This is a genomic window from Hydrogenophaga pseudoflava NBRC 102511, from assembly GCF_001592285.1.
In the GTDB taxonomy this organism is placed as follows: Bacteria; Pseudomonadota; Gammaproteobacteria; order Burkholderiales; family Burkholderiaceae_C; genus Hydrogenophaga; species Hydrogenophaga pseudoflava.
Genome location: NZ_BCWQ01000006.1, coordinates 113,898 through 167,438, shown reverse-complemented (window position 1 = coordinate 167,438; position 53,541 = coordinate 113,898). Strand labels below are relative to the sequence as shown.

Here is a 53,541-nt window from a genome sequence, read left to right as displayed (position 1 = left end):
GATATGTTTTCACATATCCCTCCTGTTGGAACAGTATTCGGGCCGAGGTTACTTCGTCAGGTGCTTGGCAACGGTGGGGCTGATGTAGCCACCGGAGCCGAAGGTGACGGGGCGAGCGGGTTGCTGCAGGTGCTTGGCAACGGTGGGGCTGATGGCGCCGCCAGAGCCGAAGGTGACAGGGCGAGCGGGTTGCTGCAGGTGCTTGGCAACGGTGGGGCTGATGACGCCGGCGGAACCGAAGGTGACAGGGCGAGCCTGGTTGAACTGCATAGTTGTCTACTCCTGAGAAGTTGGTTGATATCTGACGCCTGCGCAGTATGAAACTGGCAGGCAGGCCATGCTATGAGAATCGAAGCGTGCAACAAGCCTGGGAAGCCACCTATTGCTCGGTTTGGGAATTTGTGTTGGTTCCAACGAGTGGCCGAGCGACTTGTGGTGCCGCCATGCTGGTTCCCACCAACCGGACGCAACTGGCGCTGCGTGTCCCTGCGCCGCGCACTCCCCACAGGGTTGCGTGTTCATCGCTCACCGCAAACCGGTCTGGCACCTTTTTCACATTGAGACGTTCAGGCCGCAGCGCATCAGGGTCGGGCGAACGGGGGCTGTAGAGCGCTGACTTGTTGTCGTACCCGTGAGCGGCTTGGTTGTGAAAGTAGCGGATGCCCCCCACTGAGACCGTGGGCGGGCTCGTTGCGATGTCGTTGAACGTGCCACTGCGGCGCACGGGTGTCGGGTTGTCTGAATGATCGACCCAACCGCCGAGCCCGCCGCTGGTGTCGTAGCGCGCGTCTTCAAGATAGGACTGTCTTGCGCCCGTGGGCGCAGAGCCCAATGCCACGTCATCGCGTTCGATGTAGGCGTCCATCGTCACCGAGCGGCGACCGCCGTTGAAGATATCTAGCTTCCACACGCCGGGGCGTGTGAGAACGGTGTTGGAAAACCAGGTAGCGGTCGGTGCAAGCGCGATCAAAGCGCAAACCCCCGGGTGACCCAGCGCACATATGGGCGGGAACAGGACGGCGCATTGCGGTGCTGTCGAAGAGGGCCATGCGCGGCTATCACCCAGCACGATGGGCTCCAAGGGCTTGTTTGACCCTGGGGGAGTGAGCTCAATCGAGACATCGTTCAGGGCCAAGGCGGCCTTTTGACTGTCTTCAAACCACAACTCCAGAAAGCTCTGGCTGTGGTCGTCTGGCTGGATTCTCCAGTGCAGCGACACACTTTTGCCCGGATCGAGCTTGGAATTGGCGTGGGTGCGTGCTTGGTAGGCGTTGCCCGCCGGGATCACGAGATTTACCTTCCTGCCACTGGCCGAGATCAGTTGCGTCAAAGCGGTTTCGAGCAGTGCAGACCCGTTGTGCGGTCCTGCCAATGCGCCCCAGCTTAGGTTGACGGTCACGGATGCCGTTTTTGCACACCTCGCAAGTGCCCAGGCCATAGCGTCGAGCACGCTCACGTTCAGGGCTCCACCGGAGCTGTCTGCCACGCTGGCCCAGTCGAGCTGTACGACCAACAGAGGTGCGCGGCTCGCCGGGTCGTCGACCGGGTCCCAGTCGGGGGGGCTGTCTTCGGTGCCGATGGTCTGGACGTAAGGGACGGGTCCGGCGAGCAGGCTGGTGACGTGGGTTCCGTGGTGAGCTTGGTGGTTGAGTTCCCACATCTGCCAATACTGGTATAGCGCGTCTTCGTCCACGCGACCCGCGTTGGTGTGCTTGGCGATGTCCGCTTCGATCTTTGACTCGGTCAGCTGATGACCGTAGCCAATATCGGAGGGGGGATGTCCTGCACGAGCGTTGTCCAGCGGAATGGGTTTCAGCGAGGCGGCCGCTCGGCCGTGGGGTCCGACGAATTCGTCCTGGCGCCAGAACGCGGCGACCCTGGTCTTCTTCTTCGTCCGCCCGGTCAGAAAATCGGCATGTGCCAAGGCCAGCCCGTTGTCGATGACCACGGTGACATCGCCGTGGAGCTGGGTTTCCGGAGGCGACGACGTGTTGTCCGAGGGCGAGGCGGCCGAAGCCAGTGCCTTCGCATGGTGGCCAACAGGTAGCCCCAGTTCATAGCGTTTGATCAAGCCATGCAGAGCACCGTCGGCGCCCAGCGCATCAAAAAAACCACGTTTGGCACGCGCGGTGCATACCCGCAGCGCCGGCCCCAAGGTCTGGTACACCTTTGGAATCAGGAGCCATTTGGGATCAGCGCGATGAATCAGTTCTTTGACGCCAAAGGGTTCTTGCAGCTCGATCAACAAGGGTAGCCACTCAGGATTTGCAGACTGTCCCTGTGGTGAACGGAAGCCGGCAAACCCACTGGTTTCGGCCCAGGCAAGGTACGGATCGCTTTGCCTGAAAGAGTCCGGATCGGACCATTCAATGCCTGTGAAGCGACCACGAGGAAGCTTCTGCCATTGGCCTTTCTTGCCGATAGCTCGCGGGCTCATTGCCACTCCTTGACGGCTTCTCCCCAGAGCCATGCCATCAATGGCCCTTGGGGCAGCGCGAAGGGCGCGCCCTCCTGACCACCTGCTTTGCCCCCGTCGTTGATTGAGTCCTGCAAATCAAAGTCGAGCACAGAGCCGCCTGTTCCGGTGTATCGGTCGCCCCAGAACTCCCGGGTCTTGAGTTTGCTCTGGTCACAGCGACTCACCAAATACTCACCCAACAACGTCCCCAATACGCGACCACAAGCCGAGTCCACAGGGTAGTGCACGCCAGCGACCGTGCGGTTCACTGCGATGCGGTAAGCCAAACGCTGCAGTTGCACCCGCGTGGCGTCGTTTCCGGGCCGGTGGGTCGGGCCAGGGCGCGCGGCGCACAACAGTTTGTCAAGCAGGGTGGCGGCAATGAAGGCTTCTGTCGCATGACCACTCGGATAGGCCGCGTGGCCGGGCGTGGCGATCATGGGCTGGATCTGGGGAGACAACTCGGCCGGGCGAACGATGGTAAAGATCTGCTTGAAGCGCATTTCGACGTGGTTCGCCAGCGAAAAGGCCAAGGCCAGGAGTTGAAGGGTCTTCTTCTGGCGATGATCCTGAATGCCGGTGATGGCTGCCCAGAAAGGAACAGGCAGACCGATCTGGGAAAGAATCTCTGTGCCTCGGTCGCCGCGCAGGTCGGCGTAGGCTGCCACCAGTTCCGACTGACCCTTGAGCAACTCCAGGTCCGGCGCTGTCAGGTTCAGAAGGTGGCGATGCTTGCACCCCTTTTTGCCAACTTCCACATGGTGGAGGCTGGCCTTGCCCCGATGGGCGCTGTATTGAAGACCCTCGACCAACTCCGAAAAGCAGGCGGTCAAGCGTGGACCGTCTGCCCAGAGTCTGAGATTGCTTGGATCGTTAAATACCGGGATGGACGGGTCAACCGTTGCACCTTCAAATGGTCCTGCAATCGCGTTCCGGTTGAGGATGATGGACGCAGCTGTGACTTCCCCCATGCCGCCCATACCGCCCATACCGCCCATACCGCCCATACCGCCCATACCGCCCATACCGCCATACATGCTCATTGCGTGCTCCTCAAACGGGTTGTTAACGTTTCATTCGGGTAGTCCCAAATCCCTCATGGCTCGCGCCGCACGGATCCTTAGCGGGCTGCTGCTCCCGTAAGAAAGGAACTTAGAAATAGAGAGATCGGGCTGTATTGCAAGCAACTGGTCCAAGGTCGCGCGGGCGTCCTGATGACGGCCGATCTCATATTGCGCTGTCATCAAAACCCGCAAGGTCGCCAAGTAGTAGCGGTTGCGGCGCAGGGACTGGTGACTGATGTCGATAGCCTTTTGCAACTCGTTCGCCATCAGATAGCTGTGCGCAACCAACATTTCGATGAAGAAGCGTTGTGGGTCTAGGGGAGACAACTCCAACGCCTTTTCGGACTCTCTGACAGCATCGGTGGGGTCGCCCCACATCGTGGACCAAAAGCCGGCATACAGCCAGGCAGTGTGGTCGTTTGGATTGATGTCTGTGGCTTGCAAGAGCAACTGCCTGGACTGATCCAGATCGGTGCCCAAGTGGCATTGCACATGACCCTTGATCGCCAGCGCGAGCGAACTATGTGGTTCCAGATCCAAGGCCCGATCAGCAATATCGATTGCCTGTCTGAACTCTGCCGGTGCGTCGCTGCTTCTGCCTTGAACGATGTTGAGAATGTGCCATTTGGCAGACCACGCCCATGGTGTGGCCACACGTTGGTGGCGCTCAGTGACCGCTTCCAGCAGTTCACGACTGCGTTCCAGATCCCGAGCGGTGGATCGATGCATGAGTGCGATTCCACCCAGCAGCAGTGCATTGCTATCGAGTTGGGGGCAGGGCAGGATGGTGGCGCGAAGTACGGTGTTTTCTATGAGTGCCTGGCTGGCGTTGTCAGTGAGTTCGCGAATGAGCTGACTGTCGACCTGAAGCAGATCGGTAACGGTCCCAGTTAAACGATCAGCCCAGACCACATCGCCTCGTCTTGCATCGCTGAGCTCGGCCATGACCACCACGCGATCTCCAAGCATGCTGTAACTGCCGCTTAGCACGTAGCCAGCTGCCAGGTGCTGCTGGATATCTCCTAGCTGCGCACCTCGTCCTCTGAATCCGGTGGTCGACAGTCGGGAAATCACGCGCATTTGTCGGCTGCGTGAGAGTTGGGCGATCACTCCATCTGCGATCAGTTCACCAATGATCAGGTGCTCTTGCTGACCAGCTCGGCAATCCAGCGGGATGACCGCGATGGTAGGCCGGAGATCTTCTTGAGCGGGAGGCAGGGATGGCTTTGGGGATGCAACGCCAGTGCTCTCGATGGGTTTCACACGCCACGTCCGCACAGGTTCGGGCCAATGTTTGAGGTAGCTCTCACCCATGTCTTCCAATTCGCCGTCGACGCTATCCACGATCCGGTCGCGAACTCCAGCGGTGATGACGGTTTCTCCTGGGCGGGCCAGCGATGCAACCCGGGCAGCGAGGTTGACACCTTGGCCATACACGTCGTTGGAGTCAACATAGAAGTGCGCGGCATTCAATCCACCCCGAAGCCAAAGTTTGTTGTCCTCGTCGCGTCTGCGATTCAGCATTCCGAAGTATTCGTGAAAGCTGAAGGCTGCTCTGATGGCGGGAGCGGCGTCCTCAAACTCGACCAGGATGCCGTCCCCGAGGCTCTTGACCAGACGACCGCCGTGTCGGGGCAGCACCTCATCGCGGGCGTGTTGGAGAAAGCTGTGCCAGTGGAACACCACGGACGCTTCGTTCGATGCCATCAGCCTCACGGATTCCACCAGATCCATCACCAGCACCACCTTGTTCTGCATGAGCGGCAGAGGCGGAACTTCAGGGGATGGAGCCGATTCGCCGTGAGAGCCCATGGTGCTGGGGTGCGGCTGGCTTGTCATACCTCGAAAAGGGGAAGTGCTGTTTCAGTTTCTCACATCTGAAAGGGCCGGGTACGGACCGGCCAGGGTCAAAAAAAAGAGCCGGCAGCGCCGGCTCTCCGTGCAAGGAGCACCTGGGCCCCTTTGCGTCCTGATCACTTCAGGTGTTCGTTGATCATCTTGGTCATTTCGAACATCGAGGCCTGGGCCTTCTTGAAGATCTCCTTCAGCTTGGCGTCAGCGTTGATCATGCGCTTGTTGACAGCGTCCTGCAGCTTGTTCTTTTTGATGTATTCCCAGACCTTCTTGGTCACTTCCGTGCGGGGCAGCGGGCTGTTGCCAACGATGGCGGCCAGTGCGGCGCTGGGGGTCATGGCCTTCATGAAGGCTGCGTTGGGGGTGCGCTTCTTGGCTGGTGCGGCCTTCTTTGCAGGAGCGGCGGCCTTCTTCGCGGGTGCAGCCTTCTTTGCAGGAGCGGCGGCCTTCTTCGCAGGAGCGGCGGCCTTCTTCGCGGGTGCAGCCTTCTTTGCAGGAGCGGCGGCCTTCTTGGCCGGAGCGGCCTTCTTCGCAGGAGCTTTCTTTGCAGTTGCCATGTTGAGGATTCCTTCTAGAAGTGGTTTGACGCCAGAGGAGAACGCGCTCTCTCACTGGTGACTCGCATGCTAATGGAGATGCATGGTCCTTCCAAGGTGGAGGTGCGGTATTTTTGTGCTGCGCAAGAGGGAAAATGGGGTTTTTTGGCCCCGAAAACAACACTGCGCCCGGTATTGCATGCCGCACCCCAACCAGCGACAAAGAGCGTGCTCCAATTTCGGCTCCGAAAAACCTGTTTTCGAGAGTGGCTCACCATGACTTCTTCCATCGATTTTTCGACCTGCGATCTGTGCGACGAACACAAGGGCGACGTCAGCGGCGCCTTCCGTGTGCTGCCGCCGGTGTTCCGTGACTTTGGTGCCCATCGCCGCTTCGCCGGACCGGTCGTGACCGTGCAGTGCCTGGATGACAACAGCCAGGTGAAGGCCCTCGTCGAAGGACCGGGAGATGGGCGTGTGCTGGTGGTCGACGGCGGGGCTTCGCTGCGGCGCGCCTTGCTGGGCGGCAACCTGGGTGCCGCCGCCGCGCGCAACGGGTGGACCGGCGTGGTGGTGGACGGGTGCGTCCGCGACGTGGCCGAACTGGCGGTGTGCGAGACCGGCATTCGCGCGCTGGCCTCGATGCCGCTGCCGACCGAGCGGCGCAACCAGGGGCTGCGCGACGTGGCGGTGAAGATTCAGGGCGTCACCGTGCGTCCGGGTGAATGGCTGTACGCCGACGAGGATGGCACCGTGATTGCCGACCGGCCATTGCACCGTGGCGTCTGACGGGCTTCAGGCCGTCAGACCCTTGTAGAGCATGTACGCCGAGAGCACGTAGAGAATCAGCGCGAAGGCCCGCTTGAGCGACTTCACCGGCAGCGCGTGTGCGGCCTTCACACCGAGCGGCGCCATCAGCACGCTGGTCATGGCGATCACCGTTAGTGCCGGCAGGTACACGTAGCCCAGCGAACCCGCCGGAAGGTCGGCCACACCCTGGCCCGAGATGACGTACCCGGCGGCGTTCGCCAGTGCGATGGGAAAACCGAGCGCTGCGCTGGTGGCAACGGCATTGTGGATGGCAACGTTGCACCAGGTCATGAACGGGACGCTGACGAAGCCGCCCCCGGCACCCACCAGTCCCGACAGAAAACCGATCACCCCCCCGGCACCCAGCTGGCCGGCCGTTCCCGGCAAGGTGCGCGAGGCCTGCGGCTTCTTATCCAGCAGCATCTGGGTGGCGGAGAAGCCCACAAACAGCGCGAACAGCAAGGCCAGAGCCCCGCCCTTGAGGACTGCGAAGACACCCAGGCTTGCCACCGCGGCACCGATAACGATGCCGGGCGCAAGGCGCCGCACGATGTCCCACCGCACGGCGCCGCGCTTGTGGTGCGCGCGAACGCTGGAGATCGAGGTGAAGATGATGGTGGCCATGGAGGTGGCGATGGCCATCTTCACTGCCAAGCCTGGCGCGACGCCACGGTGGGCGAGGATGGCGCTGATGAATGGCACCATGATCATCCCGCCGCCGATTCCCAGCAGGCCGGCCAGAAACCCGGTGAACACCCCCAGAAGGGCCAGTTCGATGATCAGCAGGGGTTCAAGGCTCATGGGAAATCCGGAGGGCGGAAAAGAGTGCGGCCCCAGGAAACATCCGTGGGGCCGCAGCGAAGGGTATTAGGTGTCTGCAAGTGCCACCGGACCGTCATCCTGAACCGGGGGTTCAGGTGGGCGAGGGCAACGGGGCTTCGGGTTCATCTGACGCGAGACGCTCACACCAGCCACGTTATGTACCAAGCCCGGGCTCATGGAGCATTGGTTCAAGGAAATATAAAGCCCGGCACGCACTGCAGACAGGACAAATTGTAGAGGCTGGAGACCCGATGGATGGGCTCGCCCGTCGGAAAAGTTGAGGGCCGGTTCCTGATTCAGATCAACTGGCCGTCACTGCCCAGCGCCTGGTCGAGGCGCCGCACCAGTTCCTCCGCGCGCGCCAGCGCAGCAGCGTCGGGCAACTCGCCCTGGGGAGTGGAGCCCGGCAAGGGTGTCGGCTCTGGAGGGAGAAAGGACGAGGAAGAAAACCCCTCGGCTTCCTTCTGGGACAGTTCGAACGCCAGGTTGAGGGATGCGAGCACGGCGATGCGGTCGCGGGCCTTGACCTTGCCGGCGTCCCGGATGCGGCACATGGCGGTGTCCACACGCTCCACGGCGTCCAGCAGAGATTGCTCGCCCCCCGCCGGACAGGCCAGCAGATAGCTCTGGCCCATGATCTGAACCTCGATCTGCTTGGAGGCCGGCTTGTTCATTCGGAGTCCTTGTGGGAGGGGGGCTCGATTCCAACCGGCAACCGGTCCAGCAGCGCGTCGATGCGGGAACGCGCAGCGTTCAGACGCGACTTGATGGAGTCACGTTCTGCCTTGAGCGAGGCCACCTGCTCCATCAGCAGGGCGTTGGTGCGCTGCAGTTCTTCATGGCGAAGGAGCAGGCGTTCCACGCGCTCGGCGATCAGGTCAATTTGCTTGGGATCGGCCATGGTGACAACTGGTAAGACACTCATTGTAGGGTTGCCGCAAGGAGCACGGGCTTACAATGGATTCCGTTGGTGCTCGCGGTGTGGTTCACATGCCGCAGTTCAACGGGAAGCAGGAGGGGAAGTCCACGCCGACCGACCTAACCTGCGCTGCCCCCGCAACGGTAAGCAGACGGGATCCGGGCTTTCGCCCGGTCCCTGCCTTCACCCCACAGCCACTGGACAACCGGTTTCGACCGGCGCTCCGGGAAGGCGGTGGAGGTCGTTCTGCCAGCCCGGATACCGGCCAACACGGTGGTGACGTGTCCTGAACCAGGACCGTTGCCGTGACGCCCATGCGCTGTCGGGGAAGACGGCGAGGGCAACCATCGTTTGTTTTCATTCATGTCTTTCCGTTCTGCTCCGGTGCGCCTGGCCGCGCTGCCCATGGCATGCGCCATCGCTTTTCCTGTTCTCGCACAGTCCTCCCTGCCTACCGTCGTGGTGTCTGCGACCCGGTCCGAGCTGCCCATCACAGATGTGGTGGCGGACGTGACCCTGGTCGACCGCGGCGCCATTGACCGCCTGGGTGCCGCGTCGGTCTCCGACGTGCTGGAGCGTCTGCCGGGCATGACCGTCAACCGCAACGGCGGTCCCGCGTCCACCACGGGTGTGTATGTGCGAGGCGCCGAGGGCCGCTTCACGGCGGTGTTCGTCGACGGCGTGCGCATCGACTCCCAATCCACGGGCGGGGCCACCTGGAATGCGATCCCGTTGTCCCAGGTAGACCGCATCGAGGTGCTGCGCGGTCCGGCGGCTGCGGTGTATGGCTCGGACGCGATGGCCGGTGTCGTGCAGATCTTCACGCGGCACGGGGAGAAGGGTTTCTTCCCTTCGCTGCGCATCGGCGTGGGGTCGAACAGCACCTACGAACTGAACGCTGCGCTGCGCGGTGGTGATGGTGTGGTCGACTACGCCTTCGGTCTGGGCACCGAACGCAGCGATGGCTTCAACGCCAAGCCCTCCGGCAACCCCGACCGCGACGGGTATCGCAACGAGTCGTTCTCAGGTCGCCTGGGATGGAAGCTCTCCGACGGACAGAAGCTGGAAGCCACGCTGCTGGACAGCCGCCAGAAGGCCGGCTACGACGGTTACATGCCGGGGCAGGACGACCAGGCTAGGCAGCGCCTGCAGACCGTGGGGCTGAACTGGAACAGCCGCTGGAGCGAGGCGTGGAGCACCCGTGTGGGGCTCAGCCGCGGAACCGACCGCTACGAGACTGCCCCCTCGACCTACCTGACGGACACCACGGTGGACAGCTGGCTGCTGCGCAACGAGATGCGCGTGGGGCCGGGCCAGCTCACGGTGGACCTGGAGCGGCGGGAGGACCAGCTGGAGAACGTCAGCACCACGCCGGTCGACACCCAGCGGCATCAGAACGCCCTTGCGCTGGGTTACGGCCTGCGTGCCGGTGAACACACGCTGCAGCTCAACGCCCGCCGCGACGACGACAGCGAATTCGGTGCCCACACCACCGGCTCGCTGGCCTATGGCTACGCGTTGTCCAGAACCTTGCAGCTCACCGGCTCGGTGGGCACGGCCTTCCGCGCCCCCACGCTGTTCCAGCGCTTCAGCATCTACGGCACGCCCGACCTCAAGGCCGAAACCGCGCGCAACATGGAAGCGGGGCTGCGCTGGCAGGAGGCTGCGAGCCGCGCCTCCGTGGTGGTCTACCGCAATCGCGTCAAAGACCTGATCGACTACCTGGCCGGTCCGGGCAGTTGTGTCAACGGCGTGGGCGATTTCGCCGGCTGCTACGGCAACACCGGCCGCGCCACCTACACCGGCGTGACGCTGGCCGGCGGCACGACGCTCGGCGAAGTGGCCCTGGGCGCTTCGCTGGACCTGATGCGTCCGAAGAACGCCGAAACAGGCAAGCTGCTGGCGCGCCGTGCCGAAACGCAGGCCACGCTGACCGCAGACACGCCCGTGGGCAGCTGGCGCCTGGGCGCAGAGGTGCAGCACCTGGGCAAGCGCTACGACGACGAAGCCAACACCAAGCCCTTGGCGGCCCACACGTTGCTGAACCTCACGGCCAGCACCGACATCGCCCGCGACTGGCGGCTGCTGGCGCGTGTGGACAACGCCACCGACAAGGACTACGAGTCGGTGCTGGGCTATGCCACGGCGGGCCGCAGCTTCTACCTGGGCCTGAGCTGGTCGCCCCGTTGAGTGCTGGTGCGATGACGACCGCCCGCTGTCCCGCCCTGCTGATAGCCGCGCCGGCCTCCGGTCAGGGCAAGACCACGGTCACGGCCGCGCTGGCGCGGTTGCACGCGCGGGCCGGGCGGCGGGTGCGGGTGTTCAAGTGTGGTCCTGATTTCCTGGACCCGCACTGGCACCAGCTGGCCAGCGGCCACCCGGTGCACAACCTGGACCTCTGGCTCAACGGCGAGGCCGACCTGCGTGCCCGGCTGCACGAGGCCGCGGCGAACAGCGACCTGATCCTGATCGAAGGGGTGATGGGGCTGTTCGATGGCGATCCGAGTGCGGCCGATCTGGCGGTGAAGCTGGGCATTCCGGTGCTGGCGGTGATCGACGCCGGCTCCATGGCCGGCACCTTCGGGGCACTGGTGCACGGCCTGCGGCACTACCGCCCGGGCCTGCCCTGGGCCGGGGTGCTGGCCAACCGCATGGCCAGTGAGGGCCACGAGAAGATGCTGCAGGCCTCGGTGCGCGGCGATGACCTGGGCGCGGCGCCGGGCGGCATCGACGCCGGCTGGCTGGGTGGGTTGCGGCGCGACGCGGGCTTTTCGCTGCCCGAGCGTCATCTCGGTTTGACCGTGGCGTCCGAACTGCCCGACGCGATGGCGCGGCTGGACGCGCTGGCCGACGCCATGGCAGCCACCCCGCTGGGCCAGCTCGATGTGGCCGGCTGGCAGCGCTGGGCCGTGCCCTTTGACGCGCAAGCCGAGTGTCCGGTGGCGCCGCTGCTGCGCGGGCGCACCGTGGCCGTGGCGCGCGACGCGGCCTTCTGTTTCACCTACCCGGCCAACCTCGACACGCTGCGCGCGCTGGGGGCCAACGTGGTGTTCTTCTCGCCGGTGGCCGACGAGGCGGTGCCCGACTGCGACGCGGTCTGGCTGCCCGGCGGCTACCCCGAACTGCACGCCGACGCGCTGGGGAAGGGCACGCGTTGCCGCACCGCGCTGGCCGCGCATGTCGCCGCCGGCAAGCCGGTCTGGGCCGAGTGCGGCGGCATGATGCCGCTGTTCGAGGGGCTGACGCTGGCCGATGGCTCGCGGGTGCCGATGTGGGGCCTGCTGCCGGGCGAGGTGGCGATGCAGCCGCGCCTGGCCGCCCTCGGCCCGCAGCGCTGGGACACGGCGCAGGGCGAGCTGCGAGGTCACACATTCCACTATTCGCTGACCACATCGCCGCTGGCGCCCGTGGCCCATACCGTGCCGGGCAGCAAGTTCGGTCGACCCGAGGCCGTGTACGGCCAGGGCCCGGTGCGTGCGAGCTACTTCCACGCGTGGTTCGCCTCCAACCCAGAGGCCACTGCGCAACTCTTTCTGGCGGAGACCGCATGAAGACCGTGCTGCCCGGACCGCAACGCATCGTCTGCCTGACCGAAGAGACGACCGAGTGGCTGTACCTGCTGGGGCAGGAGGCGCGCGTCGTCGGCATCAGCGGCTACACCGTGCGGCCGCGCCGGGCGCGCGACGAGAAGCCCAAGGTCAGTGCCTTCCTCAACGCCAAGATCGACAAGATCCTCGAACTGCGGCCCGACTGCGTGTTCGGTTTCTCCGACCTGCAGGCCGACATCGCCGCTGCGCTGATCCGCGCTGGCGTGCAGGTGACGGTGTTCAACCAGCGCAGCGTGGACGAAATTTTTTCGATGCTGTTCCAGGTCGCCGCCATGGTGGGCTGCGCCGACGAAGGTCTGGCGCGGATAGCGGCCATGCGTCAGCGGCTGGACATGATCCTTGCCGAAGTCGCTGCGTTGGTCGCCTCTGGCAAGCGCCGGCCACGCGTGTTCTTCGAAGAGTGGGACGAGCCGCACATCAGCGGCATCCGCTGGGTGTCGGAGCTGCTGGGCATTGCTGGTGGCGACGACGTGTTTCCCGAACTGGCGGTGCAGTCGCTGGGCAAGCACCGCATCATCGCGGACGGCATGGAGATCGTGGCGCGCGCGCCGGACATCGTGATCGGCTCCTGGTGCGGCAAGAAGTTCCGCGCCGAGAAGGTGGCCGCACGCCCCGGCTGGCAGAACGTGCCCGCGGTGAAGAACGGCCAGCTGTTCGAGATCAAGTCGGCCGACATCCTGCAGCCCGGCCCGGCGGCGCTGACCGACGGGGTGGAGCAGATGCACCGCATCGTCAAGGCCTGGATGGTGGCCCATGGTTGACGTGGCGCGCAGCACGTTCATCCTCGGTGGCCAGCGCAGCGGCAAGTCGCGCCGCGCCGAGACGCTCGCGCGGCAGTGGCTGGACGTGTCGCCCGCGCACCGCGCGGTGATGATCGCCACCGGCCAGGCTTGGGACGATGAGATGCGCGAGCGCATCGAACGCCACAAGGCCGACCGAGCGCTGCGCGTGCCGGGCATGGCGACGGTGGAGGAGCCGCTGGCGCTGGCCGAGGCGTTGACGCGGCACAGCGACGCGAACACGCTCATTGTGGTCGACTGCCTGACGCTGTGGCTGACGAACCTGACGATGCCGGCCGACCCGGCGCAGGCGCTCCCCGAAGCGGCCGTGATCGCGGCGGGCGAAGACCTGTGTGCGGCCATTGCCGCGGCGCCCGGGCCGCTGGTGCTGGTGGGCAACGAGATCGGGCTGGGAGTCATTCCGATGGGGCGCGAGGTGCGCGCATTTGTGGACGCGCTGGGCCGGCTGAACCAGCAGGTGGCCGCGGCCTGCGAGCGCGTGACGCTCATGGCGGCAGGGCTGCCGCTGACTTTGAAGGACAGGACATGAACCGGATGCGCAACGCATGGCTCGCGCTGCTGGGGGCCTTGATGGTCTTGATCAGCGGCACCGCACAGGCGGCCCTGCAGATCACCGACGACAACGGCGTGGTGGTGACTTTCGAGCGCTCGCCGCAGCGCATCGTGAGCCTGCTGCCCTCGCTGGCCGAGACCGTGTGCGAGCTGGGCCAGTGCCAGCGCCTGGTGGGCGTGGACCGCTATTCCACCTACCCGGCCAGCCTGACGAAGCTGCCCCAGGTGGGCGGCGGGCTGGACCCGAACATCGAGATGATCGTGGCGCTGCGGCCCGACGCGGTGCTGATGGCCACCTCGTCCCGCGCCGGGGATCGCCTGCGCGCGCTGGGCATCAAGGTGGTGGCCCTGGAGCCCAAGACCCACGCCGACGTACAGCGGGTGATGCTCAAGATCGGTCAGCTGCTGGAGGTGCCCGACGCGCAGCGCATCTGGCGCGCCATCGATGCCGCGGTGATGGCGGCGGCCCAGTCGCTGCCGGCCGGTGCGCGCGGCATGCGGGTGTATTTCGAGGTCAACCCCGGGCCGTACGCGGCGGGCGAGGGCTCGTTCATCGGCGAGACACTCACCCGTTTGGGCGCCAGGAACATCGTGCCGGCCTCGCTGGGGCCGTTTCCCAAACTCAACCCCGAATACATCGTGCGCGCCGACCCGGACCTGATCATGATCGGCCAGCGCAGCGTGGACGGCATGGCCCAGCGCCCGGGCTGGATGACCATGCGCGCGATGCGCGAGCAGCGCCTGTGCGTGTTCACCACCGACGAGTCCGACACCCTGGTGCGCCCCGGGCCACGCATGGCCGAAGGCGCCCGCCTGATGGCGCGTTGTCTGAGCGAGAAGATCGCCACGAAGAAAGGGGGCGCGCGTCCATGAACGCACGCCGCGCCTCCTGGCTCGTCGTTGCCTTGCTGGCGGCGGCCATCGGTTTGGCCGTGCTGGGCGTGTGCGTCGGCAGTGCCGGTTTCGAGAACCTGGTCGGCCCGCTGCTGGACCCGCAGGCCGACCCGGCCGCCACCGCCATGGCGCAGCAGATCGTGTGGGAGATCCGCCTGCCGCGCACCCTGGGGGCCTGGGCCGCAGGCGCATTGCTGGGCCTTGCCGGTGCGGTGGCGCAGGGCCTGTTCCGCAACCCGCTGGCCGACCCTTTCCTGCTCGGCAGCGCCTCGGGCGCGTCCCTCGGTGTGGCGCTGGCACTCGCGGCCATGGGCGGCGGCGCCGGCATGCTGGGCGGCAGCATGATGAACGGCGGCGTCGCGGTCAGCGTGTTCTCCAGCAGCGCGCTGGTGCGCCTGGGCCTGACCGGCGCGGCCTTCTGTGGCGCGGTGCTGGCGGTGCTGATCACCCTGGTGCTCTCGCGCGGCGTGCAACACACGCTGCGCCTGCTGCTGGCCGGCGTAGTGGTGGGCGTGGTGCTGGGCGCCATGACGCACCTGGTGCTGCTGTTTTCGCCCGAATCGCTGCAGGCCATGCAGGCCTTCATGCTCGGCTCGACCAGCTTCGTGGGCTGGACCGCCTGCGTGCTGATGGCTGGTGTATGGGTGCTGTGCACGCTGTCGGCCTGGCTGCTGGCGCGCGTGCTCGATGGCCTGAGCCTGGGCGACGCCACCGCGCGCAGCCTGGGCCTGCCGCTGGGACCCATGCGCGCCGCGCTGGTGGCCGTGCTGGCGCTGGCCACCGGCACCGCGGTGGCGCAGACCGGGCTGATTGCGTTTGTGGGCCTGGCCGCGCCGCACCTGGTGCGCTCGCTGGTCAAGACCACCAGTGCCCACCTGATGCTGCTGGCCAGCTGCATGGGCGGCGCGCTGCTGATGGCGGCCGACACGCTGGCGCGCTGGCTGATCGCGCCGCAGGAACTGCCGGTGGGCGTGCTCACCGCGGTGCTGGGTGGTGGTTACCTGCTGTGGCTGATGCAGCGCAACACGCGCATCTCGCGCGGAGGTGGGCTGTGAGCCTCGCCATCCAGACCTGCGACCTGAGCGCCCGCCTGGGCGACGAGCCGATCCTGCACCGCATCTCGCTGAACCTGCCCCATGGGCGCTGGACCAGCATCGTCGGCCCCAACGGCGCGGGCAAATCCACGCTGCTGCGGTGTCTGGCAGGCCTGCTGCCGCACAGCGGTGCGGTGGCCCTGCTGGGCAGGCCGCTGGCCGACTGGCCGCACCGCCAGCGCGCCCGCCAGCTGTCGTGGCTGGGGCAGAACGAGGCCAGTGCCGACGACCTGACGGTGTGGGACGTGGCCATGCTCGGCCGCCTGCCGCACCAGGCCTGGCTCAGCCCGCCCAGCGCACAAGACCGCGCCGCGGTGGAGCGCGCGCTGCGCGCCACCCAGGCCTGGGACTGGCGCGCCCGAGCGCTGGGCCAGCTCTCGGGCGGCGAGCGCCAGCGCGTGCTGCTGGCCCGCGCACTGGCCGTAGAGGCCCAGGTGCTGCTGATGGATGAACCCCTGGCCAACCTGGACCCGCCGCACCAGGCCGACTGGCTGGAACTGGTGCAGGCGCTGGTGCAGGGTGGCAAGACAGTGGTCAGCGTGCTGCACGAGGTGGGCATGGCCCTGCACGCCGACGAACTGGTGGTGATGGCGCAAGGCCGCGTCACGCACCAGGGACCGTGTGCCGACGCCGCCACGCACCGCGCGCTGGAGGCCGTTTTTGACCACCGCATCGAGGTGCACGCGCTGCAAGGGCAGTGGGTGGCGCTGCCGCGGATCAACCCCTTGAAGACTTCACACCATGCAGATTGAAACCCCGCCGAGCGAAAAGCCCTACGAAAAAGCCGAAGGCGAGCGCCGCGGCATCGTGATCGTCAACACCGGCGACGGCAAGGGCAAGAGCACGGCCGCCTTCGGCTTGGCGCTGCGCGCCCATGGCCGCGGCAAGGCCGTCAAGATCTACCAGTTCATGAAGGTGCCGAGCGCGCGCTTCGGCGAGCACCGCATGTTCGAACAGATTGGCATCCCGATCGAAGGGCTGGGGGATGGCTTCAGCTGGAAGAGCCAGGACCTGGAGCACTCGGCCCAGCTGGCGCGCGACGGCTGGGAGAAGGCGCGCGCCACGATCATGGGCGGCGAGCACTTCCTCGTCGTGCTGGACGAGATCACCTACCCGCTGATCTACGGCTGGCTGCCGCTGGACGGCGTGCTGCAAACCCTGCGTGAGCGACCGAGCCATGTGCACGTCTGCCTGACCGGCCGCCGCTGCCCGCCCGAGATCATCGAGCTGGCGGACACCGTGACCGAAATGACCAAAATCAAGCACGCGTTCAACGCCGGCATCCCGGCGCAGCGCGGCATAGAGGATTGACCCCTGGAGACCCCCATGAATCACATCGCTGAAGCCCCCGTGACCCTGCACCGCCCCGCCAAGCCGGCCTCCGCGACCGCGGAGCGCTGGTCCGTCGCCGACGTGCAGGCCCTGCTGGACCTGCCGCTGCCCGAACTGATGCACCGCGCGCAGACCGTGCACCGCGAGCACCACGACCCGACCCACATGGAGCTGGCGACGCTGCTGTCGATCAAGACCGGTGGCTGCCCTGAGGACTGCGGCTACTGCCCGCAGTCGGTGCACTACGAAACCGGTGTGGCGGCCAGCAAGATGATGACCGCCGAGGACGTGCGCGAAGCCGTGTTGGGCGCCAAGGCGGCCGGTGCGTCGCGCTTCTGCATGGGCGCGGCCTGGCGCGCGCCGAATGACCGCGACCTGGAGAAGGTCGAGGAGCTGGTGCGCGTGGTCAAGGACGAAGGCCTGGAGGCCTGCTGCACCCTCGGCATGTTGACCGGCGACCAGGCACAGCGCCTGAAGGACGCGGGCCTGGACTACTACAACCACAACCTGGACACCGCGCCCGAGCTGTACGGCGACGTCATCAGCACGCGCGACTACCAGGACCGCCTGGACACCCTGGGCCATGTGCGCGAGGCCGGCATCCATGTCTGCAGCGGCGGCATCGTGGGCATGGGCGAATCGCGCGCCGGCCGCGCGGGCCTGATCGCGCAGCTGGCCAACCTGGCGCCGTACCCCGAGTCGGTGCCGATCAACCACCTGGTCAAGGTGCCGGGCACGCCGCTGGCGGACGAGCCCGATCTGGACCCGCTCGAATTCGTGCGCACTGTCGCCGTGGCCCGCATCACCATGCCCAAGGCCAAGGTGCGCCTGTCGGCCGGGCGCCGGCAGATGGCCGAATCGACCCAGGCGCTGTGCTTCCTGGCCGGTGCCAATTCCATCTTCTACGGCGACAAGCTGCTGGTGACCGGCAACGCCGATGTGGAGGCGGACCAGGATCTGCTCAAGCGCATGGGCATGCACACCACCCGCGCCCACGCCTGATCTTCTGATGGACTTCGCCGGCCTGCCCACCCCCGATGCCGCCGTGCTGGCTGGCGCGGTGCTGGTCGCGCTGGCGCTGGACCGGTTGTTCGGCGAACCGCCGGTGCGGCTGCACCCGGTGGTGGCCATGGGGCACTTCCTGGGTGCGGTCGGGCGGTGGGTGTCGCGGGCGGCCGGTGCCCCTGCGCGGCCGATGGTGGAGTTCTGGGGCGGTGCGCTGGGCTGGTGTGCCGGTGCGGTGCTGGTGGTGGCGCTGGCGTTCGCCGCCGGGTGGGCGATGCAGGATCTGCAACCCTTGTGGCAAGCCTTGCTGCTGGGCGCGCTGCTCAAGCCCATGCTGTCCTGGCGCATGCTGCGCGACGAGGTGCGGGCGGTGGAAGCCGCGCTGGCCGAATCGCTCGCGGCCGGGCGCCAGCGCGTGGGCTGGCTGGTCAGCCGCGACGTGACATCGCTCAGCGAAACCCAGGTGCGTGAGGCCGCGGTGTCCACGCTGGCCGAGAACCTCAACGACTCGGTGGTGGCGCCGCTGTTCTGGTTCGCTGTCGCCGGCCTGCCGGGCGCAGCGCTCTACCGCTTCGCCAACACGGCCGACGCCATGTGGGGCTACCGGGGCGAGCGCGGTGGCCGCGACTGGACCTGGGCCGGCAAGTGGGCCGCCCGGGTGGACGACGCACTGTCCTGGCTGCCGGCGCGCCTCACCGCGCTGCTGATCGCGCTCCCAGCCATGGGCCGCGGATGGTCGGCCGTGGCCGCCAACGCCGGCCTCACGCCGTCGCCCAACGGCGGCTGGCCCATGGGCGCGCTGGCCGTGGGCCTGGGCATCCGGCTGGCCAAACCCGACGTGTACGAACTCAACGGCCAGGGCAGGGCGCCGCTGGCCACCGACACGGCGCGCGCGCTGCGACGCTGTGGACAGGTGGTGGCGGTGCTGGCGCTGCTGGCGGGCGGTGTGTTGGCTTTGTCGCTGGGGGGCCAGCCATGACGGCGCGCTTCCACGGTGGGCCGGACGCCCAGGGCGTCGCGCGCTGGGACTTTTCCAGCAACGCCAACGCCTGCGGGCCGTGCCCGATGGCGCTGCAGGCGGTGCAACGCGCGGATGCCGTGCACTACCCCGACCCGGCCTACACCCGGCTGCGCGCCGCGCTGGCAGACCTGCACGGCGTGGCGCCCTGGCGCGTGCTGCTGGCCGCCAGCGCCAGCGAATGCGTTCAGCGCCTGACAGCCTGGCGCTGGCGCCTGGGCGACCGCCGTTTCTGGACGCCGCCGCATGCCTACGGCGACTACGCCCATGCGGCGTCGGCCTGGGGGCTGGAACGGGTGAACGATCCCGGGCAGGCACCGCTGGCCTGGCTCTGCGACCCCGGCAGCCCGCTGGGGCAGGGCGAATCGGCCGAGGTGGTGCGGGCCCTGTTGAACCACACGCCGCGCACGGTGGTGCTGGACCGTGCCTACGCACCGCTGCGGCTGCGGGGGCACAGTGCGCTGGATGCTGCGCAACTCGACCGCGTGTGGCAGCTCTGGTCGCCCAACAAGGCCCTGGGCATGACGGGTGTGCGCGCGGCCTACGCCATTGCGCCGCTGGGTGCGCACGCCGACGTCGCCGAACTGGACGCGCTCGCTGCGTCCTGGCCCATCGGTGCGCACGGTGAGGCCATGCTGCTGGCCTGGACCACGTCCGGGGTGCAAGACTGGGTGGCCGCGAGCCGCCACACGCTGGCCGACTGGGCAGGTGCCCTGCGCGCCACGCTGGCAGCACACGGTTGGACCTGCGCGCCCAGCGACACCGCCTACGGCTGTGCCCGGCCGCCGCAACCCATCGAGGCCGCCGCTTTGCGTGAGCGGTGCATCAAGCTGCGCGATGCCACCTCGTTCGGCCTGCCGGGCTGGTGGCGCCTGAGCGCGCAGCGCCCTGAGACGTTGGCCGCTTTGGACGCCGCCTTGTGTGCGCTCGAAACGAACGTGGAGACATCGGAATGACTGCGGTGTGTGTGATGGTGCTGGGCACGACCAGCGGCGCCGGCAAGAGCTGGCTGACGACGGCGCTGTGCCGCCACTACGCCCGCCAAGGCCTCAAGGTGGCGCCCTTCAAGGCGCAGAACATGAGCAACAACGCGCGGGTGGTGGCCGGGGTGGCGGGTGCACAAGGCGAGATAGGAAGCGCCCAGTACTTCCAGTCGCTCGCCGCGAAAGCCGACCCAGACGTCCGCATGAACCCGCTGCTGCTCAAGCCAGAGGCCGACACGCGCAGCCAGGTGGTGCTGATGGGCGAGGTGCACCGCGCACTCAGCGACATGCCCTGGCGCGGCCGCAGCGAGACCGTCTGGCCGCACATCGCGGCGGCGCTGGACGCGCTGCGCGAAGAAAACGACGTGGTAGTGATCGAAGGCGCGGGATCGCCGGCCGAGATCAACCTGCACGCCAGCGACATCGTGAACATGCGCGTCGCGCGCCACGCCGACGCGCGCTGCCTGCTGGTGACCGACATCGACCGCGGCGGCGCCTTCGCCCACCTCTACGGCACCTGGGCCCTGCTGCCCGAGGACGAGCGTGCACTCATCAAAGGCTTCGTGCTCAACAAGTTCCGGGGCGACGCCAGCCTGCTGGCGCCCGCGCCGCAGATGCTGCAAGACCTGACCGGCGTGCCGGTGGTGGCAACGCTGCCCATGTGGTGGCAGCACGGCCTGCCCGAGGAAGATGGCGTCTTCGATGACAAGACACGCGTGGCGGGTGCGGTGCAGACCACCATCGCTGTGATTGCCTGGCCGCGCATCAGCAACCTCGACGAGTTCCAGCCGCTCAAGAACGTGCCGGGCGTGCGCCTGGTCTGGGCGCGCACGCCGGCCGACTGCGCGGGCGCGGACTGGATCGTACTGCCCGGTTCCAAATCGACCGCGGCCGACCTGGCCTGGCTGCGCGCGCAGGGGCTGGACCAGGCCGTGGCCCATCACGCGGCACAGGGCCGGGCGGTGCTGGGCATCTGCGGCGGGCTGCAGGTGCTGGGCGAGGCGCTGATCGACACCCATGGCATCGACGGCAACGCACCCGGCCTGGGCCTGCTGCCGCTGGTGACGGCCTTCGACGCCGAGAAAACCGTGCGCCGGACGACGGCGGCGTTCGGTGAACTTGGTGGCGCGTGGCAGGCGCTCTCGGGTGTCACCGCCGCCGGCTACGAAATCCACCACGGGCAGACCGCGCAGCACCCGGCCATGGCCGCCAAGGGCGACATCGCCCGCGAAGTGATGCCCGGCCTGGCCTGGCAGAACGCGGCGGGCAACGTGCTGGGCTGCTACCTGCACGGCCTGTTCGAAGACCCGGCGGTGCTGCGCGCGCTGTTCGGCGCCCGTGTGCCCACGCTGGACACCGTGTTCGACGGGCTGGCTGATTTTCTTGAACAACATGTCGAGCCCGGTGTGCTCGATGCCCTCATTCACAAGGACTGAACCATGCATTTCCCAATCCCCGTCCTCGACGACGTCACCCAGACCGAGCTGGCCGCGCGCCTGCAGCACCTGCTGGACAACAAGACCAAGCCGGTCGGCTCCCTGGGCCAGATCGAGCGCCTGGCGCAGCGCATCGGCCTCATCCTGGGCAGCGAGGCGCCCGAGCTGCGGGACCCGCAGCTGGTGGTGTTCGCGGGTGACCACGGCCTGGCCGCACGCGGCGTCTCGGCCTACCCGAGCGACGTGACCTGGCAGATGGTCGAGAACTTCCTGGCCGGCGGCGCGGCGGTGAGCGTGCTGGCCCGCCAGAACGGCATCGGCCTCACGGTGGTCGACTGCGGTGTGCGGCACGACTTTGCGCCGCGACCCGGCCTGGTCATCAACAAGGTGGCGCCCGGCACCGCCGACGCGCTGGAGGGCCCGGCGATGAGCGCCGCCCAGTGCAATGTCGCGATCGCCAGCGGCGCCGCGCTGGTGAAGGACCTGCCGGGCAACGCGCTGCTGCTGGGCGAGATGGGCATCGGCAACACCTCGGCGGCCTCACTGCTGATGAGCCGCCTGGCCGGGCTCGACATCGTGGACTGCACGGGCGCGGGCACCGGGCTGGACGCTCCCGCGGTGCAGCGCAAGATCGGCATCCTGCGCCAGGTGCTGGCGCGCCACCCGGATGCGAAAGCCCCGCTGGACGCACTGACCGCTTTCGGTGGTTTCGAGATCGCCACCATGGTCGGCTCGGTGCTGCAGGCCGCGGCCGAGCGGCGCGTGATCGTGGTCGACGGCTTCATCGCCAGTTCGGCCGTGCTGGTGGCCAGCGCACTGCAACCCGCCGTGTTGCAGCGCTGCGTGTTCGCCCACCAGTCGGGCGAGCGTGGTCACGCGCTGATGCTGGCGCACCTCAAGGCCGAGCCGCTGCTGGACCTGGGCCTGCGCCTGGGCGAAGGTTCCGGCGCCGCGCTGGCCTGGCCGCTGCTGATGAGCGCCTGCGCCATCCTGCGCGAGATGGCCAGCTTCGATTCGGCCGGCGTGTCGCGGCAGGACAGCGCCGAAACGGCGGTACGCTGAGGGCATGGCCTTCATCCGTCACTTTCTGATCGCTGTCCAGTTTTTCACCCGCATCCCCGTCACGGGACGGCTGGCGGACTGGGTGGGTTTTTCGCCGGCCATGCTGCGCGCCAGCGCGGCGCATTTCCCCGGCGTGGGCTGGGTGGTGGGGCTGCCCACCGCGGCGTTGTTTGCCGCGATCTGGTGGTGGCTGCCGGCGCAGCCCGCTGCGCCCTGGGTGGCGGCGCTGCTGAGCACCGTGTTCAGCGTGCTGCTGACCGGCGCGTTCCACGAGGATGGGCTGGCCGACCTGGCCGATGGCCTGGGTGGCTCGTCGAACCGCGAGCGCGCGCTGGAGATCATGAAAGACTCGCGCATCGGCAGCTTCGGGGCGATTGCGCTGGTGCTGGCGCTGTTCTCGAAGGTGGCGGTGCTGGCCCTGATCGCGCAGTCGGGCGGGGCGCTGCTGGCCGCGGTGGCGCTGTTCGCCGGCCACGTCACCTCGCGCCTGATGCCGCTGTTCGTCATCCACACGATGCAGCACGTGGGCGACACGCCGAGTTCCAAATCCAAGCCGCTGGCCGAGAGCATCGGGCGCGGCGCGCTGGTTGTGGGTGTGCTATGGTGGGCGCTGGCCATGGGCCTGGTGGTGGCGCTGCTGCCGTCGGTGCGCTGGGCGCAGGCGGTGCTGGGCGCGCTGCTGGGGCTGCTGTGGATGGGCCGGCTGCTGCGCCGGCGGCTGCAGGGTTTCACGGGTGACGGGCTGGGCGCCACGCAGCAGGTGAGCGAGGTCGCGTTCCTGTTCGCGCTGTCGCTGTCCCTCCCCGCCGCGGCGCCATGAAGCTCTGGCTGCTGCGCCATGCACGGGTGGTGCTGCCGCCGGGCCTGTGCTACGGCGCCAGCGACGTGCCGGCCGACCAGGCCCTGACCGCCGAGGCGGCGCAGGCCATCGCACCGCTGCTGCCGATCGGCCTGCCGGTGCGGGTGTCGGACCTGGGGCGGGCGCAGCAGCTGCACCAGGCCTTGCGGGCGCACCGCCCCGACCTGGGCGTGGCACAGACCGACCCTCGCATCCGCGAGATGGACTTCGGCACCTGGGAGCAGATCGCCTGGGACGCCGTGCCCCGCACCGCGTTCGACACCTGGATGGCCGACTTCGCCCTGCACCGCTTCGGCGGCGCCGAGAGCGTGCACGAGCTGATGGACCGGGTGGCCGACGCGCTGGACGACACCCGCGGGGCCGTGGGCGAGGGCGGCGAGGCGCTGTGGATCACCCACGCGGGCGTGATCCGGTCGGTGATCTGTGTGGCGCAGTACGGGCGCCGACCCGTCGTATCGGCCGCTCAATGGCCGCGTGAAGCACCACAGCCGGGCGAATGGATGGTGCTCGAGGTCTGAGGCGCAGGTCCGCCGGGAGAGGGCACACTCGGGCCTATGGATGGTTCCCGTTTCGCGTCGTTCAGCCCGGTCGACCGCATGAAGGCACTGGCGCTGGGTTTGCTGCTGCTGGCGGCCGGGGTGTACGTGGGCGCCACGCTGATGGAGCCGCGCCACGTCGCATGGGGCTATGTCGCGGCAGCGGCCGAGGCCGCGATGGTGGGGGCGCTGGCCGACTGGTTTGCGGTCGTCGCCCTGTTCCGCCATCCGCTGGGACTGCCCATACCGCACACGGCGATCATCGTGTCCAACAAGGACCGTCTGGGCGCGCAGCTGGCGCGGTTTCTCGGCACGCACTTCCTCACCGCCGAGCATGTGCAGCCCATGCTGGCGCGCTGGGACCTGGCGCGAGAGCTGGGACAGTGGCTGGAACAGGCCGAATCGGCCCAGCGGGTGGGGCGCTGGGTGCAGCAGGCCACCCCCGCCGTGCTCGGCGCCCTGGACCAGAGCGATGTCCGGCAATGGATCGCCGGCCTGGCGCAGCGTCTGTTGCGGCAGGTGGATGTGGCCACACTGGGCGGTCAGGCGCTGGCCGCGCTCACCCGCGACGGGCATCACCAGCAGTGGTTGGACGGTCTGCTGCAGCAGATGGCGCGATGGGCGGAGCAGGCGTCGGTGCAGGAGCAGCTCACCGATCGCATCGCGCGGGAACTCAAGGAGCTCAAGTACGTCGGACTCGACCAGATGGCTGCCCGCCTGGCCACGCGCAAGCTGGTGGCCGCGCTCACGCACACGCTCTCCGACGTGGCGGCCGACCCGGCGCACGAGTTGCGCCGCCGTTTCGACGACTGGATGGCCGACGCCATCGAGCGCCTGCAGACCGATGCCGACTGGCAACAGCGGGTGGCGGTCTGGCGCGATGCCTGGCTGGACCAGCCGCAGTGGAGTCAGCCGATCGAGGCCTGGTGGCACGAGGTGTTGAAGCGCCTGCGCGAGGAAGCGGCCCGGCCCGAGTCCGACCTGGGAGCCCGCTGCGCGCAGGTGGCGCAGGCGGCGGGCCGGCAACTGCTGGCCGATGATTCCTTGCGCGACTGGCTCAACACGCAGGCGCACCAGGTGCTGCTGCGCGTGCTGGAGGCCAGCCGCGAAGCCATCGTCGGCTTCGTGGCGCAGCGCGTGCAGGTCTGGGATGCGCAGGACATGAGCCGCGTGCTGGAAGAGCACATCGGGCGCGACCTGCAGTTCATCCGCATCAACGGCACCCTGGTGGGCGCGCTGGTGGGGCTGCTGCTGCACGCGCTCACGCAGGCACTGCTGTGAGCGCCGGTACCTGGGCAGGCGGGCCTCAGCCCGTCGTCTTGGGTCTGAAGTCGCAGCAGGCCGACACGGCGCACTGGTGGCACAGCGGCTTGCGCGCCTGGCAGACATAGCGCCCGTGCAGGATCAGCCAGTGGTGGGCGTCCACCAGGTACCTGGCCGGGATGCGTCTGAGCAGCTGCTGCTCCACCGCCAGCGGCGTCTTGCCCGGCGCCAGGCCGGTGCGGTTGCCGACGCGGAAGATGTGTGTGTCCACCGCCATGGTCGGTTCGCCGAAGGCCACGTTGAGCACCACGTTCGCCGTCTTGCGGCCCACGCCGGGCAGGGCTTCGAGTGCCTCGCGCGTGCGCGGCACCTGGCCGCCGTGGCGCTCCACCAGGATGCGGCAGGTCTCCATCAGGTGTTTCGCTTTGCTGCGGTACAGGCCAATGGTCTTGATGTAGGACTCCAGGCCTTCGAGGCCCAAGTCCAGGATCTGCTGCGGCGTATGGGCGACCGGGAACAGCTTGCGCGTGGCCTTGTTGACCCCCACGTCGGTGGCCTGGGCCGAGAGCAACACGGCGGCCAGCAGCTCGAACACGCTGGTGTATTCGAGTTCGGTGACGGGTTGCGGGTTGGCGGCCTGGAGGGTGGCGAAGAATGTCTCGATCTGCGCGGGTGTCATGTTGCGCAGTGTAGTTCCGGGCAGGGCGCTACCATTTCGCCACCTTTCCATTCCTCTTCAGAGACATTCGCATGAGCTTTGCCATTCCGTTTGCCGACCGCCTGAACAACGTCGAAACCTCCGCCATCCGCGAACTCTTCAAGCTGCTGGGCAGGCCCGGCATCATCAGCTTTGCCGGGGGCTTTCCCGACAGCGCGATGTTCGATGTGGACGGCATCCGCGAAGCCGTCAATGCTGCGCTGACCGAAGAAGCCGGGGGCGCCCTGCAGTACGGCGCGACCGAGGGCTACAACCCGCTGCGCGAACAGCTCGCCGCTTTCATGACCAGCAAGGGCAACCAGGGCGTGGCGCCCGAGAACCTGATCGTCACCACCGGCAGCCAGCAGGCGCTGGATCTGCTGGGCAAGACCCTCATTTCCCCCGGCGACAAGGTGATCGTCGAAGGCCCGACCTTCCTGGCCACCATCCAGTGCTTCCGCCTGTACGGCGCCCAACTCGTGACGGCACCGGTGGACGGGCAGGGCGTGGACACCGACCGACTCGAACAGCTCATCGTGGAGCACAAGCCCAAATTCATCTACCTGATTCCCACCTTCGGCAACCCCAGCGGCGCCATGCTGAGCCTGGAGCGCCGCAAGCGCGTGCTGGAACTGGCGGTGCAGCACAACGTGCTGGTGGTGGAAGACGACCCCTACGGCGACCTGTACTTCGGCGACGCGCCACCGCCCAGCCTGCTGGCCCTGAGCGCCAGCGTGCCCGGCAGCCGCGAGCGCCTGGTGCACTGCGGCTCGCTGTCCAAGGTGCTGAGCCCCGGCCTGCGCGTGGGCTGGATGGTCGGCCCGGCCGAACTGCTGGCCAAGGCCACCATGTGCAAGCAGTTCAGCGACGCCCACACCAGCACCTTCGCCCAGGCCACCGCCGCACAGTACCTCAAGGCCGGCCGCATGCCCGCCACCCTGGCCAAGGTGCGCGCGGTCTACGCCGAACGCGCCGCCACCATGGGCAACGCCCTGCGCCGCGAACTGGGCGACGCGATTGAGTTCGTGCAGCCCCAGGGTGGTCTGTTTGTCTGGGCCCGCCTCACGGGCGCGGGCGGCAAGGTGGCCGATGGCGGTGAGCTGGCCAAACGAGCCATCGAAAAGGGCGTGGCCTTTGTGCCGGGTGCGCCGTTCTACGCGAACAACCCCGACCACGCGACCCTGCGCCTGTCGTTTGCGACGGTGGGGCTGGACAAGATCGAAGAAGGCGTGGGCCGGCTGGGTTCTGCCGTCTGAGCCTGATTGCCGGCGGATAGGCCGCGGGGTCTGCCGCCGGCGGGCTCAGGCCCCGGGCATCCGGGACCGGAGCAGGCTGTCGGGCAGGGTGCCCCGGAACATGGGGCGCAGCGATTCCAGCGCGCGGATCGCGTGCGGTTCGTTGTGGCGCTGGCAGAGATCGGCGTACAGCTCGGCCCGTGCATACCAAAGGCCTTCCGCATCGCGGGTGTGTTGCAGCCGCTGGTGCAGCCGGGGGTTGTTCAGGCGCCCGTCCTCACCATGCAGGCGCAGCATGGCAAGGCGGATGCGCGCCACGTCGGCGTCGTTGTGGCGGACCTTCTCGACGCCCAGCAGCGACCCCAGGCCTTCACGCAAGGTGCTGGACAGAGTCGAGAGGGTGGACAGAGGCCCTTGGAAGACGGAATGCTGGCGGCTCACCCGGCCAGATTACCCAATTTGCGGGAAGGTTTCGCCTATTCTCATGAAACCTTTTGTAGTCGTGTTACAGGTCGTGCGGCTCATTCGCCGGTGAACTGGGTGGCGTTCTTGCCCTGGAACGGCTGGTAGAACGCCTTGATGCGCACCATGTCGGCGTCGATGTCGCCTGTCGGCTCGAACACCGGACCCAGGCCACTGCGTTTGGTCGCGTAGTCCATGTAGGCCAGGATGATCGGCACCTGCGCAGTGGTGGCGATGTAGTAGAAGCCGGTCTTCCAGTAACGCGTCTTGCTGCGGGTGCCCTCGGGCGGCACGATCAGCTGCAGCGGGCCGTCGGCATCCTGGATCGCCTGGGCCGAGGCAGCGACCAGGTTGTTGGACTTCGAGCGGTCGACCGCGATGCCGCCGAGCCAGCGCATCAGGCCACCAAAAGGGAAGCGGAAGATGCTGGCCTTGCCCATCCAGTAGGGGTTCAGGCGCAGCGCGAATGCGACCATCAGGGTGTAGGGCAGATCCCAGTTGCTGGTGTGCGGGGCGGCGATGAAGACGCTCTTGGCGGCACTGGGCGGCAGGTGGCCTTCGACGGTCCAGCCGGTGAGCCGCAGGAAGCCGCTCGACAGGGCTCGCAGCAGGGGAGCGATCACCGGGGTGGTGAAGATGGTGCGGTGCATGGCGGGCGCTATTGTCGGTGACGCGGGCGCGACCGCCCTTGATCTGCGCCAAGCTACCATCGCCCGCTCGAATCACCCGAGGAGACCGCGACATGACGCAGACGCTGACCGTGCAGGACATCAAGGTCCTGATCGACGGCGAAGGACCGACCGTGGTCATGCTGCACGGCTGGCCCGATTCGCCCGCGCTGTGGGACGAGTCGGTGGCAGCGCTCCGGGACGGCTACCGCTGCGTGCGCTTCGCGCTGCCGGGCTACGACCTGGGCCGGCCGCCGCGCCCGGTGTCGGTGGATCAGATGTGCCAACTGGTGGCGGCCATCGTCGATGAGGTCAGCCCCTATCAGAAGGTGACCCTGATGCTGCACGACTGGGGCTGCTTCTTTGGCTATGAATATGCCGCGCGGCACACGGACCGGGTGTCCCGGGTGGTGGCCGCCGACATCGGCGACACCAACACCGGCGCTTACCTGAAGTCGTTGACCGCCAAAGAAAAGGCCATGATCGCGGGCTACCAGCTCTGGCTGGCCGTCGCCTGGAAGCTAGGGCCACTGCTGCCTGGTCTGGCCAACCGCATGACGCGCTGGATGGCTCGCACCATCGGCTGTCGCACCCCTGCGGCCGAAATCGCCTGGCAGATGAACTACCCCTACGCGATGCAGTGGTTTGGCACGCTGGGTGGCCTGCGCGGCGTGGCGCGGGTCGACAAGGTGTTCGGCCCGACGCTGCCCACGCTGTTCTTCTTCGGCAAGCGCAAGCCGTTCATGTTCCATTCCGCGCGCTGGCTGGCGCAACTCGCCACCACGCCGGGCAGCGCGGCCCATGGCCTGGACGCCGGGCACTGGCTCATGAAGCAGAAGCCCGAACAGTTCAACCGCACGGTGCGCGACTGGCTGGACCGTGCGCACGCCGCGACATGAACCCGACCGAGCTGGAGCGCTTGCTGACCGTAGAGATGCCCTATGGCAAGTACAAGGGCCGGGCGATTGCCGACCTGCCGGGGCACTACCTCAACTGGTTCGCGCGCGAGGGTTTCCCGAAGGGCGAGCTGGGGCGCTTGATCGCCCTGATGCACGAAATCGACCACAACGGCCTGGATGAGCTGCTCACGCCGCTGCGCCACAGCCGGCCGCCTAAGGCGCGCGGGTCCTGAGCGCCTCGTGCACCACGGCCGCGGCCCAGGCGTCGTTGGCCGCGTAGATGAGCTGGCCCTCGGTCAGGCGCGGGTTGGCCCAGTTGGAGGTGGCGGCTTTCTTTGACTTGATGAAGCGCTGCCCGAACAGCACCGCCACCGCGCCCTTGACGCCCATGTCCTTGCGGTAGCCGCTCGCGCGGAACAGGTGGTTGAGCTCGATCACCCCGACCGGCTCGACGCCCAGCTTGGCGCGGATGCGCTTGGTGTCGTCGCCCAGACCGAAGCCGGCCTTGCTGTGTCCGGCCTCGGCCATCACCTGCGCGGCCAGGTCGCGGCTGGCGGGGTCGTGCAGCTGGAACACCCAGGCCCGCTCCGTCGTGGCCAGCTGCAGGATGTGCGGCCCGTCAGACACCTCGCCCTGCACGAAGGTGGGCTTGCTCTCGGTGTCGAAGCCCCAGTGGGCGTGGTCGCGCAGCGCCGCCACCGCCTCGCGCGCGGCCACCGCGGAGTTCACCAGCGCGATGCGGTCCAGGCCCAGGCGGGGGAATTCGGGCAGGAGGGCGATGTCGTCCTTGCTCGGTGTGGTGCGGGTGGTGTTCATGGGCAGGAGGTCGGGACGGCGCGGGATAATCGGGCATTGTGCCTGCCGCCCCGCCATGACCTACACCCTCAAGCTCTACGTGCCCGACGACACGCCGCCGGGCCAGCGCCAGGCCGCTGAACGCCTGTTCCGCGATGCGCTGGAGGATGCGCTGGGCGATGCGGCGCTGGTGGCGCCGGTCTACCGCGCCTATCTGGGCATCGTGGCGCAGCACGGCGAGACGCCCGACCCCGAGGCGCTGACGGTCGAAGAGCGCACGGTGCTGGAGCACTGGCAGATGGCCGAAGCCGCGGCTCTGGAGGCTGTGTTCGGCCCGCACCGCCACCTGGACGAAGGCGGCTACGACATCGTGCTGCCCGCATAATCCGGGTCCGTTTCACGTCCTGCCGGGGCGAACGCACCCAACCCAAGGACATCCATGAGAAAAACCTACCCGCTGCGCCCCGAGGGCAAGCACCCCGACCGCGTGCTCGACGCCGTCAAGCACGACATCCGCAAATACCAGAAGCGCGAACGCCGCCGCGATCTGCCCGAGGGTGCGGACTTCTGGGACTTCGACTGCCGCTTCGGCGCCGACAAGGACAGCGCGCAGGTGGTGCATCCGGGCGAGCTGATGAACCTGCTGGACGCGCTGGCCAAGGACGGCGCCACGCAGTGTTATGTGGAGCTGCTGGCCAAGCCCGGCGTGCGCAAGCCGCGCCCGGCGGGTACGGCGCCCGAAGCTGCCGGTGAACAGACCAGCGACGAAGAGTAAGCGGTTTCGCCGCCGGGCCGCCCCAAGGCGAAACGCACCCCCTCAAGGGGTAGCGACCCGCGCAGCGGCGGAGCGTGGGGGCTACGGTTTCGCTGCCTGTGCGCGCAGCTTGTCTTTTTTGCTCGGCCGCTTGCCCTTGACTCCGCCGTTGCCTGGCGCGGGCGGTGGCGGCGTTTCGGTCGGCTCGAAGCCTTCCACCGTTTCCAGCGGCAGGCTCAGGCCCTGGCGCTTCTCGATCAGGTGCCAGTGCGCCAGTTGCGCAGCGGTCACGAAGCTGACCGCCAGGCCGGCCTGACCCGCTCGGGCGGTGCGCCCGATGCGGTGCACATGGTCCACCGCCGAGCGCGGCAGGTCGAAGTTCACCACCACCGGCAGACCGTCGATGTGGATGCCGCGCGCGGCCAGGTCGGTCGTCACCAGCACGTCCCAGCGCCCGGCCTTGAACTCGCCCAGCGTGGTCTGGCGTGCGCCCTGGCTCAGTCCGCCGTGGAAGGCGGTGGCGTAGACCTCGCCGTGGTGCAGCTTGTTGGCCAGGCGTTCGGCCGCGTACTGCGTGGCCACAAATACCAGCACCGGCTTCCAGCCCTCGGTTTTCATCAGCTGCCGCAGCAGCTGGGTGCGCCGCTTCTCGTCGACCGCAAAGGCGCGCTGCTGCACCAGCGGCGCGGCCGCGTCGTCGTCCGGCGTCGGCACGTCCACCCGCACCGGGTCGTGCAGCAGCTGCAGCGCCATGGTTTCGACCGCCGGTGGCACGGTGGCGGAGAACAGCAGGTTCTGGCGCTGCGCCGGCAGCAGGCCCAGCACACGCGCCAGTTCTTCGGCGAAACCCAGGTCGAGCAGGCGGTCGGCTTCGTCGAGCACCAGGAGGTCTACCGCGTCCAGCCGCAGGCCGTTGTGGTCCACCAGGTCGAGCAGACGGCCAGGGGTGGCGACCACCACGTCGGCGCCACCGCGCAGCGCCATCAGCTGCGGGTTGATCGAGACGCCGCCGAAGGCGACGACCAGCTTCGGGCGCCGGGGCAGCGCCTGCGCCAGCGAGCGCAGCACCTCGCCGACCTGCGCGGCCAGCTCGCGCGTGGGCACCAGCACGAGTGCCCGCGTGCGGCGCGGCCCGGTGTCCGCCCGGTCCAGCCAGCGCTGCAGCAGGGGCAGGGCGTAGGCGGCGGTCTTGCCCGAGCCGGTGCGGGCGCTGGCCAGCAGGTCTCGGCCGGCAAGCACCGGCGGGATGGCCTCGGTCTGGATCGGGGTGGGGGCGGCAAAACCCAGGTTGGCAGCGGGCTGGGCGAGAGCGGGCTCAAGGCCCAGAGAGAAAAACGGCATGGGGCGATTGTCGGCGACGCGCTACGATCCCGGCCCATGAAATCACGAGCTTCTTCCGGTGGCCTGGTCTATTCGACCGAATCGGGCCGCATGTGCCCCGGCTGCCGCCAGCCGGTGGCGGCCTGCCGCTGCGGCGAACCCGCTGTACCCAAGGGCGATGGCGTGCTGCGCGTCTCGCGCGAGACCAAGGGCCGGGGCGGCAAGGCCGTGACCGTGGTCAAGGGGGCGCTGCTCGATGCGGCGGGTCTGGCGGCGCTCGGCAAGCAGCTGCGCACGCTCTGCGGCACCGGCGGCACGGTGAAAGATGGCGTGATCGAGGTGCAGGGTGACCACGTCGAACGCGTGATCGAGGCGCTCAAGGCCCAGGGCCACACGGTCAAGCGCGCGGGCGGCTGAGCAGTCGCTGAGCGTTCAAGGCCAGCAGGCAGCAGGAAAAAATCCGGGTCAGCGGCTGCGCGCGAGGGTGGCGCTGGGGCTTTCGCCGTAGGCCTGCTGGTAGGCGGCGGCGAAGCGGCCGGGGTGCTCAAAACCCCATCGTGCGGCGGTCTGCAGCACGCGGGTGTCCGGGCCGGGGTGCAGCAGGTCGTGGCGCACGCGTTCCAGCCGCAGCCGGCGGATGTGGGCCATGGGCGTGGTGCCGCGCTCGCGGGCGAACAGCTGCTGCACCAGGCGCACGCTGCTGTTGACCGCCCGCGCCAGGTCGGCCACGGTCAGCGGCTGGTCCAGGTGCGCTTCGATGTGGTCCTCCAGTTGCCGCAGCCGGGGCACGGTTGCGCTGGCGGGCGCCCGGCTCACCGTGGCCGGCGCCCAGGCCACCCGCAGCAGCATGGCCAGCACATGGTCTTCCAGCATGGCCGTGTGCAGGCCCGTCGACGGGTGCTCACCGCCCGGCTGCAGCAGCGCGGCAAGGTAGTGCATCAGCTGCCACCAGTGCGCGCCCGAACCCTGGCGCAGGTCCAGCCGCGGCGCCAGCCGCAAGGTGGCGGCCGGTTCGCTGCCGCTGATGGCCGCCGCCACGTGCAGCAGCCGCTGGCGGTCGATGCGCAGCATGAACTGGTCGCAATGGCACGACCACTCCATGCGCACCGCGTCCTGCGGCGAGATCACCGTCGCTTCGCCCACGGCGCTGAGGTGCCGCGCGTTCTGGTGCCACACCGCCGCCTCGCCGGCCAGCGGCATCTGCACCAGGAAGAAGTCGTCCAGCCGGTCCGGGTCGATGCGCACCGCGGCGCCGTGGGCCAGTCGGTTGAGCGACACCGAAGGGCCGAGCGCGCGGTGGTGCATGCGGGCGCGCACGCGCTGCCGAGGGCCGATCACCGCCAGATCGTGCGGCTTGAAGATGCGCGCGATCTGGTCGCGCGTTTCGTCGAGGTCGTCGGAGGCCAGTACCGACAGCGGCGCCCAGGCCGCGCCCGCGGGCGCACTGCGGTCCAGCCATGCGGGCGCGTGGGTCGGGGACGGGGCAGGGCTCGGAGACATGCGCCGCATGCTAGTGATTACCCGGGGTTTTGCACTTATCGGATACCCGCGTTCGTTTCGCGGATGGTTGTGGCGGCGGGCTGATTCCAGAATGGTCCGGTTCGCTGTCCACCCCTGTTCCACCTTTCAGGAGCCCCGCCATGAGTCTGCAAACCAAGTACCTGCTCGACGAAAGCCAGATGCCCAAGTTCTGGTACAACATTCAGGCCGATTTGCCCAAGGCCCTGCCGCCCGTGCTGCACCCGGGCACGATGCAGCCCATCGGCCCCGATGACCTGGCGCCGCTGTTCCCGATGGAACTGATCCTGCAGGAGGTCAGCACCGAACGCGAGATCGAGATTCCGGAGCCGGTTCGCGACATCTACAAACTCTGGCGCCCGGCCCCGCTGTACCGCGCCCACCGGCTGGAAAAGGTGCTCGGCACCCCGGCCAAGATCTTCTACAAGTACGAGGGCGTCAGCCCCGCCGGCAGCCACAAGCCCAACACCGCGATCCCGCAGGCCTTCTACAACAAGCAGGCCGGCGTCAAGCGCCTGACCACCGAGACCGGTGCTGGCCAGTGGGGCACCTCGCTGTCGTTCGCGGGCTCGCTGTTCGACCTGGAGGTGCTGGTGTTCCAGGTGCGCGTGTCCTACGACCAGAAGCCCTACCGCCGCGCGGTGATGGAGACCTACGGCGCGCGCTGCCTGCCGTCGCCGTCCAACCAGACCGAGTACGGCCGCAGCGTGCTGGCCCAGCGGCCCGATCACCCGGGCAGCCTGGGCATCGCGATCTCGGAAGCGGTGGAGCTGGCGGTGCAGCGCGAGGACACCAAGTACGCGCTGGGCTCGGTGCTCAACCACGTGCTGATGCACCAGACCATCATCGGCCTGGAAGCCATGGAGCAGCTGCAGATGGCCGACGCCTGGCCGGATGTGGTGGTGGGTTGCACCGGCGGCGGCTCCAACTTCGCCGGTATCGCCTTTCCCTTCATCGGCCATGCGCTGCGCGGCGGGCGCAAGTCGCGCATCGTCGCGGTCGAGCCGGCGGCCTGCCCGTCGCTCACGCGCGGCAAGTACGCCTACGACTTCGGCGACACCGGCCACATGACGCCGTTGACCAAGATGCACACCCTGGGCAGCACCTTCACGCCGCCGGGCTTCCACGCCGGCGGCCTGCGCTACCACGGCATGGCGCCGCTGGTCAGCCACTGCAAGGAACTGGGCCTGCTCGAAGCCACCGCCTACACCCAAGGCCAGTGCTTCGAGGCGGGCGTGACCTTTGCGCGTGCCGAAGGCATCGTGCCGGCGCCCGAAGCCAACCACGCCGTCAAGGGCGCCATCGAGGAGGCCCTGCGCTGCAAGCGCGAAGGCAAGAGCGAAACCATCCTGTTCAACCTCTGCGGCCACGGCCACTTCGACATGGCCGCCTACCAGAAGTACTTCGCGGGCGAACTCAAGGACGAGCAATACGACGAGAAGGAACTGGCGATGGCGCTGTCCGGCCTGCCGAGCGTGCCGGAACCGGCCTGATGAACGGCCAGGGGGGCGGGGCGCGTCAGCGCGCCAGCCAGAGGCGCACCCGCAGCCCCCAGCCGCTGGTCAGGCCCACGGTCGGCCAGCGCAGCTCGCCTGTTGGCGTGATCACGGCAAAGGCCGGCACGGCGCCGAAGCCCAGCGCGCCCGGGATGGCCGACTGCGGATCGACCACGGTGTGCCAGGCCAGGCCGCGCGAGGCCATATAGCGGGACACCTTCTCGGGCGGCCCGGACTGCATGGCGACGGTGATCACCGGGTGGTCCTGCGTCAGGCCGTTCACCGTGCCCTGGATGGTCTTGCAGATCGGGCACCAGTCGGCCCAGACGTAGAGGCCGATGTTCCGGCCGGGGTGAGCCGCTTGCAGCGCGGCGATCTCGGCGCGCAGGCTGCTGGGCCGCGCGCCGCCGCCCGCCAGCACCGCCAGCGGTGCGTCCAACGCCGCACCGGGCAGCGGGCCACCGGCCACATCGCGCGTCTGCCAGAGCTGCACCGCCAGCAGCACACCCGCGAACAGCGCGAGCGTGCCCAAGTGGCGCTTCCAGTCGCGCCGCAGGCCCGCCGCCCACGCACGTAGGCGGCTGGACAAGCTCATGCGTGGAACAGTTCGAGCAGGCGATCCAGCCCGCCCATGTCGATGGCCACCTTGGCCTGGGCGCGCACCTTGGGCTTCGCGCGGTAGGCCACCGACAGGCCTGCCACGCCCATCATCTCCAGGTCGTTGGCGCCGTCGCCCATGGCGATGGCCTGCGCCGGCGAGCAGCCGATCAGGCTGCAGGTGCGCAGCAGGGTTTCCTTCTTCATCGCGCCGTCGCAGATGTCGCCCCAGCTCTGGTCCAGCATGCGGCCGGTGAGTTGGCCGTTCACGATCTCCAACTGATTGCTGCGCGCGAAATCGAGCGCCAGGCGGTCGCGCAGGCGCTCGGCGAAGTAGGTGAAGCCGCCGCTGACCAGCAGCACCTTCAGCCCGGCGGCCTTGCAGGCCAGCACCAGCTCGGCCGCACCGGGGTTCAGGCGCAGGCGCGAGCGGTAGACGTGTGCCAGGTGTTCCTCGGTCACGCCTTTGAGCAGGGCGACGCGCTGGCGCAGGCTCTCCTTGTAGTCGGTGATCTCGCCGCGCATCGCGGCCTCGGTGATCGCCGCCACTTCGGCCTTGCGGCCCGCGGCGTCGGCGATCTCGTCCACGCATTCGATATTGATCAGCGTGGAGTCCATGTCGAACGCGATCAGTTTGAAGTCGCGCAGGTTCAGGGGCGGCTGGACGCCCTGCACGGTCAGGCCGGGGGCGAATTCGATGGAGGAAGTCATCCCGGAATTATCGCGGGAGCCGGGACGACGCCCCGATCAGGACTTGGCCGCCGGCAGCACCTTGGAGATGGTGCCGATCTGCTTGCGCAGGTCCGGCCCCACCAGATCGGCCACCGACTGCTGGTCGCTGGTGACGGTCAGGCCCTGGGCCTGCAACTTGGCCTTGAGGTCCTCGGTGCTGGTGCCGGCGACCTGGGCCAGCACGCTGATCGGGGCTTTGGCCAGTGCACGCACCGGCGGCGCGAAGCCGGGCTCGCTGCCGCTGCTGCCCCCCGCCGGAATGAAGCTCAGGGCCAGGACCAGGGCGAACGCACCGATCACCACCCGGCCGGTGGTCTGTTTCAGGTAGCGCTTGAACGCGGGCATGTTCAGCAGCACGTGCAGGCCGACCCCGATCACCATGGCCCAGCTCAGCCATTCGTGGGCGGTCTTGTTCAGGCCCGAGTCGAGGTGGAAGAACATCAGCACGCCGGTGACGGCGGACAGCAAAAAGGCGCCCATGACGACGGGCGTGATCCAGGGGCGTTGGGCGGACAGGTTCATTGTTTTCTTCCTTCAAGTTGAAAGCTCCGATGCTGGAGCCTCTGTGTTGAAGTCTGGTCGCCGCTGTGTGAACGGCTGGTGAACGTCGGCCGGTGCTGCTCCTGTTTTTGATGCAGATCAAGCCGCGCCGGCAGTGGCTTCCGTCTTCAGCGGCTGGCCCAGCGAGCGCAGCACGTCGCGCACCATCTGCACCCGGTCCTTGACCTCGGGCAGGGCGCGCTCGATGCGCAGCTTCTCGTTGCCGGCCAGCTTGATGTGCCGGTTCTTCTGGATGAGCTCGATGATGCGCATCGGCTCGATCGGCGGGTTGGGGCGGAACGTGATGTTGATGACACCCGGCGCGGCATCGACCTTGACCACGCCGTAAGGAGCTGAAAGCACGCGCAGACGGTGCACATCGATCAGGGTCTGCGTCTGCGGTGGCAGCTTGCCGAAGCGGTCCACGATTTCTTCGAGCAGGCCGTCGACCTGGTCGGCCGTCTTGGCCGTGGCGAGCTTCTTGTAGAAGGATAGGCGCAGGTGCACGTCGCCGCAGTAGTCGTTGGGCAGCAGGGCGGGGGCGTGCAGGTTGATGTCGGTGGTCACCGACAGGGGCGACAGCAGGTCCGGCTCGCGCCCTGCCTTGAGCGCCTTGACGGCCTCGCTCAGCATCTCGTTGTAGAGCTGGAAGCCGACCTCGAGCATGTTGCCGCTCTGGTTTTCGCCCAGCACCTCGCCGGCGCCGCGGATCTCCAGGTCGTGCATGGCCAGGTAGAAGCCGCTGCCGAGTTCCTCCATTTGCTGGATCGCGTCCAGCCGCTGCGCGGCCTGCTTGGTCAGGCCCTCGATGTCCGGGACCAGCAGGTAGGCGTAGGCCTGGTGGTGGCTGCGGCCGACGCGGCCGCGCAGCTGGTGCAGCTGGGCCAGGCCGAACTTGTCGGCGCGGCTCATCACGATGGTGTTGGCCGTGGGCACGTCGATGCCGGTCTCGATGATGGTCGAGCACAGCAGCAGGTTGTAGCGCTGCGCCACGAAGTCGCGCATCACGCGCTCCAGGTCGCGCTCGGGCATCTGGCCGTGCGCGATGGCGATGCGCGCTTCGGGCAGGATTTCTTCGAGCTTCTGCTTGCGGTTCTCGATCGTCTCGACCTCGTTGTGCAGGAAATAGACCTGGCCGCCGCGCTTGAGCTCGCGCAGCACGGCTTCACGAATCACGCCCGTGCCCTCGTTGCGCACAAAGGTCTTGATCGCCAGGCGGCGCTGCGGCGCGGTGGCGATCACCGACAGGTCGCGCAGGCCTTCGAGCGCCATGCCCAGCGTGCGCGGGATCGGCGTCGCCGTCAGCGTGAGCACGTCCACCTCGGCGCGCAGCTGTTTCATCGCCTCCTTGTGGCGCACGCCGAAGCGGTGTTCCTCGTCAATGATGAGCAGACCCAGGTTCTTGAACTGGGTCTTCTCCGACAGCAGCTTGTGGGTGCCGACCACGATGTCCACGCTGCCGTCGTTGATGCCCTTCATCGCAGCGGTGATTTCCTTCTGTGAGCGGAAGCGGCTCATCTCCGCCACCTTCACCGGCCACTTGGCAAAGCGGTCCACCAGAGTCTGGTAGTGCTGCTCGGCCAGCAGGGTGGTGGGCGCCAGAAACGCCACCTGCTTGCCGCCGGTGACGGCCACAAACGCAGCGCGCAAGGCGACCTCGGTCTTGCCGAAGCCCACATCGCCGCAGACCAGGCGGTCCATGGGCTGCGGGCTGATCATGTCCTGGATCACGGCGTGGATTGCGGCCTTCTGGTCGGCCGTCTCTTCGAAGCCGAAGTCGTTGGCGAAGATCTCGTAGTCTTGCGCCGAGAAGCGGAATGCATGGCCCTGGCGCGCGGCGCGGCGGGCGTAGATGTTCAGCAGCTCGGCGGCGGCGTCGCGCACCTGCTCGGCCGCTTTGCGCTTGGCCTTTTCCCACTGGCCACTGCCCAGCTTGTGCAGCGGCGCCTCGTCGGCGCTCACGCCGGTGTAGCGGCCGATCAGGCTGAGCTGGCTCACCGGCACGTACAGCACGGCCTTGTCCGCGTATTCCAGGTGCAGGAATTCCTGCAGCGCGGGCGTGCCGTCGGGGTTCTTGTCGCCCATGTCCATGTTGATGAGCCCGCGGTAGCGCCCGATGCCGTGCGCGCTGTGCACCACCGGGTCGCCCACGTTGAGCTCGCTCAGGTCCTTGATCAGCGCATCGACGTCGCTGACCTGTTCCTGCTTCTTGCGTCGGCGCGTGGTCGGGCCGGCGGCGAACAGTTCGGTCTCGGTGACGAAGTCGATGCCGGCTTCCAGCCAGGAGAAGCCCACTGTCAGGCCCGCGGTGGCGATGCCGACCTTCTCGTCGCTGGTCTGGAACTCGGCCAGCGAATCGAAGGCCGGCGGGTTCAGGCCACTGGCGCGCAGGAAATCCAGCAGGCTCTCGCGCCGTCCGTCGCTCTCGGCCAGCAGCAGCACCCGGTGGGCGGTGTTGCGGATGTGGCCGTGCAGGCGCGACAGCGGGTCTTCGGCACCACGCACCGCGGCCAGCTCGCCCAGCTTCTGCGCGAACGCGTTGTCGGCGATGTCTTCCACCGCGGGCCGGATCGCCAGTTGGGCATGCGCATTGGCCTCGCCGTAGAACTGCTCTATCGACAGGAACAGGCTCTCGGGCGGCAGGGCGGGGCGGTCGGGGTCGCCCTTGACCAGGCGGTACCGGTCCTGCGTGTCCCGCCAGAAGCGCTGGAAGGCGGGCTCCAGGTCGCCGTGCAGCACCACCGTGGCTTGCACGCCGAGGTAGTCGAAGACCGTGGCGGTCTCTTCAAAGAACAGGGGCAGGTAGTACTCGATGCCGGCGGTGGCCACGCCGTTGCCCATGTCCTTGTAGATGCGGCTCTTGGTCGGGTCGCCTTCAAGCAATTCGCGCCAGCGGCTGCGGAAGCGCGCGCGCGCCGGCTCGTCCATCGGGAATTCGCGGCCGGGCAGCAACCGCACCTCGGGCACTGGGTAGAGGCTGCGCTGGCTGTCGGGGTCGAAGGTGCGGATCGAGTCGATCTCGTCATCGAACAGGTCGACGCGGTAGGGCACCTGCGAGCCCATGGGGAAGAGGTCGATCAGGCCGCCGCGCACCGCGTATTCGCCGGGACTCACCACCTGCGTCACATGGCTGTAGCCGGCGAGCGTGAGCTGGCCCTTGAGCTTCGCTTCATCGAGCTTCTGCTTGACCTTGAACTGGAAGGTGTAGCCCGCCAGAAACGAGGGTGGCGCCAGCCGGTACAGCGCCGTGGTGGCGGGCACCAGCACCACGTCGGCACCGGTGTCCTTGTCACGCTGCTGGATGCGCCAGAGCGTGGCCAGGCGTTCGGAGATCAGGTCCTGGTGCGGCGAGAAGGCGTCGTAGGGCAGGGTCTCCCAGTCGGGGAAGAGGGCGCAGCGCAGTTCGGGCGAGAAGAACGCCATTTCGTCCATCAGGCGCTGCGCATCGGTCGCGTCGGCGGTCACGATGGCTACGGGCCTGCCAGCGGCTTTCTCGCGCGCCGCCAGTTGCGCGAGCAGCAGGGCATCGGCCGCGCCGACGGGACGGGGCAGGTGGAAACGTTGGCCGGGTTTGAGCTTGGGCAGGTCCATGGATTCAGTCGCAAATGACGAAAACCCCCCGGTCGTTGGGACAGGGGGGTGAAGTGGGGGATTCTAGAATGCCCGGACCGATCATGAGTGCTTTCCAAAACACCCCGACCTCTGTGCGCTGCCACGCGCTGCTGCCTTGTGCCGGCACCGGCTCGCGCGCGGGCACCGCTGGCCCCAAGCAGTACCAGACCGTCGCCGGCCTGCCCATGGTGCTGCACACCCTGGCAGCGTTCAGCGCGGCTCCCCGCATCGAGCAGACGGTGTTGGTGGTGGCGCCGGACGACCGCTTCCTGAGCGTCGATCAGCCCGATCTGCGGCTCGCGCGCTGTGGCGGCGCGACCCGTGCGCACAGCGTGTACAACGGACTGGATGCCTTGAGCGCCAGAGGCGCGGCCGACGACGACTGGGTGCTGGTGCACGACGCGGCGCGATGCCTGATCACACCGCAGCAGATCGAGGCGCTGATCAGCGCCTGCGAGGGCGACCCGGTGGGCGGGCTGCTCGCACTCAAGCTGCCCGACACGTTGAAGACCGAACGCGAGGGACGCGTGGCCACCACCGTGGACCGCTCGGACAAATGGCTGGCGCAGACCCCGCAGATGTTCAGGCTCGGCATGCTGCGAAGCGCGCTCGCCGCCCAGGCCGACAGTGGCTTCGCCGGTGTGACCGACGAGGCCAGCGCCATGGAGATGGCCGGACACCGGCCGCTGCTGGTGCCGGGCAGTGCGCAGAATTTCAAAGTGACCTACCCCGAAGACTTCGCCCTCGCCGAGGCCATTCTTTCAAGCCGAACATGAGCGCAGCCACCATCCCCCCGTCCATTCCATTTCGCATCGGTGAAGGCTGGGACGTGCACGCCCTGGTGCCCGGACGGCCGCTGATCATCGGCGGCGTGACCATCCCCCACACGGCCGGCCTGCTGGGCCATTCGGACGCCGACGTGCTGCTGCACGCCATCACCGACGCCCTGCTGGGCGCGGCGGCGCTGGGCGACATCGGGCGTCACTTCCCAGACACAGACCCGCGTTTCAAGGGTTCCGATTCCATCGTGCTGCTGACCGAAGTCGCTCGGCGCGTGCGCGAGGCGGGTTTCGAGATCGGCAACATCGACAGCACGGTGGTGGCCCAGGCGCCCAAACTCGGCCCGCACATTCCGGCCATGTGCGCGCGCATAGCCCAGGCGCTGGGCCTGCCCGTGGAGTCGGTCAATGTGAAGGCCAAGACCGCCGAGAAGCTGGGCCCGGTCGGGCAGGGCCTGTCGATCGAGGCCCGGGCGGTTGCCTTGCTGGTGCGCCGGCCGGGCTGATCCCGGTTTGCATCAGGCGGTTTTGCCGACCGGCAGCTTGATGTGGGCGGCCAGCCCGCCGGAGCTGCTGTTGGCCAGCGCGAAGCGACCGCCCATGCGGGCAATGGCGCGCTCGACGATGGCCAGGCCCAGGCCTGTGCCGGTGGCGGCGCTGCGCGAGGCGTCGCCACGGAAGAAAGGCTGTGTGAGCTGGCTCAGCATCTCGGGATTGACACCTGGGCCGTGGTCGCGCAGCTTGACCAGCACCCATTGGTCCTTGGTCTTGGCGCCAATGTCGATCTCGGCCACACCGGTCGTCTGGTTGCGGCCATAGCGCACGGCGTTCTGCAGAAGGTTGGAGAACACGCGGTTGAGTTCAACCGCATCGCCCATGACCCAGGTGTCGTCAGGAATGCTGGTCTTCACCGCCACGTCGGGCTGGTTGCCCAGCGCAAACACGGCGGCCTCGATGACCTCGTTGAGGCTCACGCGCTGAGGCTCCATGTGGTCCGGCCGTGCGTAGTCGAGGAACTTGTCGATGATGGCATTGACCTGTTCGATGTCGGCCGACATGTGCTCTCGCGCTTCCGCGTCGGCAACACTCATCTCTGTCTCCAGACGCAGCCGCGCCAGCGGCGTGCGCAGGTCGTGCGAGATGCCGGCCAGCATCAGGGCGCGGTCCTGTTCGATCTTGGACAGCCGCTGCGCCATCTGGTTGAACCCGATGTTCACCTGCCGGATTTCACTCGTGGCCACGGCCTCGTTGAGTCGGCTGGAGTTGAAGTCGCCGTCTCGCACACGGCTCGCGGCAAACGACAGCTTCTGCAGCGGCCGGTTGATCAGGCGTGCAATGAGCGCAGCACCCATCAGCGAAAGCACGGCGGCGGTGGCGAGCCAGATCAGCCAGGTCTTGCCGGTCACCAGTTCCACCCGAGACGGGTCGGCCTGCAGCCAGTACGGGTCACCGTCGATGGAAAAACCGATCCAGAGACCCGGCGTGCCGTTGACCTCGCGAGCGACCACGGTGTCAGGGCCCAGCCTGGCGCTGAGCTGGGCGCTGACCGTCCTGCTGAGTGAGTCCGCGTCGTAGAGCCGGAACTTGTCACCCGGCTCACGAGGGGCGATCCTCACCTTCTCCTCGTCGGCCATGGTCTTGACCAGCGACACACGGGCAATCGAGTCGGAGTGCACGAGTGCCGCACGGCTGAGGTTCACCAGGGAAGCCAGCTGTTGCGCACTTTGCAGCGTGCGCGGCTCGTATTCCAGCGCCCGGAATGTCTGGAGCCATGCCACGATGCAGCCCACCAGCAGCAGCGACAGCAAGAAAAAGGTGCGCCAGAACAGGCTCACCTCGCGCGCGGGTTTGCTCTCCAGCGGAGCGGACGCCGTCTCCAGCGCCGCCGGCTCGGTTTCGAAGGTGGGGACCCGCGATTCGTCGATCATCAGGCGTTGCCGTCCGGCACGAACACATAGCCCACGCCCCAAACCGTCTGCAGGTAGCGGGGCGACGCAGCGTCCTCTTCAATCAGCTTGCGCAGGCGGGACACCTGCACGTCCAGGCTGCGGTCAAATGGTTCGAACTCCCGGCCGCGGGCCAGTTGCGCGAGCTTCTCTCGGGACAGCGGCTGGCGCGGATGGCGCACCAGGGCCTTGAGCATGGCGAACTCGCCCGTGGTCAGTGGCAAGTCGGCGCCGTCCTTGCGCAGGGTGCGCAGGCTCAGGTCGAACTCGAACGGACCAAAATTGACCACCTCCGCATCCTGCGAGGGGGCACCCGGAACTTCGGCCGGAGGGCGGCGGCGCAGCACCGCATGGACGCGGGCAAGCAACTCGCGCGGGTTGAACGGCTTGCCCAGGTAATCGTCGGCGCCCACCTCCAGGCCGACGATGCGGTCCACGTCCTCGCTTTTGGCGGTCAGCATGATGATCGGTGTGCGGTCGCCGTTGGCGCGCAGGCGCCGGCAGATCGACAGGCCGTCCTCACCCGGCATCATCAGGTCCAGCACGATCAGGTCCACCGCCTCGCGCTGCAATACTCGGTTCAGTGCCTTGCCGTCCTCGGCCAGCATGACCTCGAAACCTTCCTGCATCAGGTAACGGCGCAGCAGGTCGCGGATGCGGACGTCGTCATCGACCACCAGGATCTTGTTCGGGCGGGTGGTGTTTTGTGGCATGGAAGCAACTCCCGGTAAATGTAACAAAGGCGATTGTGGCAGCGCCAAGTGCTTGTCAGGGCTTGTTTTTTGGTTTTTTGACAGGCTGTTACATCTGTTGCCCGACCCCCGCACACCGTTACCAGAGGCCCGCTCAGAATGCCTTCATCGTTCAGTTCAGCCAGAACCATGATCAACCATAAATACTCTGTGTCCGCGATGCTGCTGGGGGCGCCATTGCTCTCTGCCGCGTTGGAGTTGCGGGAGCAGCCTGCCCAGCCCCTGGCCTCTGAGCCTGTGGCGGTGTCGCCCGCCGAGATCCAGGAAGGACGCCCGGTGACCACACGGTTGCGCGATTCCCTGCGACAGCCGCTCAGCGATGGCTATGCCGCCAGCAAACCATTTCGGCTGTCTCCTGAAGAGCGGCAGCGCATGCGCGAACAGCTTCGCGGTCTGCCAGAGCAGTCCGCTCAATCAAAATAGCCGGCTATGAACAAATATCTGCGGGTGGCATCGTCGTGTCACCAGGCGGGCGTGCTCGCCTTGGTTTTTTCAGGGTTTCTGGGTGCTGGTGCTGCTTTTGCCCAACCTTTGCCTGCAGTCGCTCCGGTCAATGTGGTGGTGGTGTCTGCCAGCGCACAGCTTGAAGTGCCTCAGGACTGGGTCACGATGACCCTGAGCACCTCGCGCGATGGCAGTGATGCTGCTGCAGTGCAGAGCCAGTTGCGACAAGCGGTTGATGCCGCTCTGGCGGTTGCCAAGCCACAGGCCTCTGCTCAGCAACTGGAGGTGAAAACAGGATCGTTTGGTGTGTATCCGCGCCATGGCAGCAACGGACGTATCGTGGGCTGGCAGGGATCGGCGGAGCTGGTGCTGGAGGGGCGGGACTTTGTCCGCATCAGCACCACCGCGGGGAAGATCACTTCCATGGGCGTCGGCAACGTGGCCTTCTCGCTGTCCCGCGAAGCGCAACAAAAGCTCGAGTCCGAGGTTCAGGCATCGGCCATTGAGCGTTTCAAGGCCAAGGCAGTCGAGGTGGCCAAGGCCTTCGGCTTCGAGGGTTACACCCTGCGGGAGGTGTCGGTCAGCCCCGCTGACCAGGGCGAGCGACCGATGTACCGGATGCGAGCCGCGTCGGTGGCCCAGGCGCCTGCCGACGCTTCCATTCCTGTCGAGGCGGGCAAGAGCCTGGTCACGGTCTCGGTGTCGGGCTCGGTCCAGCTGCGCTGAGGTTCATTGCGCCACCCAGCCACCGTCCATGTTCCAGGCCACGCCACGCACGTTGGCGCCGGCTGGTGAGCAGAAAAACACCGCCAGTTCGCCCAACTCCTCGGGGGTGGTGAACTGCATCGATGGCTCCTTCTCGCCCAGCAACTGCTTCTTGGCGTCCTCGTTGGTAAGGCCAAGTGCCGCAGCCTTGGCATCCACCTGTTTCTGCACCAGCGGTGTCAGCACCCAGCCAGGACAGATTGCGTTGCAGGTCACGCCGGTGGTCGCGTTTTCAAGGGCGGTCACTTTGGTCAGGCCGACCACCCCATGCTTGGCCGCAACGTAGGCCGACTTCTCCGCAGACGCGACCAGACCGTGGACCGAGGCCACATTGATGATGCGTCCCCAGTTCGCTGCGCGCATGGCGGGCAGCGCCAGGCGGGTGGCGTGGAACGCACTGGAGAGATTGATGGCGATCACCGCATCCCAGCGCTCGACCGGGAAGTCCTCCACGCGCGCCACATGCTGGATGCCGGCGTTGTTCACCAGGATGTCGACCTGGCCAAAGCGGCTGGCCGCGAACTTCATCATGTCTTCAATCTCGGCCGGCTTGCTCATGTCCGCGCCGTGGTAGGCCACCTGCACACCCAGGGCTGCGATCTCTGCCTGCGGGCCTTCAGAGTCACCGAAACCATTGAGAACAATGTTCGCACCCTGTCGAGCCAGCGCCTTGGCGATGCCCAGTCCAATGCCGCTGGTCGAGCCGGTGACAAGGGCGGTTTTGTTGGCAAGCATGAGGGATCTCCAGTTCCATTACGATCGGTTGAACAACATGCAAACCATTATCACGGAGTCCGAGGAATGAGCGGTTCCAGCCAGATGCCAGAGCTGCGGTTCGTCGATGTTCCCGGGCCTGTCGCCAACAGCGGCCAGCAGCGCCGGCTGGCGTACTGGGACTGGATGCCGCAACATGGTGCCGATGCCCACCGCGTCGTGGTGTGTGTGCATGGGCTGTCCCGTCAGGGTCGTGACTTCGATGTGCTGGCGTCCGCCCTGACCGCGCAGGCGCGCGTCATCGCCGTGGACGTTGCCGGTCGCGGATTCAGCGACTGGCTTGCCGACCCGATGACCTATCAGGTGGGAACCTACGCAGCGGATGTGGGCAGCCTCATTGCCAGGCTGCGTTCCGAAAACCCCATGCTTCAGATCGACTGGATCGGCACCAGCATGGGGGGGCTGATCGGCATGGCCCTGGCGGCCCAGCCTGCCATGGGCTTCCGCAGGCTGGTGCTCAACGATGTCGGTCCGGTGCTCCAATGGGAAGCCTTGCGGCGCATCGGAACCTATCTGGGACTCAACCCCTCCTTTGCCAGCGAGCAGGAGGCTGCGGACTATCTGTGGTCGATCTCCACCGGATTTGGACCTCACTGCCAGCAGCAGTGGATGGCACTGTCCCGTCCCATGCTGCGCGAGCGGGAGGGGCGCTGGTGGCTGCACTACGACCCTGCGCTGGCCGTTCCGATCCGGGCGCTGACAGACATGGATGAATCTGTCGGTCGCCAAGTGGTGGCCGACGGGGAGGCTGCCCTGTGGGCGCTGTATGACGCCATTTCGGCCCCCACCCTGCTGCTGCGGGGCGCCGATTCCGACCTCCTGACGCGCGAGACGGCGAAGGCCATGTCTGAAAGAGGACCCCGCGCGCGTTGCGTCGAGTTTCAGGGTGTTGGACATGCGCCGACCCTGGTGGTGCCAGACCAGGTGGCGGCGGTGGTCGGCTTCCTGGAACAGGCCTGAGCGAACCTTTTCCATGCAGTATTCGACTTCTGTCCCTCCACCGCCGACGTCGGCCATCGTGGCCGCCACCTCGGACAGCTTCTTGCCACGGCAGGCCCAGGCTTTGGCACGTGCACGTGCCTTTGCAGAGCCCTTGCTGGCCAGCGAACAACTGGACACTGGCGAGAACATCCTCTCGCACGCCGACGCGGTCGCCACGGTGCTGCGCGACATCGGTGGGTCGGAGGCGATGCAGGCTGCGGCCTATCTGGTGTACGCCTGTCAGTACCTCAACAGGCCACAGGAGGTGATTGCCAAAGCGTTCGGCGAGAACTTCGCGGCACTCGCTCTTGAGACGACCAAGCTGGTGCAACTGCAGCGGCAGGCGCGCATCAAGTCGGCCGAGGTGCAGAACCGGAAGACAGGAGAGCGTCTGGCCGCGCAAGAGGCGGCCCTGCCAGTGGCGTCACCGGGCAAGGTGCCCGTGTCCGAACTGGCGGCCAGCCAGACCGAGAACGTCCGCAAGATGCTGCTGGCGTTTTCCCGTGACCTGCGGGTGGTGATGCTGCGGCTGGCATCGCGCCTGCAGACGCTGCGCTATTTCGCGGCATGCAAGGGCGACCCTGGTCTGGCCTTGGCCAGCGAGTCGCTTCATGTTTTCGCTCCACTGGCCAACCGGCTGGGCATCTGGCAGATCAAGTGGGAGATGGAAGATCTGGCCTTCCGTTTTCTTGAGCCACAGACGTACAAAGATGTCGCCCGTCTGTTGGATGAAAAGCGGGCAGAGCGCGAGGTTCACATCGAGCAGGTGCGGTTGCAGCTTGAGACGGACCTGCAAGGGCAGGGCATCCAGGCGTCGGTCCAGGGACGGCCCAAGCACATCTACAGCATCGTCAAGAAGATGCGTGGCAAGTCGCTGGACTTTGACCAGGTGTTCGACATCCGGGCGCTGCGGGTCGTGGTGCCTTCAACCGATGACTGCTACGCGGTGTTGGCGCTTGTGCACTCGCAGTTCACGCCTGTTGCGGAAGAGTTCGACGACTACATCGCCAAGCCCAAGGCCAATGGTTACCAGTCCTTGCACACGGTGGTGCGCGACGCGCAGGGCAGGGCATTCGAGATCCAGATCCGGTCCCAGGCCATGCACGACCACGCGGAACACGGGGTGGCCGCTCACTGGGCCTACAAGGAGGCGGGCACCAAAGGCTATGCGGGCGTGTCGGCCAGTTCCGAGTACGACGCCAAGATTGCGGTGCTTCGACAACTGCTGGCCTGGGAGCGTGACCTCAGCGGGGCGTCACCGGGCCTGTTCGACGACCGCATCTATGTCCTGACGCCGGATGCCGCCATCGTGGAGCTGTCGCAGGGCGCCACGCCCGTTGACTTCGCCTATTCGGTGCACACGAACCTGGGGCATCGCTGCAGAGGGGCCCGGGTGGACGGCGTCATGGTTCCGCTGAACACGGCGCTGCAGAATGGCCAGACCGTCGAGATCATCGCCGCCAAGGAAGGCGGCCCTTCGCGCGACTGGCTCAACCCTGAGCTGGGCTACCTGGTTGGCCACCGTGCCAAGAGCAAGGTCCGGGCATGGTTCAATCAACTGGCGATGGAAGAGACCGTTGCCCGGGGGCGTGAGGCGGTGGAGCGTCTCCTGCAGCGAGAGGGGCGCACGGCGCTGAGGTTCGAGGATCTGGCCAGCTCGGCGGGTCTTCCCTCGGCACAGGCGCTGTTCGAACAGGTGGGTAAGGACGAACTGTCGCTTCGCACGCTGGAAGTGCTTCTGCGGCAGGGAGATCAGCCTGTTGTTGAGGACATTCCACCGTGGTTGAAAAAGCCGCGTCCCGTGCGCTCGACCCCCAGCGGGGGCGTGCTAGTGGTCGGTGTCGACTCGCTGATGACGCAGTTGGCCAAATGCTGCAAGCCGGCGCCGCCCGACGATATCCGGGGGTTCGTGACCCGTGGCAAGGGGGTGAGCATCCATCGCAGCGATTGCAGCGACTTTGCCCATCTGCAGCGAACTAGTCCTGATCGGGTGATCGACGTGCAATGGGGTGGCGCTGTCTCTGGCGGGCGGGAAGGGGCTTCTGCGGTGTACCCGGTGGACGTTGCCGTGGAGGCGATTGACCGGCAGGGGTTGCTGAGGGACATTTCCGATGTGTTTGCACGCGAGAAGATGAACGTCATCGGGGTGCAGACGCAATCGGTCAAGGGCATTGCGTGGATGACCTTCACCATCGAGGTCACCGATGCGAGGCAGGTGTCCCGTGCGATGTCGGTGGTCGGGGACGTGGCAGGTGTGCGCATGGTCCGGCGCAAATGATTTGCGGGTTTGGACAAAACGTAGAATTCGCTGCTATACTGCGAGGCTTCGGACAGTTTGCAGGCGCGTAGCTCAGCTGGTTAGAGCACCACCTTGACATGGTGGGGGTCGTTGGTTCGAGTCCAATCGCGCCTACCAAACATCTCCGAAACGACAAGGGCCCGACATTGCGTCAGGCCCTTTTTCTTTGTGCGGCAGCCTGGCGCCATGGCATCATCTGCGATGCGCACAGGGAAAACCCATTTGGCAGCCTTGGGGAGACTTCCTAGAATCCGGCGCAACAGCAGCCTCCACAACGCGGGGGGCTCTCCGTCTTCACGTGAAGGTCCTGTAGTGCAAAAAAGCAAGGCCGATGCCCAAGGCTCCTCCCCGGATGCCGTGCGGGTCATCAAGAAATATCCCAACCGGCGCCTTTACGACACCGATACGTCGTCGTACATCACACTGGCCGAGGTCAAATCTCTTGTGATGGACAACGAGCGTTTCGTGGTGCGGGACGCCAAGACCAACGAGGACCTGACCCGCAGCATCCTGCTGCAGATCATTCTGGAAGAGGAGACGGCAGGCGTACCGATCTTCACCGAGCAGGTGCTGGCCAACATCATCCGTTTTTACGGTCACGCGATGCAGGACTTCATGGGGGCTTATCTGGAAAAGAACGTCCAGATATTCATGGATTTGCAGGCCAAGATGGCAGAACAGTCCAAGGGGCTGAATCCAGAGGTCTGGAAGCAGTTTATGAATGTCCAGTCTCCCATGATGCAGGGCATGATGGGAACGTATCTGGAGCAGTCTCGCAGCGCGTTCACGCAGATGCAGGAGCAGATGCAGAAGAACAGCGAGCAGATGCTGGCCGCTTTTGGCCTCAAGCGCTGACCCGGTCGGCCGGTCTGAGACAATCTGGGGATGAGTGAATCCCCTGTTTCCACCAGCGCCACGGCGCCCAAAGTAGGGTTTGTGAGTCTGGGTTGCCCCAAGGCCCTCACGGACTCCGAACTGATCCTCACGCAACTGAGCGCCGAGGGTTACCAGACATCCAAGACCTTTGCAGGTGCCGACATCGTCATCGTCAACACCTGTGGCTTCATTGATGACGCTGTCAAGGAGAGCCTGGACACCATCGGGGAGGCTTTGGCCGAGAACGGCAAGGTGATCGTCACCGGCTGCCTTGGCGCGCGCGAGGGCGATGGCGGTGGTAACCTGGTGCAGCAGATGCACCCGAGCGTGCTGGCGGTGACCGGCCCTCACGCCACCCATGAGGTGATGGAGGCAGTGCACAGGCACCTTCCCAAGCCGCACGATCCTTTTGTTGACTTGGTGCCACCCCAGGGCATCAAGCTCACTCCGCGCCATTACGCCTACCTGAAGATCAGCGAGGGCTGCAACCACCGCTGCACCTTCTGCATCATTCCGTCTATGCGAGGTGATCTGGTCAGTCGCCCGGTGGGTGATGTGCTGACAGAAGCGCGCAAGTTGTTTGAGGCCGGAGTCAAGGAGCTGTTGGTGGTCAGCCAGGACACATCGGCCTATGGTGTCGATGTGCAATACCGGACTGGTTTCTGGGATGGCAAGCCAGTGAAAACCAAGATGCTCGATCTGGTTCGCACGCTTGGTGAGTTGGCAAGAGGATTTGGCGCATGGGTGCGTCTGCACTACGTGTACCCATACCCCCACGTGGACGACGTGATTCCGCTGATGGCCGAGGGTCTGATCCTGCCGTATCTGGATGTGCCACTGCAGCACAGCCATCCCGATGTGCTCAAGCGGATGAAGCGCCCCGCCAGTGGGGAAAGAAATCTGGAACGCATTGCCCGCTGGCGCGAGATCTGCCCTGAGATCGTGGTGCGCAGCACCTTCATCGCAGGATTTCCCGGAGAGACGGAGGCTGAGTTTCAGCATCTGCTCGATTTCTTGGCCGAAGCGCGCATTGATCGTGCGGGTTGCTTTGCGTACTCGCCGGTGGAGGGGGCCGCAGCCAACGCACTGACTGATCCTGTCGCGGATGCGGTGCGGGAAGAGCGCCGCGCGCGCTTCATGGAGGTCGCGGAGGCGGTGTCCGCTGACAAACTGCGCTCCCGCGTGGGCTCGACCATGCAGGTGCTGGTGGATTCGGCGCCCGGCCTGGGTAAGAAGGGGGGTGTTGGCCGCAGTTACGCGGATGCGCCGGAGATCGATGGCGTGGTGCGACTGCTGCCACCAGAGAAGATCAGCAAGACGCTCAAGGTGGGGGAGTTCACTCGCGCGCGCATCGTTGCAGCGGACGGTCACGACCTCGTGGCTCAGCCGATTTGATGCAGCAAACAGAAAGGGCTTGCAAACGAATTGTTTGCAAGCCCTTGTGTTTGGTGCCCAAGAGAGGACTCGAACCTCCACGCCTCTCAGCGCTAGTACCTGAAACTAGTGCGTCTACCAATTCCGCCACCTGGGCATCTCAGGAAGCTCGCATTATAGCCTGCGGCTCAGCGCGTTTTGGCTGCGCTGTTTGCGGTCCAGATAAAAAAAGAAAAGGGCTTGCAAACTCTTCGTTTGCAAGCCCTTATGATTGGTGCCCAAGAGAGGACTCGAACCTCCACGCCTCTCGGCGCTAGTACCTGAAACTAGTGCGTCTACCAATTCCGCCACCTGGGCATCTCAGGAAGACAACTAGTATAACAGTAAAAAAACAGAACTCATAATCTTGAACGAAAAAAACAATCTTCTGGCCGAATTCGAAGGTGTCGTCTCCGGTCATCGCGACGGACACGGCTTTGTGATCCGTGATGACGGACAGCCCGACATCTATCTTCCTTCCAACGAAATGAGAGCGGTGCTGCACAAGGACCGGGTGAAGGCCCGCATCGTGCGGCTGGATCGCAAGGGCAGGCCCGAAGGGCGGGTGACCGAGATCATTGAGCGCCCTGCTGCCCCCATCATCGGTCGACTGCTGCAAGAGAGTGGCGTGTGGCTCGTCGCCCCTGAGGACAAGCGCTATGGCCAGGACGTCCTGATTCCCAAGGGGGCCACTGGATCGGCCAAGACCGGCCAGGTGGTGGTGGTCGAACTGACCGAGCCTCCAGCGCTGTATGGGCAGCCTGTCGGCCGTGTCAAGGAGGTGCTTGGCGAGATCGATGATCCCGGGATGGAGATCGAGATCGCGGTGCGCAAGTACGGTGTGCCGCACGAGTTTTCGGATTCGGCACTTGCCGAGGCCCGGGCATTGCCCGACAAAGTCCGGCCGGCCGACCTGAAGCATCGGGTCGATCTGCGCGACGTGGCCCTGGTGACCATCGACGGAGAAGATGCGCGGGACTTTGACGACGCGGTGTACTGCGAGCCAGCCAAGGTGGGGCGGGGCAAGGGTTGGCGTCTGCTGGTGGCCATTGCCGATGTGAGTCACTATGTGAAGACCGGCGCGCCGATCGACGTGGACGCGTACGACCGGGCCACTTCGGTCTATTTCCCTCGTCGCGTGATCCCGATGCTGCCAGAGAAGCTTTCCAACGGACTGTGCTCTCTGAACCCGGATGTGGATCGCCTGTGCATGGTCTGTGACATGCTGGTCAATGCCAAGGGTGAGGTGCATGCCTACCAGTTCTATCCGGCGGTGATGCACAGCCATGCGCGCTTCACCTACACCGAGGTGGCTGCGGTCCTGCAGAACACGCGGGGCCCTGAGGCTCAGAACCGCAAGGCACTGGTTCCGCACCTGCTGAATCTGCACGACGTGTACCGGGCGCTGGTCGCGGCCCGCAACAAGCGGGGGGCGGTCGACTTCGAGACGGTGGAAACGCAGATCGTGTGCGATGAATCCGGCCGCATCGAGAAGATCGTGCCGCGCACCCGCAACGACGCCCACAAGCTGATTGAAGAAGCCATGCTGGCGGCCAACGTGTGCTCTGCCGATTTCATTGGTCAGAGCAAACACGCAGGCCTGTTCCGTGTGCACGAAGGGCCGACGCCGGAGAAGCAGGAGACCTTGCGCAACTACCTCAAAGCCATGGGTGTTTCGCAGTCCATCAGCGACAACCCCCACCCGTCCGAGTTCCAGCAGATCGCCGAGGCGACCAAGGATCGGCCGGAGGCCCAGCAGATCCACAGCATGCTGCTGCGCTCCATGTCGCAGGCGATCTATACGCCGATGAATCAGGGGCATTTTGGTCTCGCGTTCGATGCCTACACCCACTTCACCAGTCCGATCCGGCGCTACCCCGATCTGCTGGTTCACAGGGTCATCAAGGCCATCCTGACCAAGCAGAAGTACCAGTTGCCCGCCTTGCCAACGCCTGGGGAAGCGCACGCCAAACTGAGCAAGCGCCTGGCCAGCCGGGCCCGCCCGCCCGTGGCTGGAGAGGCGGTGAAGAAGCCTTCGGCCGATCTGCTGGCCTGGCAGGCGGCCGGCTTGCACTGCAGCGCCAACGAGCGACGTGCCGATGAAGCCAGTCGTGATGTGGAGGCGTGGCTCAAGTGCAAGTACATGCGCGAGCACCTGGGCGAGGAGTTCGGTGGCGTCGTGACCTCAGTCACCAGCTTCGGACTGTTCGTGACGCTCGATGCGATGTATGTGGAAGGGCTGGTGCACATCACCGAACTGGGCGGAGAGTACTTCCGGTTCG

General features: G+C 66.7%; 54 protein-coding genes, 3 tRNA genes, 1 other RNA gene and 1 riboswitch (1 of these 59 cut by a window edge). Of the genes, 34 read left to right on the top strand and 24 right to left on the bottom strand.

Annotation, left to right across the window (positions count from 1 at the left end; translation table 11 throughout):
- Positions 1-48: 48 nt before the first annotated feature.
- From HPS01S_RS09505 to HPS01S_RS09485, 5 genes are all read right to left on the bottom strand, one after another.
- Entirely contained in the window at positions 49-270 is a 222-nt protein-coding gene (locus HPS01S_RS09505) for a hypothetical protein (RefSeq protein WP_066154502.1), read from the bottom strand.
- A 109-nt stretch (positions 271-379) separates the two neighbouring features.
- A complete protein-coding gene (locus tag HPS01S_RS09500) occupies positions 380-2,437 on the bottom strand; it encodes a S8/S53 family peptidase (protein ID WP_157576192.1) in 2,058 nt (685 codons plus the stop codon).
- Positions 2,434-3,501: a phosphatase PAP2 family protein gene (locus HPS01S_RS09495; protein ID WP_066154496.1), complete on the bottom strand. Its 1,068-nt coding sequence runs from the start codon at positions 3,499-3,501 to the stop codon at positions 2,434-2,436. Before HPS01S_RS09495 ends, HPS01S_RS09500 begins: the two co-directional genes overlap by 4 nt.
- A 30-nt stretch (positions 3,502-3,531) precedes the next feature.
- Positions 3,532-5,280: an adenylate/guanylate cyclase domain-containing protein gene (locus HPS01S_RS09490; RefSeq protein WP_066154494.1), complete on the bottom strand. Its 1,749-nt coding sequence runs from the start codon at positions 5,278-5,280 to the stop codon at positions 3,532-3,534.
- A gap of 215 nt (positions 5,281-5,495) precedes the next feature.
- Positions 5,496-5,933 carry an SWIB/MDM2 domain-containing protein gene (locus HPS01S_RS09485; RefSeq protein WP_066154489.1) on the bottom strand — a complete coding sequence of 146 codons (438 nt, stop codon included), beginning with the start codon at positions 5,931-5,933 and terminating at the stop codon, positions 5,496-5,498.
- A 255-nt stretch (positions 5,934-6,188) separates the two neighbouring features.
- Between HPS01S_RS09485 and rraA the strand changes: the two genes are divergently transcribed.
- Complete coding sequence (gene rraA, locus HPS01S_RS09480; protein WP_066154486.1) at positions 6,189-6,701, top strand: ribonuclease E activity regulator RraA; 513 nt, start codon at positions 6,189-6,191, stop codon at positions 6,699-6,701.
- A 6-nt stretch (positions 6,702-6,707) separates the two neighbouring features.
- Here the strand turns inward: rraA and HPS01S_RS09475 are convergent, their stop codons facing one another.
- From HPS01S_RS09475 to HPS01S_RS09465, 4 genes are all read right to left on the bottom strand, one after another.
- On the bottom strand, positions 6,708-7,523 hold the full coding sequence (locus HPS01S_RS09475) for a sulfite exporter TauE/SafE family protein (RefSeq protein WP_066154483.1): 816 nt from the start codon (positions 7,521-7,523) through the stop codon (positions 6,708-6,710).
- Positions 7,524-7,590: 67 nt separating this feature from the next.
- Positions 7,591-7,771, bottom strand: a non-coding RNA gene (gene ssrS / locus HPS01S_RS22485) — 6S RNA.
- 69 nt (positions 7,772-7,840) lie between these two features.
- A complete protein-coding gene (locus tag HPS01S_RS09470) occupies positions 7,841-8,218 on the bottom strand; it encodes a cell division protein ZapA (RefSeq protein ID WP_066154480.1) in 378 nt (125 codons plus the stop codon).
- Positions 8,215-8,445: a hypothetical protein gene (locus tag HPS01S_RS09465; RefSeq protein ID WP_066154477.1), complete on the bottom strand. Its 231-nt coding sequence runs from the start codon at positions 8,443-8,445 to the stop codon at positions 8,215-8,217. The genes HPS01S_RS09470 and HPS01S_RS09465 overlap by 4 nt, the downstream gene beginning before the upstream one ends.
- 50 nt (positions 8,446-8,495) lie before the next feature.
- Positions 8,496-8,747, top strand: a riboswitch (cobalamin riboswitch).
- Between the two features lie 79 nt (positions 8,748-8,826).
- Between HPS01S_RS09465 and HPS01S_RS09460 the strand changes: the two genes are divergently transcribed.
- The 16 genes from HPS01S_RS09460 to HPS01S_RS09385 are packed head-to-tail and all read left to right on the top strand — an operon-like array spanning position 8,827 to position 24,923.
- Positions 8,827-10,653 (top strand): TonB-dependent receptor domain-containing protein, encoded by a 1,827-nt coding sequence (locus tag HPS01S_RS09460; RefSeq protein WP_084397225.1) that lies wholly within the window; start codon positions 8,827-8,829, stop codon positions 10,651-10,653.
- Between the two features lie 11 nt (positions 10,654-10,664).
- Positions 10,665-12,014: a cobyrinic acid a,c-diamide synthase CobB gene (locus tag HPS01S_RS09455; protein WP_066154474.1), complete on the top strand. Its 1,350-nt coding sequence runs from the start codon at positions 10,665-10,667 to the stop codon at positions 12,012-12,014.
- Positions 12,011-12,832 carry a cobalamin-binding protein gene (locus tag HPS01S_RS09450; RefSeq protein WP_066154471.1) on the top strand — a complete coding sequence of 274 codons (822 nt, stop codon included), beginning with the start codon at positions 12,011-12,013 and terminating at the stop codon, positions 12,830-12,832. Before HPS01S_RS09455 ends, HPS01S_RS09450 begins: the two co-directional genes overlap by 4 nt.
- Positions 12,825-13,400 carry a bifunctional adenosylcobinamide kinase/adenosylcobinamide-phosphate guanylyltransferase gene (gene cobU / locus HPS01S_RS09445; RefSeq protein WP_066154468.1) on the top strand — a complete coding sequence of 192 codons (576 nt, stop codon included), beginning with the start codon at positions 12,825-12,827 and terminating at the stop codon, positions 13,398-13,400. Before HPS01S_RS09450 ends, cobU begins: the two co-directional genes overlap by 8 nt.
- A complete protein-coding gene (locus tag HPS01S_RS09440) occupies positions 13,397-14,296 on the top strand; it encodes an ABC transporter substrate-binding protein (protein WP_157576186.1) in 900 nt (299 codons plus the stop codon). The genes cobU and HPS01S_RS09440 overlap by 4 nt, the downstream gene beginning before the upstream one ends.
- Complete coding sequence (locus HPS01S_RS09435) at positions 14,293-15,372, top strand: FecCD family ABC transporter permease (RefSeq protein WP_066154466.1); 1,080 nt, start codon at positions 14,293-14,295, stop codon at positions 15,370-15,372. The genes HPS01S_RS09440 and HPS01S_RS09435 overlap by 4 nt, the downstream gene beginning before the upstream one ends.
- Positions 15,369-16,163, top strand: coding sequence for an ABC transporter ATP-binding protein (locus HPS01S_RS09430; protein WP_066154463.1), 795 nt, complete (start codon positions 15,369-15,371; stop codon positions 16,161-16,163). Before HPS01S_RS09435 ends, HPS01S_RS09430 begins: the two co-directional genes overlap by 4 nt.
- Positions 16,153-16,722: a cob(I)yrinic acid a,c-diamide adenosyltransferase gene (cobO, locus tag HPS01S_RS09425; RefSeq protein ID WP_066154460.1), complete on the top strand. Its 570-nt coding sequence runs from the start codon at positions 16,153-16,155 to the stop codon at positions 16,720-16,722. The genes HPS01S_RS09430 and cobO overlap by 11 nt, the downstream gene beginning before the upstream one ends.
- A gap of 24 nt (positions 16,723-16,746) precedes the next feature.
- Positions 16,747-17,745: a biotin synthase BioB gene (gene bioB, locus HPS01S_RS09420; protein ID WP_066154730.1), complete on the top strand. Its 999-nt coding sequence runs from the start codon at positions 16,747-16,749 to the stop codon at positions 17,743-17,745.
- A 7-nt stretch (positions 17,746-17,752) separates the two neighbouring features.
- A complete protein-coding gene (gene cbiB / locus HPS01S_RS09415) occupies positions 17,753-18,727 on the top strand; it encodes an adenosylcobinamide-phosphate synthase CbiB (RefSeq protein ID WP_255284195.1) in 975 nt (324 codons plus the stop codon).
- Positions 18,724-19,722 (top strand): aminotransferase class I/II-fold pyridoxal phosphate-dependent enzyme, encoded by a 999-nt coding sequence (locus HPS01S_RS09410; RefSeq protein WP_066154457.1) that lies wholly within the window; start codon positions 18,724-18,726, stop codon positions 19,720-19,722. Before cbiB ends, HPS01S_RS09410 begins: the two co-directional genes overlap by 4 nt.
- Positions 19,719-21,185, top strand: coding sequence for a cobyric acid synthase (locus HPS01S_RS09405; RefSeq protein ID WP_066154454.1), 1,467 nt, complete (start codon positions 19,719-19,721; stop codon positions 21,183-21,185). Before HPS01S_RS09410 ends, HPS01S_RS09405 begins: the two co-directional genes overlap by 4 nt.
- Positions 21,186-21,188: 3 nt before the next feature.
- Positions 21,189-22,247 carry a nicotinate-nucleotide--dimethylbenzimidazole phosphoribosyltransferase gene (gene cobT / locus HPS01S_RS09400; protein ID WP_066154451.1) on the top strand — a complete coding sequence of 353 codons (1,059 nt, stop codon included), beginning with the start codon at positions 21,189-21,191 and terminating at the stop codon, positions 22,245-22,247.
- Positions 22,248-22,251: 4 nt separating this feature from the next.
- Positions 22,252-23,067, top strand: coding sequence for an adenosylcobinamide-GDP ribazoletransferase (gene cobS, locus HPS01S_RS09395; RefSeq protein ID WP_066154448.1), 816 nt, complete (start codon positions 22,252-22,254; stop codon positions 23,065-23,067).
- The gene (locus HPS01S_RS09390; protein WP_066154446.1) at positions 23,064-23,624 is read left to right on the top strand and encodes a histidine phosphatase family protein; all 561 of its coding nucleotides are present in this window, start codon (positions 23,064-23,066) and stop codon (positions 23,622-23,624) included. Before cobS ends, HPS01S_RS09390 begins: the two co-directional genes overlap by 4 nt.
- 36 nt (positions 23,625-23,660) lie before the next feature.
- Entirely contained in the window at positions 23,661-24,923 is a 1,263-nt protein-coding gene (locus tag HPS01S_RS09385; RefSeq protein WP_066154444.1) for a DUF445 domain-containing protein, read from the top strand.
- A 25-nt stretch (positions 24,924-24,948) separates the two neighbouring features.
- Here HPS01S_RS09385 and nth read toward each other — a convergent pair whose 3' ends face one another.
- Positions 24,949-25,584, bottom strand: a complete 636-nt coding sequence (gene nth, locus HPS01S_RS09380) for an endonuclease III (RefSeq protein WP_066154441.1) — start codon at positions 25,582-25,584, stop codon at positions 24,949-24,951.
- Between the two features lie 83 nt (positions 25,585-25,667).
- On the opposite strand from nth, the gene HPS01S_RS09375 reads away from it, so the two are divergent.
- Positions 25,668-26,858: an aminotransferase-like domain-containing protein gene (locus HPS01S_RS09375; protein ID WP_066154724.1), complete on the top strand. Its 1,191-nt coding sequence runs from the start codon at positions 25,668-25,670 to the stop codon at positions 26,856-26,858.
- 45 nt (positions 26,859-26,903) lie between these two features.
- Here HPS01S_RS09375 and HPS01S_RS09370 read toward each other — a convergent pair whose 3' ends face one another.
- Both HPS01S_RS09370 and HPS01S_RS09365 read right to left on the bottom strand, forming a co-directional pair.
- A complete protein-coding gene (locus HPS01S_RS09370) occupies positions 26,904-27,278 on the bottom strand; it encodes a hypothetical protein (RefSeq protein WP_066154438.1) in 375 nt (124 codons plus the stop codon).
- An 80-nt stretch (positions 27,279-27,358) separates the two neighbouring features.
- Positions 27,359-27,949, bottom strand: a complete 591-nt coding sequence (locus HPS01S_RS09365) for a lysophospholipid acyltransferase family protein (RefSeq protein ID WP_066154435.1) — start codon at positions 27,947-27,949, stop codon at positions 27,359-27,361.
- Positions 27,950-28,041: 92 nt separating this feature from the next.
- Between HPS01S_RS09365 and HPS01S_RS09360 the strand changes: the two genes are divergently transcribed.
- Together HPS01S_RS09360 and HPS01S_RS09355 are read left to right on the top strand one after the other, a co-directional pair.
- Positions 28,042-28,866, top strand: coding sequence for an alpha/beta fold hydrolase (locus HPS01S_RS09360; RefSeq protein ID WP_066154432.1), 825 nt, complete (start codon positions 28,042-28,044; stop codon positions 28,864-28,866).
- Positions 28,863-29,099, top strand: coding sequence for a DUF3820 family protein (locus HPS01S_RS09355; RefSeq protein WP_066154429.1), 237 nt, complete (start codon positions 28,863-28,865; stop codon positions 29,097-29,099). The genes HPS01S_RS09360 and HPS01S_RS09355 overlap by 4 nt, the downstream gene beginning before the upstream one ends.
- Here HPS01S_RS09355 and HPS01S_RS09350 read toward each other — a convergent pair.
- On the bottom strand, positions 29,080-29,682 hold the full coding sequence (locus tag HPS01S_RS09350; RefSeq protein ID WP_066154427.1) for a 3'-5' exonuclease: 603 nt from the start codon (positions 29,680-29,682) through the stop codon (positions 29,080-29,082). The genes HPS01S_RS09355 and HPS01S_RS09350 overlap by 20 nt on opposite strands.
- 55 nt (positions 29,683-29,737) lie before the next feature.
- Here HPS01S_RS09350 and HPS01S_RS09345 point away from each other — a divergent pair, with 55 nt between their 5' ends.
- Both HPS01S_RS09345 and HPS01S_RS09340 read left to right on the top strand, forming a co-directional pair.
- Positions 29,738-30,046 (top strand): hypothetical protein, encoded by a 309-nt coding sequence (locus HPS01S_RS09345; protein ID WP_066154424.1) that lies wholly within the window; start codon positions 29,738-29,740, stop codon positions 30,044-30,046.
- Positions 30,047-30,100: 54 nt separating this feature from the next.
- Positions 30,101-30,436, top strand: a complete 336-nt coding sequence (locus tag HPS01S_RS09340) for a DUF6172 family protein (protein ID WP_066154419.1) — start codon at positions 30,101-30,103, stop codon at positions 30,434-30,436.
- An 81-nt stretch (positions 30,437-30,517) separates the two neighbouring features.
- Here the strand turns inward: HPS01S_RS09340 and HPS01S_RS09335 are convergent, their stop codons facing one another.
- Positions 30,518-31,756, bottom strand: coding sequence for a DEAD/DEAH box helicase (locus tag HPS01S_RS09335; RefSeq protein WP_066154416.1), 1,239 nt, complete (start codon positions 31,754-31,756; stop codon positions 30,518-30,520).
- A 36-nt stretch (positions 31,757-31,792) separates the two neighbouring features.
- Between HPS01S_RS09335 and HPS01S_RS09330 the strand changes: the two genes are divergently transcribed.
- Positions 31,793-32,152, top strand: a complete 360-nt coding sequence (locus HPS01S_RS09330; RefSeq protein ID WP_066154413.1) for a translation initiation factor Sui1 — start codon at positions 31,793-31,795, stop codon at positions 32,150-32,152.
- Positions 32,153-32,200: 48 nt separating this feature from the next.
- On the opposite strand, the gene HPS01S_RS09325 is transcribed toward HPS01S_RS09330, so the two are convergent.
- A complete protein-coding gene (locus HPS01S_RS09325; protein WP_169803936.1) occupies positions 32,201-33,235 on the bottom strand; it encodes an AraC family transcriptional regulator in 1,035 nt (344 codons plus the stop codon).
- Positions 33,236-33,375: 140 nt separating this feature from the next.
- Between HPS01S_RS09325 and HPS01S_RS09320 the strand changes: the two genes are divergently transcribed.
- Positions 33,376-34,746 carry a TrpB-like pyridoxal phosphate-dependent enzyme gene (locus HPS01S_RS09320; RefSeq protein WP_174545239.1) on the top strand — a complete coding sequence of 457 codons (1,371 nt, stop codon included), beginning with the start codon at positions 33,376-33,378 and terminating at the stop codon, positions 34,744-34,746.
- Between the two features lie 25 nt (positions 34,747-34,771).
- Here the strand turns inward: HPS01S_RS09320 and HPS01S_RS09315 are convergent, their stop codons facing one another.
- The 4 genes from HPS01S_RS09315 to mfd all read right to left on the bottom strand — a co-directional run bounded on the left by HPS01S_RS09315 (position 34,772) and on the right by mfd (position 40,209).
- Entirely contained in the window at positions 34,772-35,344 is a 573-nt protein-coding gene (locus tag HPS01S_RS09315; protein WP_157576180.1) for a protein-disulfide reductase DsbD family protein, read from the bottom strand.
- Positions 35,341-36,057, bottom strand: coding sequence for a phosphoserine phosphatase SerB (gene serB / locus HPS01S_RS09310; RefSeq protein ID WP_066154405.1), 717 nt, complete (start codon positions 36,055-36,057; stop codon positions 35,341-35,343). Before serB ends, HPS01S_RS09315 begins: the two co-directional genes overlap by 4 nt.
- A 36-nt stretch (positions 36,058-36,093) precedes the next feature.
- Entirely contained in the window at positions 36,094-36,600 is a 507-nt protein-coding gene (locus tag HPS01S_RS09305) for a DUF4405 domain-containing protein (protein WP_066154402.1), read from the bottom strand.
- 117 nt (positions 36,601-36,717) lie between these two features.
- Entirely contained in the window at positions 36,718-40,209 is a 3,492-nt protein-coding gene (mfd, locus tag HPS01S_RS09300; protein ID WP_066154399.1) for a transcription-repair coupling factor, read from the bottom strand.
- 83 nt (positions 40,210-40,292) lie between these two features.
- Between mfd and ispD the strand changes: the two genes are divergently transcribed.
- On the top strand, positions 40,293-41,006 hold the full coding sequence (gene ispD / locus HPS01S_RS09295; protein WP_066154396.1) for a 2-C-methyl-D-erythritol 4-phosphate cytidylyltransferase: 714 nt from the start codon (positions 40,293-40,295) through the stop codon (positions 41,004-41,006).
- On the top strand, positions 41,003-41,515 hold the full coding sequence (ispF, locus tag HPS01S_RS09290; RefSeq protein WP_066154393.1) for a 2-C-methyl-D-erythritol 2,4-cyclodiphosphate synthase: 513 nt from the start codon (positions 41,003-41,005) through the stop codon (positions 41,513-41,515). Before ispD ends, ispF begins: the two co-directional genes overlap by 4 nt.
- 12 nt (positions 41,516-41,527) lie before the next feature.
- Here ispF and HPS01S_RS09285 read toward each other — a convergent pair whose 3' ends face one another.
- Complete coding sequence (locus HPS01S_RS09285) at positions 41,528-42,937, bottom strand: ATP-binding protein (RefSeq protein ID WP_066154390.1); 1,410 nt, start codon at positions 42,935-42,937, stop codon at positions 41,528-41,530.
- A complete protein-coding gene (gene ompR, locus HPS01S_RS09280) occupies positions 42,937-43,668 on the bottom strand; it encodes an osmolarity response regulator transcription factor OmpR (protein WP_066154387.1) in 732 nt (243 codons plus the stop codon). The genes HPS01S_RS09285 and ompR overlap by 1 nt, the downstream gene beginning before the upstream one ends.
- Before the next feature lie 168 nt (positions 43,669-43,836).
- Between ompR and HPS01S_RS21770 the strand changes: the two genes are divergently transcribed.
- Both HPS01S_RS21770 and HPS01S_RS09275 read left to right on the top strand, forming a co-directional pair.
- Positions 43,837-44,130 carry a hypothetical protein gene (locus HPS01S_RS21770; protein WP_127806285.1) on the top strand — a complete coding sequence of 98 codons (294 nt, stop codon included), beginning with the start codon at positions 43,837-43,839 and terminating at the stop codon, positions 44,128-44,130.
- A gap of 6 nt (positions 44,131-44,136) precedes the next feature.
- Entirely contained in the window at positions 44,137-44,877 is a 741-nt protein-coding gene (locus HPS01S_RS09275) for an SIMPL domain-containing protein (protein ID WP_066154383.1), read from the top strand.
- Between the two features lie 3 nt (positions 44,878-44,880).
- On the opposite strand, the gene HPS01S_RS09270 is transcribed toward HPS01S_RS09275, so the two are convergent.
- Positions 44,881-45,651 carry a 3-hydroxybutyrate dehydrogenase gene (locus HPS01S_RS09270; protein WP_066154381.1) on the bottom strand — a complete coding sequence of 257 codons (771 nt, stop codon included), beginning with the start codon at positions 45,649-45,651 and terminating at the stop codon, positions 44,881-44,883.
- 66 nt (positions 45,652-45,717) lie between these two features.
- Between HPS01S_RS09270 and HPS01S_RS09265 the strand changes: the two genes are divergently transcribed.
- The 5 genes from HPS01S_RS09265 (at position 45,718) to rimO (ending at position 51,241) form a co-directional block, all read left to right on the top strand.
- On the top strand, positions 45,718-46,650 hold the full coding sequence (locus HPS01S_RS09265; protein ID WP_084397217.1) for an alpha/beta fold hydrolase: 933 nt from the start codon (positions 45,718-45,720) through the stop codon (positions 46,648-46,650).
- Positions 46,651-46,663: 13 nt separating this feature from the next.
- Entirely contained in the window at positions 46,664-48,949 is a 2,286-nt protein-coding gene (locus tag HPS01S_RS09260; protein WP_066154378.1) for a RelA/SpoT family protein, read from the top strand.
- Positions 48,950-49,010: 61 nt separating this feature from the next.
- Positions 49,011-49,087: transfer RNA gene (locus HPS01S_RS09255), tRNA-Val, on the top strand.
- Positions 49,088-49,282: 195 nt separating this feature from the next.
- On the top strand, positions 49,283-49,825 hold the full coding sequence (gene phaR, locus HPS01S_RS09250) for a polyhydroxyalkanoate synthesis repressor PhaR (protein WP_066154376.1): 543 nt from the start codon (positions 49,283-49,285) through the stop codon (positions 49,823-49,825).
- Between the two features lie 30 nt (positions 49,826-49,855).
- The gene (gene rimO, locus HPS01S_RS09245) at positions 49,856-51,241 is read left to right on the top strand and encodes a 30S ribosomal protein S12 methylthiotransferase RimO (RefSeq protein ID WP_066154373.1); all 1,386 of its coding nucleotides are present in this window, start codon (positions 49,856-49,858) and stop codon (positions 51,239-51,241) included.
- A 51-nt stretch (positions 51,242-51,292) separates the two neighbouring features.
- Here rimO and HPS01S_RS09240 read toward each other — a convergent pair.
- A tRNA-Leu gene (locus HPS01S_RS09240) sits at positions 51,293-51,377 on the bottom strand.
- Positions 51,378-51,492: 115 nt separating this feature from the next.
- Positions 51,493-51,577: transfer RNA gene (locus HPS01S_RS09235), tRNA-Leu, on the bottom strand.
- A gap of 49 nt (positions 51,578-51,626) precedes the next feature.
- Here HPS01S_RS09235 and rnr point away from each other — a divergent pair.
- Positions 51,627-53,541, top strand: partial view of a ribonuclease R gene (gene rnr, locus HPS01S_RS09230; protein WP_066154370.1) — the 5' portion only. The gene runs 362 nt beyond the window's last position; only the first 1,915 of its 2,277 coding nucleotides appear in the window; its start codon is at positions 51,627-51,629; its stop codon lies off the right edge, out of view.

What these genes read in the sequence shown, in the direction of transcription:
- nth (WP_066154441.1), bottom strand. Translation starts at nt 25,584, where the DNA reads ATGACACCCGCGCAGATCGAGACATTCTTCGCCACCCTCCAGGCCGCC.
- HPS01S_RS09455 (WP_066154474.1), top strand. Translation starts at nt 10,665, where the DNA reads ATGACGACCGCCCGCTGTCCCGCCCTGCTGATAGCCGCGCCGGCCTCC.
- HPS01S_RS09345 (WP_066154424.1), top strand. Translation starts at nt 29,738, where the DNA reads ATGACCTACACCCTCAAGCTCTACGTGCCCGACGACACGCCGCCGGGC.
- HPS01S_RS09365 (WP_066154435.1), bottom strand. Translation starts at nt 27,949, where the DNA reads ATGCACCGCACCATCTTCACCACCCCGGTGATCGCTCCCCTGCTGCGA.
- HPS01S_RS09460 (WP_084397225.1), top strand. Translation starts at nt 8,827, where the DNA reads ATGTCTTTCCGTTCTGCTCCGGTGCGCCTGGCCGCGCTGCCCATGGCA.
- HPS01S_RS21770 (WP_127806285.1), top strand. Translation starts at nt 43,837, where the DNA reads ATGATCAACCATAAATACTCTGTGTCCGCGATGCTGCTGGGGGCGCCA.
- HPS01S_RS09485 (WP_066154489.1), bottom strand. Translation starts at nt 5,933, where the DNA reads ATGGCAACTGCAAAGAAAGCTCCTGCGAAGAAGGCCGCTCCGGCCAAG.
- HPS01S_RS09385 (WP_066154444.1), top strand. Translation starts at nt 23,661, where the DNA reads ATGGATGGTTCCCGTTTCGCGTCGTTCAGCCCGGTCGACCGCATGAAG.
- HPS01S_RS09350 (WP_066154427.1), bottom strand. Translation starts at nt 29,682, where the DNA reads ATGAACACCACCCGCACCACACCGAGCAAGGACGACATCGCCCTCCTG.
- mfd (WP_066154399.1), bottom strand. Translation starts at nt 40,209, where the DNA reads ATGGACCTGCCCAAGCTCAAACCCGGCCAACGTTTCCACCTGCCCCGT.
- cobU (WP_066154468.1), top strand. Translation starts at nt 12,825, where the DNA reads ATGGTTGACGTGGCGCGCAGCACGTTCATCCTCGGTGGCCAGCGCAGC.
- HPS01S_RS09495 (WP_066154496.1), bottom strand. Translation starts at nt 3,501, where the DNA reads ATGAGCATGTATGGCGGTATGGGCGGTATGGGCGGTATGGGCGGTATG.
- HPS01S_RS09490 (WP_066154494.1), bottom strand. Translation starts at nt 5,280, where the DNA reads ATGCAGAACAAGGTGGTGCTGGTGATGGATCTGGTGGAATCCGTGAGG.
- HPS01S_RS09330 (WP_066154413.1), top strand. Translation starts at nt 31,793, where the DNA reads ATGAAATCACGAGCTTCTTCCGGTGGCCTGGTCTATTCGACCGAATCG.
- HPS01S_RS09360 (WP_066154432.1), top strand. Translation starts at nt 28,042, where the DNA reads ATGACGCAGACGCTGACCGTGCAGGACATCAAGGTCCTGATCGACGGC.
- HPS01S_RS09325 (WP_169803936.1), bottom strand. Translation starts at nt 33,235, where the DNA reads ATGTCTCCGAGCCCTGCCCCGTCCCCGACCCACGCGCCCGCATGGCTG.
- HPS01S_RS09305 (WP_066154402.1), bottom strand. Translation starts at nt 36,600, where the DNA reads ATGAACCTGTCCGCCCAACGCCCCTGGATCACGCCCGTCGTCATGGGC.
- HPS01S_RS09340 (WP_066154419.1), top strand. Translation starts at nt 30,101, where the DNA reads ATGAGAAAAACCTACCCGCTGCGCCCCGAGGGCAAGCACCCCGACCGC.
- ispF (WP_066154393.1), top strand. Translation starts at nt 41,003, where the DNA reads ATGAGCGCAGCCACCATCCCCCCGTCCATTCCATTTCGCATCGGTGAA.
- HPS01S_RS09405 (WP_066154454.1), top strand. Translation starts at nt 19,719, where the DNA reads ATGACTGCGGTGTGTGTGATGGTGCTGGGCACGACCAGCGGCGCCGGC.
- cobS (WP_066154448.1), top strand. Translation starts at nt 22,252, where the DNA reads ATGGCCTTCATCCGTCACTTTCTGATCGCTGTCCAGTTTTTCACCCGC.
- HPS01S_RS09275 (WP_066154383.1), top strand. Translation starts at nt 44,137, where the DNA reads ATGAACAAATATCTGCGGGTGGCATCGTCGTGTCACCAGGCGGGCGTG.
- HPS01S_RS09335 (WP_066154416.1), bottom strand. Translation starts at nt 31,756, where the DNA reads ATGCCGTTTTTCTCTCTGGGCCTTGAGCCCGCTCTCGCCCAGCCCGCT.
- HPS01S_RS09285 (WP_066154390.1), bottom strand. Translation starts at nt 42,937, where the DNA reads ATGATCGACGAATCGCGGGTCCCCACCTTCGAAACCGAGCCGGCGGCG.
- HPS01S_RS09265 (WP_084397217.1), top strand. Translation starts at nt 45,718, where the DNA reads ATGAGCGGTTCCAGCCAGATGCCAGAGCTGCGGTTCGTCGATGTTCCC.
- HPS01S_RS09450 (WP_066154471.1), top strand. Translation starts at nt 12,011, where the DNA reads ATGAAGACCGTGCTGCCCGGACCGCAACGCATCGTCTGCCTGACCGAA.
- HPS01S_RS09315 (WP_157576180.1), bottom strand. Translation starts at nt 35,344, where the DNA reads ATGAGCTTGTCCAGCCGCCTACGTGCGTGGGCGGCGGGCCTGCGGCGC.
- HPS01S_RS09500 (WP_157576192.1), bottom strand. Translation starts at nt 2,437, where the DNA reads ATGAGCCCGCGAGCTATCGGCAAGAAAGGCCAATGGCAGAAGCTTCCT.
- HPS01S_RS09465 (WP_066154477.1), bottom strand. Translation starts at nt 8,445, where the DNA reads ATGGCCGATCCCAAGCAAATTGACCTGATCGCCGAGCGCGTGGAACGC.
- HPS01S_RS09390 (WP_066154446.1), top strand. Translation starts at nt 23,064, where the DNA reads ATGAAGCTCTGGCTGCTGCGCCATGCACGGGTGGTGCTGCCGCCGGGC.
- cobO (WP_066154460.1), top strand. Translation starts at nt 16,153, where the DNA reads ATGCAGATTGAAACCCCGCCGAGCGAAAAGCCCTACGAAAAAGCCGAA.
- ispD (WP_066154396.1), top strand. Translation starts at nt 40,293, where the DNA reads ATGAGTGCTTTCCAAAACACCCCGACCTCTGTGCGCTGCCACGCGCTG.
- HPS01S_RS09475 (WP_066154483.1), bottom strand. Translation starts at nt 7,523, where the DNA reads ATGAGCCTTGAACCCCTGCTGATCATCGAACTGGCCCTTCTGGGGGTG.
- cobT (WP_066154451.1), top strand. Translation starts at nt 21,189, where the DNA reads ATGCATTTCCCAATCCCCGTCCTCGACGACGTCACCCAGACCGAGCTG.
- rraA (WP_066154486.1), top strand. Translation starts at nt 6,189, where the DNA reads ATGACTTCTTCCATCGATTTTTCGACCTGCGATCTGTGCGACGAACAC.
- HPS01S_RS09270 (WP_066154381.1), bottom strand. Translation starts at nt 45,651, where the DNA reads ATGCTTGCCAACAAAACCGCCCTTGTCACCGGCTCGACCAGCGGCATT.
- HPS01S_RS09435 (WP_066154466.1), top strand. Translation starts at nt 14,293, where the DNA reads ATGAACGCACGCCGCGCCTCCTGGCTCGTCGTTGCCTTGCTGGCGGCG.
- HPS01S_RS09260 (WP_066154378.1), top strand. Translation starts at nt 46,664, where the DNA reads ATGCAGTATTCGACTTCTGTCCCTCCACCGCCGACGTCGGCCATCGTG.
- HPS01S_RS09410 (WP_066154457.1), top strand. Translation starts at nt 18,724, where the DNA reads ATGACGGCGCGCTTCCACGGTGGGCCGGACGCCCAGGGCGTCGCGCGC.
- HPS01S_RS09440 (WP_157576186.1), top strand. Translation starts at nt 13,397, where the DNA reads ATGAACCGGATGCGCAACGCATGGCTCGCGCTGCTGGGGGCCTTGATG.
- serB (WP_066154405.1), bottom strand. Translation starts at nt 36,057, where the DNA reads ATGACTTCCTCCATCGAATTCGCCCCCGGCCTGACCGTGCAGGGCGTC.
- rimO (WP_066154373.1), top strand. Translation starts at nt 49,856, where the DNA reads ATGAGTGAATCCCCTGTTTCCACCAGCGCCACGGCGCCCAAAGTAGGG.
- HPS01S_RS09320 (WP_174545239.1), top strand. Translation starts at nt 33,376, where the DNA reads ATGAGTCTGCAAACCAAGTACCTGCTCGACGAAAGCCAGATGCCCAAG.
- ompR (WP_066154387.1), bottom strand. Translation starts at nt 43,668, where the DNA reads ATGCCACAAAACACCACCCGCCCGAACAAGATCCTGGTGGTCGATGAC.
- HPS01S_RS09355 (WP_066154429.1), top strand. Translation starts at nt 28,863, where the DNA reads ATGAACCCGACCGAGCTGGAGCGCTTGCTGACCGTAGAGATGCCCTAT.
- HPS01S_RS09505 (WP_066154502.1), bottom strand. Translation starts at nt 270, where the DNA reads ATGCAGTTCAACCAGGCTCGCCCTGTCACCTTCGGTTCCGCCGGCGTC.
- cbiB (WP_255284195.1), top strand. Translation starts at nt 17,753, where the DNA reads ATGGACTTCGCCGGCCTGCCCACCCCCGATGCCGCCGTGCTGGCTGGC.
- HPS01S_RS09470 (WP_066154480.1), bottom strand. Translation starts at nt 8,218, where the DNA reads ATGAACAAGCCGGCCTCCAAGCAGATCGAGGTTCAGATCATGGGCCAG.